General features: G+C 69.2%; 47 protein-coding genes and 2 pseudogenes (2 of these 49 cut by a window edge). 27 read left to right on the forward strand and 22 right to left on the reverse strand.

What is annotated here, in order from left to right:
- From ribBA to PKO50_RS29265, 5 genes and pseudogenes are all read left to right on the forward strand, one after another.
- Positions 1 to 393, forward strand: the final stretch of a protein-coding gene (gene ribBA / locus PKO50_RS29245; RefSeq protein ID WP_275627969.1) for a bifunctional 3,4-dihydroxy-2-butanone-4-phosphate synthase/GTP cyclohydrolase II. It extends 738 nt beyond the left edge of the window; 393 of the gene's 1,131 nt are visible here — the last part of the coding sequence; its start codon lies off the left edge, out of view; it ends in the stop codon at positions 391 to 393.
- A 352-nt stretch (positions 394 to 745) separates the two neighbouring features.
- A complete protein-coding gene (locus PKO50_RS29250; RefSeq protein ID WP_275627970.1) occupies positions 746 to 1,771 on the forward strand; it encodes an ABC transporter substrate-binding protein in 1,026 nt (341 codons plus the stop codon).
- A gap of 107 nt (positions 1,772 to 1,878) precedes the next feature.
- Positions 1,879 to 2,703 (forward strand): annotated as a pseudogene (locus PKO50_RS29255) (ABC transporter permease); the annotation flags it as partial.
- 6 nt (positions 2,704 to 2,709) lie between these two features.
- Positions 2,710 to 3,519, forward strand: a complete 810-nt coding sequence (locus PKO50_RS29260) for an ABC transporter permease (RefSeq protein WP_089391084.1) — start codon at positions 2,710 to 2,712, stop codon at positions 3,517 to 3,519.
- Between the two features lie 17 nt (positions 3,520 to 3,536).
- A complete protein-coding gene (locus tag PKO50_RS29265) occupies positions 3,537 to 4,676 on the forward strand; it encodes an ABC transporter ATP-binding protein (RefSeq protein WP_275627971.1) in 1,140 nt (379 codons plus the stop codon).
- Positions 4,677 to 5,345: 669 nt separating this feature from the next.
- On the opposite strand, the gene PKO50_RS29270 is transcribed toward PKO50_RS29265, so the two are convergent.
- Positions 5,346 to 6,749 carry a cytosine permease gene (locus PKO50_RS29270; protein ID WP_275627972.1) on the reverse strand — a complete coding sequence of 468 codons (1,404 nt, stop codon included), beginning with the start codon at positions 6,747 to 6,749 and terminating at the stop codon, positions 5,346 to 5,348.
- Positions 6,750 to 7,313: 564 nt separating this feature from the next.
- Between PKO50_RS29270 and PKO50_RS29275 the strand changes: the two genes are divergently transcribed.
- Positions 7,314 to 7,799, forward strand: a complete 486-nt coding sequence (locus tag PKO50_RS29275; RefSeq protein WP_089391087.1) for a flavin reductase family protein — start codon at positions 7,314 to 7,316, stop codon at positions 7,797 to 7,799.
- Between the two features lie 224 nt (positions 7,800 to 8,023).
- On the opposite strand, the gene PKO50_RS29280 is transcribed toward PKO50_RS29275, so the two are convergent.
- Positions 8,024 to 9,970, reverse strand: a complete 1,947-nt coding sequence (locus PKO50_RS29280; protein ID WP_275627973.1) for a methyl-accepting chemotaxis protein — start codon at positions 9,968 to 9,970, stop codon at positions 8,024 to 8,026.
- A gap of 201 nt (positions 9,971 to 10,171) precedes the next feature.
- Here PKO50_RS29280 and PKO50_RS29285 point away from each other — a divergent pair, with 201 nt between their 5' ends.
- The 4 genes from PKO50_RS29285 (at position 10,172) to PKO50_RS29300 (ending at position 13,610) form a co-directional block, all read left to right on the forward strand.
- Entirely contained in the window at positions 10,172 to 11,215 is a 1,044-nt protein-coding gene (locus PKO50_RS29285) for an LLM class flavin-dependent oxidoreductase (RefSeq protein ID WP_275627974.1), read from the forward strand.
- 73 nt (positions 11,216 to 11,288) lie between these two features.
- A complete protein-coding gene (locus tag PKO50_RS29290; RefSeq protein ID WP_275627975.1) occupies positions 11,289 to 11,444 on the forward strand; it encodes a hypothetical protein in 156 nt (51 codons plus the stop codon).
- A 112-nt stretch (positions 11,445 to 11,556) separates the two neighbouring features.
- Positions 11,557 to 12,240: an isochorismatase family cysteine hydrolase gene (locus PKO50_RS29295; protein ID WP_275627976.1), complete on the forward strand. Its 684-nt coding sequence runs from the start codon at positions 11,557 to 11,559 to the stop codon at positions 12,238 to 12,240.
- 5 nt (positions 12,241 to 12,245) lie between these two features.
- On the forward strand, positions 12,246 to 13,610 hold the full coding sequence (locus tag PKO50_RS29300) for a cytosine permease (protein WP_275627977.1): 1,365 nt from the start codon (positions 12,246 to 12,248) through the stop codon (positions 13,608 to 13,610).
- 63 nt (positions 13,611 to 13,673) lie between these two features.
- Here the strand turns inward: PKO50_RS29300 and PKO50_RS29305 are convergent, their stop codons facing one another.
- The 4 genes from PKO50_RS29305 to PKO50_RS29320 all read right to left on the reverse strand — a co-directional run bounded on the left by PKO50_RS29305 (position 13,674) and on the right by PKO50_RS29320 (position 18,097).
- Positions 13,674 to 15,032: an aromatic acid/H+ symport family MFS transporter gene (locus tag PKO50_RS29305; RefSeq protein ID WP_275627978.1), complete on the reverse strand. Its 1,359-nt coding sequence runs from the start codon at positions 15,030 to 15,032 to the stop codon at positions 13,674 to 13,676.
- A 76-nt stretch (positions 15,033 to 15,108) separates the two neighbouring features.
- Positions 15,109 to 15,453, reverse strand: coding sequence for an NIPSNAP family protein (locus PKO50_RS29310; RefSeq protein WP_089393898.1), 345 nt, complete (start codon positions 15,451 to 15,453; stop codon positions 15,109 to 15,111).
- Complete coding sequence (locus PKO50_RS29315) at positions 15,453 to 17,186, reverse strand: FAD-dependent oxidoreductase (RefSeq protein WP_275627979.1); 1,734 nt, start codon at positions 17,184 to 17,186, stop codon at positions 15,453 to 15,455. Before PKO50_RS29315 ends, PKO50_RS29310 begins: the two co-directional genes overlap by 1 nt.
- Positions 17,187 to 17,263: 77 nt before the next feature.
- Positions 17,264 to 18,097, reverse strand: a complete 834-nt coding sequence (locus PKO50_RS29320) for an SDR family oxidoreductase (RefSeq protein ID WP_275627980.1) — start codon at positions 18,095 to 18,097, stop codon at positions 17,264 to 17,266.
- Between the two features lie 226 nt (positions 18,098 to 18,323).
- Between PKO50_RS29320 and PKO50_RS29325 the strand changes: the two genes are divergently transcribed.
- The 5 genes from PKO50_RS29325 to PKO50_RS29345 all read left to right on the forward strand — a co-directional run bounded on the left by PKO50_RS29325 (position 18,324) and on the right by PKO50_RS29345 (position 23,547).
- Positions 18,324 to 19,199 (forward strand): helix-turn-helix domain-containing protein, encoded by an 876-nt coding sequence (locus PKO50_RS29325; protein WP_275627981.1) that lies wholly within the window; start codon positions 18,324 to 18,326, stop codon positions 19,197 to 19,199.
- Between the two features lie 279 nt (positions 19,200 to 19,478).
- Positions 19,479 to 20,039: an FMN reductase gene (gene msuE, locus PKO50_RS29330; protein WP_275627982.1), complete on the forward strand. Its 561-nt coding sequence runs from the start codon at positions 19,479 to 19,481 to the stop codon at positions 20,037 to 20,039.
- Positions 20,040 to 20,050: 11 nt separating this feature from the next.
- Positions 20,051 to 21,202: an FMNH2-dependent alkanesulfonate monooxygenase gene (gene ssuD / locus PKO50_RS29335; protein WP_109935110.1), complete on the forward strand. Its 1,152-nt coding sequence runs from the start codon at positions 20,051 to 20,053 to the stop codon at positions 21,200 to 21,202.
- On the forward strand, positions 21,199 to 22,410 hold the full coding sequence (locus tag PKO50_RS29340; protein WP_109935111.1) for an acyl-CoA dehydrogenase family protein: 1,212 nt from the start codon (positions 21,199 to 21,201) through the stop codon (positions 22,408 to 22,410). Before ssuD ends, PKO50_RS29340 begins: the two co-directional genes overlap by 4 nt.
- Positions 22,411 to 22,419: 9 nt before the next feature.
- Positions 22,420 to 23,547, forward strand: a complete 1,128-nt coding sequence (locus PKO50_RS29345) for a sigma-54 dependent transcriptional regulator (RefSeq protein ID WP_109935112.1) — start codon at positions 22,420 to 22,422, stop codon at positions 23,545 to 23,547.
- A gap of 6 nt (positions 23,548 to 23,553) precedes the next feature.
- Here the strand turns inward: PKO50_RS29345 and PKO50_RS29350 are convergent, their stop codons facing one another.
- The 5 genes and pseudogenes from PKO50_RS29350 to PKO50_RS29370 form a co-directional block, all read right to left on the reverse strand.
- Positions 23,554 to 24,597, reverse strand: a complete 1,044-nt coding sequence (locus tag PKO50_RS29350; RefSeq protein WP_275627983.1) for a methionine ABC transporter ATP-binding protein — start codon at positions 24,595 to 24,597, stop codon at positions 23,554 to 23,556.
- 53 nt (positions 24,598 to 24,650) lie between these two features.
- Positions 24,651 to 25,421, reverse strand: a complete 771-nt coding sequence (locus tag PKO50_RS29355) for a MetQ/NlpA family ABC transporter substrate-binding protein (protein ID WP_109935114.1) — start codon at positions 25,419 to 25,421, stop codon at positions 24,651 to 24,653.
- Positions 25,422 to 25,519: 98 nt separating this feature from the next.
- On the reverse strand, positions 25,520 to 26,185 hold the full coding sequence (locus PKO50_RS29360; RefSeq protein WP_109935115.1) for a methionine ABC transporter permease: 666 nt from the start codon (positions 26,183 to 26,185) through the stop codon (positions 25,520 to 25,522).
- Positions 26,182 to 27,554 (reverse strand): annotated as a pseudogene (locus PKO50_RS29365) (LLM class flavin-dependent oxidoreductase). The gene PKO50_RS29360 and the pseudogene PKO50_RS29365 overlap by 4 nt, the downstream one beginning before the upstream one ends.
- 9 nt (positions 27,555 to 27,563) lie before the next feature.
- The gene (locus tag PKO50_RS29370) at positions 27,564 to 28,733 is read right to left on the reverse strand and encodes an SfnB family sulfur acquisition oxidoreductase (protein WP_275627984.1); all 1,170 of its coding nucleotides are present in this window, start codon (positions 28,731 to 28,733) and stop codon (positions 27,564 to 27,566) included.
- A gap of 364 nt (positions 28,734 to 29,097) precedes the next feature.
- Here PKO50_RS29370 and PKO50_RS29375 point away from each other — a divergent pair, with 364 nt between their 5' ends.
- Entirely contained in the window at positions 29,098 to 29,826 is a 729-nt protein-coding gene (locus PKO50_RS29375; RefSeq protein WP_275627985.1) for a hypothetical protein, read from the forward strand.
- Positions 29,827 to 29,839: 13 nt separating this feature from the next.
- On the opposite strand, the gene PKO50_RS29380 is transcribed toward PKO50_RS29375, so the two are convergent.
- Positions 29,840 to 30,019 (reverse strand): hypothetical protein, encoded by a 180-nt coding sequence (locus PKO50_RS29380; RefSeq protein ID WP_089393884.1) that lies wholly within the window; start codon positions 30,017 to 30,019, stop codon positions 29,840 to 29,842.
- 235 nt (positions 30,020 to 30,254) lie between these two features.
- Between PKO50_RS29380 and PKO50_RS29385 the strand changes: the two genes are divergently transcribed.
- Both PKO50_RS29385 and PKO50_RS29390 read left to right on the forward strand, forming a co-directional pair.
- Entirely contained in the window at positions 30,255 to 30,692 is a 438-nt protein-coding gene (locus tag PKO50_RS29385) for a CBS domain-containing protein (RefSeq protein WP_109935120.1), read from the forward strand.
- A 92-nt stretch (positions 30,693 to 30,784) separates the two neighbouring features.
- Positions 30,785 to 30,967 (forward strand): ribbon-helix-helix protein, CopG family, encoded by a 183-nt coding sequence (locus PKO50_RS29390; RefSeq protein ID WP_109935121.1) that lies wholly within the window; start codon positions 30,785 to 30,787, stop codon positions 30,965 to 30,967.
- A gap of 505 nt (positions 30,968 to 31,472) precedes the next feature.
- On the opposite strand, the gene sulP is transcribed toward PKO50_RS29390, so the two are convergent.
- Positions 31,473 to 33,134: a sulfate permease gene (sulP, locus tag PKO50_RS29395; protein ID WP_177412122.1), complete on the reverse strand. Its 1,662-nt coding sequence runs from the start codon at positions 33,132 to 33,134 to the stop codon at positions 31,473 to 31,475.
- A 287-nt stretch (positions 33,135 to 33,421) separates the two neighbouring features.
- On the opposite strand from sulP, the gene PKO50_RS29400 reads away from it, so the two are divergent.
- From PKO50_RS29400 to PKO50_RS29425, 6 genes are all read left to right on the forward strand, one after another.
- Positions 33,422 to 34,552, forward strand: coding sequence for a PAS domain-containing protein (locus PKO50_RS29400; RefSeq protein WP_089393882.1), 1,131 nt, complete (start codon positions 33,422 to 33,424; stop codon positions 34,550 to 34,552).
- Complete coding sequence (locus PKO50_RS29405) at positions 34,549 to 35,973, forward strand: sigma 54-interacting transcriptional regulator (RefSeq protein WP_275627986.1); 1,425 nt, start codon at positions 34,549 to 34,551, stop codon at positions 35,971 to 35,973. The genes PKO50_RS29400 and PKO50_RS29405 overlap by 4 nt, the downstream gene beginning before the upstream one ends.
- A 490-nt stretch (positions 35,974 to 36,463) precedes the next feature.
- Complete coding sequence (locus PKO50_RS29410) at positions 36,464 to 37,060, forward strand: dimethylamine monooxygenase subunit DmmA family protein (protein ID WP_109936889.1); 597 nt, start codon at positions 36,464 to 36,466, stop codon at positions 37,058 to 37,060.
- On the forward strand, positions 37,057 to 38,025 hold the full coding sequence (locus PKO50_RS29415; RefSeq protein WP_089393880.1) for a PDR/VanB family oxidoreductase: 969 nt from the start codon (positions 37,057 to 37,059) through the stop codon (positions 38,023 to 38,025). The genes PKO50_RS29410 and PKO50_RS29415 overlap by 4 nt, the downstream gene beginning before the upstream one ends.
- Before the next feature lie 14 nt (positions 38,026 to 38,039).
- Positions 38,040 to 39,056, forward strand: a complete 1,017-nt coding sequence (locus PKO50_RS29420) for a DUF3445 domain-containing protein (protein WP_275627987.1) — start codon at positions 38,040 to 38,042, stop codon at positions 39,054 to 39,056.
- 109 nt (positions 39,057 to 39,165) lie between these two features.
- The gene (locus PKO50_RS29425; RefSeq protein ID WP_275627988.1) at positions 39,166 to 40,698 is read left to right on the forward strand and encodes an APC family permease; all 1,533 of its coding nucleotides are present in this window, start codon (positions 39,166 to 39,168) and stop codon (positions 40,696 to 40,698) included.
- 384 nt (positions 40,699 to 41,082) lie between these two features.
- Here PKO50_RS29425 and PKO50_RS29430 read toward each other — a convergent pair whose 3' ends face one another.
- Positions 41,083 to 42,012 (reverse strand): AEC family transporter, encoded by a 930-nt coding sequence (locus tag PKO50_RS29430; protein ID WP_275627989.1) that lies wholly within the window; start codon positions 42,010 to 42,012, stop codon positions 41,083 to 41,085.
- Positions 42,013 to 42,119: 107 nt separating this feature from the next.
- On the opposite strand from PKO50_RS29430, the gene PKO50_RS29435 reads away from it, so the two are divergent.
- A complete protein-coding gene (locus PKO50_RS29435) occupies positions 42,120 to 43,007 on the forward strand; it encodes a LysR substrate-binding domain-containing protein (RefSeq protein WP_275627990.1) in 888 nt (295 codons plus the stop codon).
- Positions 43,008 to 43,297: 290 nt separating this feature from the next.
- On the opposite strand, the gene PKO50_RS29440 is transcribed toward PKO50_RS29435, so the two are convergent.
- The 3 genes from PKO50_RS29440 to PKO50_RS29450 form a co-directional block, all read right to left on the reverse strand.
- Positions 43,298 to 44,245, reverse strand: a complete 948-nt coding sequence (locus PKO50_RS29440) for an adenosine deaminase (RefSeq protein WP_275627991.1) — start codon at positions 44,243 to 44,245, stop codon at positions 43,298 to 43,300.
- 92 nt (positions 44,246 to 44,337) lie between these two features.
- Positions 44,338 to 46,128: an acyl-CoA dehydrogenase C-terminal domain-containing protein gene (locus tag PKO50_RS29445; RefSeq protein WP_275627992.1), complete on the reverse strand. Its 1,791-nt coding sequence runs from the start codon at positions 46,126 to 46,128 to the stop codon at positions 44,338 to 44,340.
- On the reverse strand, positions 46,125 to 47,366 hold the full coding sequence (locus PKO50_RS29450) for a 3-hydroxyacyl-CoA dehydrogenase (RefSeq protein ID WP_275627993.1): 1,242 nt from the start codon (positions 47,364 to 47,366) through the stop codon (positions 46,125 to 46,127). The genes PKO50_RS29445 and PKO50_RS29450 overlap by 4 nt, the downstream gene beginning before the upstream one ends.
- Before the next feature lie 110 nt (positions 47,367 to 47,476).
- On the opposite strand from PKO50_RS29450, the gene PKO50_RS29455 reads away from it, so the two are divergent.
- The gene (locus PKO50_RS29455; protein ID WP_275627994.1) at positions 47,477 to 48,379 is read left to right on the forward strand and encodes a LysR family transcriptional regulator; all 903 of its coding nucleotides are present in this window, start codon (positions 47,477 to 47,479) and stop codon (positions 48,377 to 48,379) included.
- Positions 48,380 to 48,613: 234 nt separating this feature from the next.
- Here PKO50_RS29455 and PKO50_RS29460 read toward each other — a convergent pair whose 3' ends face one another.
- The 5 genes from PKO50_RS29460 to hslO form a co-directional block, all read right to left on the reverse strand.
- Positions 48,614 to 49,216, reverse strand: coding sequence for a nitroreductase family protein (locus tag PKO50_RS29460; protein WP_275627995.1), 603 nt, complete (start codon positions 49,214 to 49,216; stop codon positions 48,614 to 48,616).
- Positions 49,217 to 49,313: 97 nt separating this feature from the next.
- Positions 49,314 to 50,807: an NAD(P)/FAD-dependent oxidoreductase gene (locus tag PKO50_RS29465; RefSeq protein ID WP_109936878.1), complete on the reverse strand. Its 1,494-nt coding sequence runs from the start codon at positions 50,805 to 50,807 to the stop codon at positions 49,314 to 49,316.
- A 124-nt stretch (positions 50,808 to 50,931) separates the two neighbouring features.
- Positions 50,932 to 52,866: an ATP-dependent DNA helicase RecQ gene (locus PKO50_RS29470; RefSeq protein ID WP_275627996.1), complete on the reverse strand. Its 1,935-nt coding sequence runs from the start codon at positions 52,864 to 52,866 to the stop codon at positions 50,932 to 50,934.
- A 297-nt stretch (positions 52,867 to 53,163) separates the two neighbouring features.
- Positions 53,164 to 54,705, reverse strand: coding sequence for a phosphoenolpyruvate carboxykinase (locus tag PKO50_RS29475; protein WP_275627997.1), 1,542 nt, complete (start codon positions 54,703 to 54,705; stop codon positions 53,164 to 53,166).
- Positions 54,706 to 54,873: 168 nt separating this feature from the next.
- Entirely contained in the window at positions 54,874 to 55,767 is an 894-nt protein-coding gene (hslO, locus tag PKO50_RS29480; RefSeq protein ID WP_089393867.1) for an Hsp33 family molecular chaperone HslO, read from the reverse strand.
- Between the two features lie 108 nt (positions 55,768 to 55,875).
- Here hslO and PKO50_RS29485 point away from each other — a divergent pair, with 108 nt between their 5' ends.
- A protein-coding gene (locus PKO50_RS29485) for a phosphatase PAP2 family protein (RefSeq protein WP_275627998.1) crosses the window boundary here: on the forward strand, positions 55,876 to 56,621 show its 5' portion. 55 nt of this gene lie beyond the right edge of the window; only the first 746 of its 801 coding nucleotides appear in the window; it begins with the start codon at positions 55,876 to 55,878; the stop codon falls past the right edge of the window.

Here is a 56,621-nt window from a genome sequence, read left to right on the forward strand (position 1 = left end):
GAACCGACCCTGGTGCGCGTGCACGTGATCGACCCGCTGCGCGACCTGGTCGGCGCCGAGTACGCCGGGCCGAAGAACTGGACGCTGTGGGCGGCCCTGCAGCGCGTGGCCGAGGAAGGCCGCGGCGTGGTGGTGGTGCTGGCCAACCACGAGTCGTCCCAGGCGCTGCTGGAGCGCGTGCCGCAGCTCACCCAGCCGAGCCGGCCGTTCACCCGCTCGCAGTCGCGCATCTATTCGGAGATCGGCGCCGGCGCGCAGATCCTCCAGGACCTGGGCGTGAGCAAACTGCGCCACCTCGGCCCGCCGCTGAAATACGCCGGCCTCACCGGCTACGGGCTGGAAGTGGTGGAAAGCGTGCCCTTCGACGACTGGAAGCCGGCCACCGAGGCCTGACCACCGGTCGGCCGATGCTGGCCGCCGGCCAGCTCGCGGGCGCCCGGACGTGTGGATAAACGCTAGAAAAATCAGTCGATTGCCGCCATCGGGCGGCAACCGAAAAGCCGCCAGGGATGGCGCCAACCGGCAATCCACGGGACCTGGAACGGGGCGAAGGCTTGCAGAAAGTTTGGAATACCATAATATGACATTCCGTAGGCCGACGATTGTCTCGGCGCCCCCCGAACACGGGACAGCCTGAACAACGCTCCGGACAAGGCCGACCCTGACAGGCCCAGATGGCCACTGCTCCTGATGGGCAGGCACACAGCGCCTGCCCGCGCACAAACACAACAACGAGGGCATGTACATGGTGTTCAAGAAACGTGCAGTCGCGGCGACTCTCGCCGCCATCCTGGGCCTGGCCGGCACCGCCGCCAGCGCCGCCGACGCCATCAGCTTCGTGAGCTGGGGCGGCACCACCCAGGACGCCCAGAAACAGGCCTGGGCCGAGCCCTTCAGCCAGGCCAGCGGCATCCGCGTGGTGCAGGACGGCCCCACCGACTACGGCAAGCTCAAGGCCATGGTCGAAAGCGGCAACGTGCAGTGGGACGTGGTGGACGTGGAGGCGGACTTCGCCCTGCGCGCCGCCGCCGAAGGCCTGCTGGAGCCGCTGGACTTCAACGTCATCAAGCGCGAGCGCATCGACCCGCGCTTCGTCTCCGACCACGGCGTGGGCTCCTTCTACTTCTCCTTCGTGCTCGGCTACAACCAGGGCAAGGTCGGCGGCAACGCCCCGCAGGACTGGAGCGCGCTGTTCGACACCAAGACCTACCCGGGCAAGCGCGCCCTGTACAAGTGGCCGAGCCCCGGCGTGCTGGAACTGGCCCTGCTGGCCGACGGCGTGCCCGCCGACAAGCTCTACCCGCTGGACCTGGACCGCGCCTTCAAGAAGCTCGACAGCATCAAGAAGGACATCGTCTGGTGGGGCGGCGGCGCCCAGTCCCAGCAGCTGCTGGCCTCCGGCGAGGCGACCATGGGGCAGTTCTGGAACGGCCGCGTCTACGCCCTGCAGCAGGACGGCGCGCCGGTGGGCGTGAGCTGGAAGCAGAACCTGGTCATGGCCGACTTCCTGGTGGTGCCCAAGGGCTCGAAGAACAAGGACGCGGCCATGAAGTTCCTGGCCGAGGCCTCCAGCGCCAAGGGCCAGGCCGACTTCGCCAACCTCACCGCCTACGCCCCGGTCAACCTCGACAGCGTCGGCCAGCTCAAGGGCGACCTCGCCCCCAACCTGCCGACCGCCTACGCCAAGGATCAGATTACCCTCGACTACGCGTACTGGGCCAAGAACGGCCCGGCCATCGCGGCACGGTGGAACGAATGGCTGGTCAAGTGAAGCTGACGGCCGCTCCCCACGGCCGCTCCACTCCCGTCGACGGCGCCGCGCGCGCCGCCGACGCGGTGCAAACGAGGTCGCCGATGAAGCCGCAAGGCGTGTCGCCCTGGCGCGGCTCGGCCAAGCTGCTGCCGGCCCTGCTGTTCCTCGGCCTGTTCTTCCTCGCCCCGCTGGTCGGCCTGCTGCTGCGCGGCGTGCTCGAACCCACCCCGGGGCTGGACAACTACGCCCAGCTGTTCGCCAACTCGGCCTACACGCGGGTGCTGTTCAACACCTTCGCGGTGGGCGCGCTGGTCACCCTGATCAGCCTGCTGCTGGGCTTCCCCCTGGCCTGGGCGATCACCCTGGTGCCGCGTGGCTGGGGCCGCTGGCTGCTGAACATCGTGCTGCTGTCGATGTGGACCAGCCTGCTCGCCCGCACCTACTCCTGGCTGGTGCTGCTGCAGGCCTCCGGGGTGATCAACAAGGTGCTGATGGCCCTGGGCATCATCGACCAGCCGCTGGAACTGGTGCACAACCTCACCGGCGTGGTGATCGGCATGAGCTACATCATGATCCCGTTCATCGTGCTGCCGCTGCAGGCGACCATGGCGGCCATCGACCCCATGGTGCTGCAGGCCGGCTCGATCTGCGGCGCCAGCCCCTGGAGCAACTTCTTCAAGGTGTTCCTGCCGCTGTGCCGGCCGGGGCTGTTCTCCGGCGGGCTGATGGTGTTCGTCATGTCCCTGGGCTACTACGTGACCCCGGCGCTGCTGGGCGGCGCGCAGAACATGATGCTGCCGGAATTCATCGTCCAGCAGGTGCAGTCCTTCCTCAACTGGGGCCTGGCCAGCGCCGCCGCGGCGTTGCTGATCCTGATCACCCTGGTGCTGTTCTACGTCTACCTGAAAGTGCAGCCGGAATCCCCGGTCGGCGCCAGTAACGCGAGGTAAGCCGCCATGCTGCTCTCCCCCAACGCCATGGGCCCGCGCCTGCGCGGCGGGCTGTACCTGGTCACCGGCCTGATCGCCGCCTTCCTGCTGCTGCCGATCGTGTTCATCGTGCTGCTGTCGTTCGGCTCCTCGCAGTGGCTGGTGTTCCCGCCGCCGGGCTGGACGCTGAAGTGGTACACCCAGTTCTTCGCCAACCCCGAATGGATGGACGCCGCCCTGGCCAGCCTCAAGGTGGCGGTGCTGACCACTGTCTGCGCGGTGGCCCTGGGCCTGCCGACCGCCTTCGCCCTGGTGCGCGGCAGGTTCCCCGGCCGCGAGCTGCTCTACGGCCTGTTCACCCTGCCGATGATCGTACCGCTGGTGATCATCGCCGTGGCGGTGTACGCGCTGTTCCTCAAGCTGGGCTACACCGGCACGCTGTTCGCCTTCGTGGTCAGCCACGTGATAGTCGCCCTGCCCTTCACCATCATCTCGATCATCAACTCGCTGAAGCTGTTCGACCAGTCCATCGAGGACGCCGCGGTGATCTGCGGCGCCTCGCGCCTGCAGGCGGTGTTCAGGGTGACCTTCCCGGCCATCCGCCCGGGCATGGTCGCCGGCGGCCTGTTCGCCTTCCTGGTGTCCTGGGACGAAGTGGTGCTCAGCGTGATGATGGCCAGCCCCACCCTGCAGACCCTGCCGGTGAAGATGTGGACCACCCTGCGCCAGGACCTGACCCCGGTGATCGCCGTCGCCTCGACGCTGCTGATCGGCCTGTCGGTCCTGGTGATGCTCGCCGCCGCGCTGCTGCGCCGGCGCAATGAAGTCAGCGCCTGAGCGCGAGGAGTCAGACAATGAGTGCCGTCATCCAAGAAACCGCGCCGGGCGGGACCCTGGTCAGCCTGCGCAACCTGAACAAGCACTACGGCGACTTCACCGCCGTGGACAACATCAACCTCGACATCCGCGACGGCGAGTTCCTCACCTTCCTCGGCTCCAGCGGCTCGGGCAAGAGCACCACGCTGTCGATGCTGGCCGGCTTCGAGACGCCCAGCAGCGGCGAGATCCTGGTGCAGGGCCAGTCGCTGGTGAACGTGCCGCCGCACAAGCGCGACATCGGCATGGTGTTCCAGCGCTACTCGCTGTTCCCGCACCTGTCGGTGCGCGACAACATCGGCTTCCCGCTGGACATCCGCAAGCAGAAGGGCGACGCGCGCGAGCGCCGCGTCGACGCCATGCTCAAGCTGGTGCAACTGGAGAAGTTCGCCCAGCGGCGCCCGGCGCAGCTTTCCGGCGGCCAGCAGCAGCGCGTGGCGATCGCCCGCGCGCTGGTCTACGAACCGCGCATCCTGCTGATGGACGAACCCCTGGGCGCGCTGGACAAAAAGCTGCGCGAGGACCTGCAGGACGAACTGCGCCACCTGCACCGGCGCCTGGGCATCACCATCGTCTACGTGACCCACGACCAGGAAGAGGCCATGCGCCTGTCCCAGCGCATCGCCATCTTCAGCCACGGCAGGATCGTCGGCCTGGGCAGCGGCTACGATCTCTACCAGAACCCGCCGAACACCTTCGTCGCCTCCTTCCTCGGCAACTCCAACTTCCTCCGCGTGCAGGCCCAGGGCAACGCCGCGGCGCGCTTCGAGAGCAGCGTGCTGGGCATCCGCCCCACCGGCGGCCTGCGCGAAGGCCAGGACCTGGTGCTGATGGTGCGCCCGGAGAAGGCCCTGGCCCTGACCGCCGAACAGGCCGCCGCGCAGCCCCTGCAGGCCGGCTGGAACGAACTGGGCGCTACGGTGCAGGAAGTGGTGTTCCTCGGCGAGAGCCAGACCTGCAGCGTGACCACCGTGGGCGGCACCCAGCTGACCCTCAAGGCGCTCTCCGGCGGCCAGCCGCTGCACCCGGGCTGCCCGGTGCGCGTACGCTGGGCGGCGGCCGACGCCTGCGTCTACGGCGAATGGAACGAGAGCGACCTGGTCAAGGGCGCGCACTGATCCTTTGAAGTCCCTTGCGCCCCCGGCCGTTGTGGCGGCCGGGGGCTTTTTTTGCCTGCGGCTCCCGCTCCATGTTTCCCCGTAGGAGCGGACCCTACCCACACCATTCCCTGTAGGAGCGCGCCCTGCGCGCGAAATCGCGGGCAGGGCCCGCTCCTACAGGTTGACACCGAACGCCGAATGGCCCGTAGGGCGAATAACCGTTCGCGGTTATCCGCCGTTGGCCGTGCTACCGAGGTGTCCTCCTACATCCGTGCGTCCTGAAACCGTAGGACCTTGTCCGCGATTTGGCGGATAACGCCATAGGCGTTATGCGCCCTACGGGGAGCCCGGGAGCTTCGTGGCTTCGCCTCGCGCCGAACGGTCCCCTCTCCCTGAAGGGAGAGGGGCTGTCCCGAGCAAGCGGATAACGCAGCGTCAGCCGGCAAACTCGTAGGGCGAATAACCGTTCGCGGTTATCCGCCGTTATCCGGGGCACCGGGGCGTCCGGCGTGGCCGGTGAACCCCATCGCGGACGGAGTCCGCTCCTACGTCCGTGCGTCCTGGAACCGTAGGAGCGGACTCCGTCCGCGATCTTGGCTACGAACCGTGCCGGCGGATGGCTCCGTGCGGCAAAAAAAAGCCCCGCCAGAGCTGCTCTCGGGGCGGGGCGGAGAGTGGGACGAGGAATCAGTCGGCCAGGCCCAGGCGGCCCTGCAGGCTTGCGCGGGCCTGGCCGCGGGTGGCCAGGCAGTAGTACAGCGGGCAGGTCACCAGCAGGCCGGCCAGCCAGGACAGGTCGGCGCCTTCCAGGTAGTTGGCGTAGGGGCCGACGTAGAGCGCGGTGTTGGCGAAGGGCAGCTGCACCAGGATGCCGATGGCGTAGGCGACGATCGCGTGCGGGTTGAAGCGCCCGTAGATGCCGCCATCGGCGCGGAAGATCGAGGCGATGTCGTAGCGGCCGCGCTTGACCAGGTAGAAATCGATCAGGTTGATGCAGGCCCAGGGCACCAGGACCAGCAGCAGGGTGAGGATCAGCCCGATGAACTGCGCGATGAAGTTCGCCGAGGCGCTCAGCGCCACCAGGCAGCTACCGGCGAGCACCACCGACGACAGCGCCACGCGCAGGCGCACGCTGGGCGTCCAGGTGGCGGCGAAGGTCTGGATCGAGGTGACGATGGAGAGCACCGCGCCGTACAGGTTCAGCGCGTTGTGGCTGATGATGTTGAGCAGGAACAACACCATCAGCGCCGGGCCGAACACGCCGGTGGCCTGCTTCACCGCGGCCATGGCCTCGGTGCCTTCGGGGGTGGCCAGCACCGCCACCGCGCCGAAGCTGAACGACAGGCTGGTGCCCAGCACCGCGCCCAGGAAAGTGGCGAAGAACGGCCTGGCGATGCCGACGCTGGCCGGCAGGTAGCGCGAGTAGTCCGAGGTGTAGGGCGAGAAGCTGACCTGCCAGATGATCCCCAGGCACAGGGTGGCGACGAAACCGGAGAGGTTGAAGCCGCCGCGGCTGAAGAAGTCCGCCGGCAACTGCTGGCAGAAGATCCAGGCGAAGCCCAGCAGCAGCGCGCCGCCCATCACCCAGGTGCCGATGCGGTTGAGGGTGTGGATGAAGCGGTAGCCGATCACGCCGATGGCGGTGGCGCCCAGCGCGCCGAGCAGGATGCCCGCCGGCAGCGGCACGGCCGGGGCGATGCTGTGGATCGACTCGCCGGCCAGGACGATGTTGGAGATGAAGAAGCCGAGGTAGATGAGCGCGGTGAAGAACACGATCAGCAAGGCGCCGTAGCGGCCGAACTGGCCGCGGCTCTGGACCATCTGCGGGATGCCCAGCTGCGGCCCCTGGGCCGAGGCCAGGGCGATGCCGACGCCGCCGAGCATGTGCCCGAGGAAGATCGCGACCAGGCCCCAGAGCAGGTCCAGGTGGTAGACCTGGACCACCATGGCGCCGGTCACCACCGGCAGGGGCGCGATATTGGTGCTGAACCACAGGGTGAACAGGTCGCGGGCACGGCCATGGCGCTCGGCCGGGGGCACGTAGTCGACGGTATGGTTCTCGATGAGCGGGGTGGACTCGGTGTGGGACATCTTCTGGCTCGCTGCGGATGGCCGGGCGCGGGCGCGGAGCGGCCGGCCACATGGCCGACGGCGTTCCACTGCGGGCGCGGACAGTCGGGAATCGGGATTGCAGGAATCAGGCCACGGGCGGCCTGGTGCGGGACCGGCGGTGCCGGGGCGGGTGCAACCTCGGGGAATCATCGAGCCAGGCCCCTTCGGAGGCGCGGCGGGGGAACATCATGCACAGCATCTTCTTGTCTTCTTTGTACGAAAGCTACGTATGTATTTGCTTCGGCAGCAGGCCCCGTAAAGGGCTGGCAGGCACGCCTGGGCGAAGACCATATTATGGTATTCCAAAATTCCGGCAAGCCTTTTCCCCACCAGCAGCCCCGACCTGGGGCTATCCAGGCGGCCATCCAGGCCCCTCGGAGAACCGCTGAAACCCTTGCCGCCCGAGGGCTTGAGCCCGGAGAACGACGTTCGTCGGCAACCGACTGGCGGTCATCCCGGGGCTTGAACTTTCAGTAATACGGTATACCATCAGACGAAAATAATTCCTCCAACGCCCGCCCCCCGTGGCAGCAGGTACCCGCAATGATCGACGCCAACCTCTACAAGCAAGTCATGGGCTCCTTCCCCTCCGGCGTGACCGTGATCACCACCCTGGACGAGGACGGCCAACTGGTGGGCCTGACCGCCAGCGCCTTCAGCTCGCTGTCGATGGACCCGGCGCTGGTGTTGTTCTGCCCCAACTACAGCTCCGACTCCTACCCGGTGCTGATCCGCCGCAGGCAGTTCGCCATCCACCTGCTCTCCGCCGAGCAGCAGCGCGAGGCCTACAGCTTCGCCAAGAAGGGCAAGGACAAGGCGCAAGGCATCGACTGGCAACTGAGCGAACTGGGCAACCCGCTGCTGGAAGGCGCCACCGCGGTGATCGAGTGCGAGCTGTGGCGCGAGTACGAAGGCGGCGACCACGCGATCATGGTCGGCGCGGTGAAGAACCTGGTGGTGCCGGAACAGCGGGTGCAGCCGATGGTTTACTGCCGCGGGAAGATGGGGGCGCTGCCGGCGCTGGCCTGATACCCGTAGGGCGCATAACGCCTACGGCGTTATCCGCCAAATCGCGGACAAAGTCCGCTCCTACGGTTCCAGGAAGCACGGTCGTAGGAGCGGGCCCTGCCCGCGATTCGCGCGCAGGGCGCGCTCCTACAGGGGAATGGCATGGCTCGGCCAGCGTAGGAGCGGACTCCGTCCGCGATTGGTCCTGCAGGCTACGCCGGACCCTCCGGTGGCACGGCCAGCCCTCACGTCCTGAACCGCGACACCAGCCGGTTCAACTCCTCCGACAACCCATTCAACGTCTGCGCATCCCCCCGCGTGGCGTCCGCCAGCCCCGCTACTTCCTGGGCGTCGCGATGGATCTGGGCGATGTGCCGGTTGATCTCCTCCGCCACCTGGTGCTGCTCCTCCGCCGCCGTGGCGATCTGCGCGTTCATGTCGCGGATCACGTCCACCGACTCGCGGATGGCGCCGAAGCAGGCGCGGGCCTCGCGGATGGAGCCGACGGTGCGCTGCGAGGCCTCCAGGCTGGCCTGCATCTGCCGGCCGGTGTCGTGGGTGCGGCGGGCCAGGTTGCCCAGCAACGCGTCGATCTCGCCGGTGGATTCGGCGGTGCGCCGCGCCAGCGCGCGGACCTCGTCGGCCACCACGGCGAAGCCGCGGCCCTGGTCGCCGGCCCGCGCCGCCTCGATGGCGGCGTTGAGCGCCAGCAGGTTGGTCTGCTCGGCGATGGAGCGGATGGTGCCGAGGATCGACTGGATGTCGTTGCTGTCCTGCTCCAGCTGGCGCATGGCGCTGGCCGAGCCGGCGATCTCCTCGCTCAGGCGGCCGACGCTGTCCACCGCCTCGTCGATCTGCTGCTGGCCGTCGTGGGCCTGGCGCTGGCCGCTGTCGGCGGAGGCCGCCGCCTGGCTGCAGGAGCGCGCCACCTCGTTGGCGGTCATGACCATCTCGTTGAACGCCGTGGACACCATGTCCACCGCCTCGCGCTGGCGCGCCGCGGTATCGGCCAGGGCCTGGGAGGTGCCGCTGGAGCTGCCGGCGCTCTGGTGGATGCTCGCCGCGGCCTGGCCGATGTGCTGCACCAGGCGGCGGATGGCATCGAGGAACTGGTTGAACCAGCCGGCCAGCTGCGCCGTCTCGTCGCGGCCGCGCACCGGCAGGCGTCCGGTGAGGTCGCCGTCGCCCTGGGCGATGCCCTCCAGGCCGTCGGCCACGGCGCGCACCGGGCGCACCACCAGGCCGGCGAAGAAGGCGCCGACACCGGCGAAGCCCAGCGCCACCAGCGCGGCGATCAGGGCGATCGCCCAGGTCAGGCGGGTCGCCGCGGCCATCACCTCGCTCTCCTTGATCAGGCCGACGAAGCGCCAGCCCAGGGCCTGGGACGGCCAGACGTTGGCCAGGTAGCGCTCGCCGTCGATGGTCACTTCCACCAGGCCCTTGTCGGCGCTGGCCAGGCTGGCATAGCCGCGGCCCAGCTCGTCGAGCTTCCTGAAGTTGTGCTCCGGCTGCTGCGGGTCGACCAGCACGGTGCCGTCGCCTTCCATCAGCATCAGGTAGCCGCTCTCGCCCAGGCGGATGCCCTTGACGATATCGGTCAGGCGCTTGAGCGAGACGTCGATGTTGACCACCCCGCCCTGCTCGCCGAGGCGGTTGGCGAAGGTGCGCACGGTGCTGACCAGCACCACCTTGTCCGCCGCCCAGTAATAGGCGTGAGTGCGCAGGGTGCGCCCCGGCTGGGCCATGGCCGCCTGGTACCAGGGGCGGGTGCGCGGGTCGTAGCTGGCCAGCTGGTCGTCGCCCGGCCAGAAGGCGTAGCCGCCCTCGCGCGTGCCGAGGGACACGTAGGCGTAGTCCGGGTGGCTGTGGGCCAGGCCGGCGAAGAGGTCGAACACCCGGTGGTCGAGGTCGCCGGCCGGGTGCTGCGCGGCGTCGGCGCCGATGAATTGCTTGAGGCCGGCGTCGATGGCCTGCAGCTGCGGGTGGCTGGCCAGGTACTCGACGTTCTGGGCGATGCCGTCGAAGAACAGCTGCATGGCGTTCTCCACCTGGCGGATCTCCCGGTTGCTGCCGTCGATGAAGCCGGCCCGCGCCTCGCCGCGCAGGTTGAAGATCACCAGCGCGGCGACCAGGAGCACCGGCAGGCTGGCGATGGCGGCGAAGGCCAGAATCAGTTTCTGTTTGAGGTTCATCCTTACTCCTTGGTCGGCGCCGGGCAGAAACGCCTTGCAGATATTCCGTATTATGGTATACCAATAAACCACGGACACCCAGCACATTCATGGCCAGTCGCCATGCCAGTGCCCGACCCCCGAAGCAGCGGTGCGCGCAGGCGCATCCCATCCGCCGGCCGCGCCTGTGCCGGATACAAGAAAAGGTTCGAGGTAAGCGATATGAAATTTTCCCTGTTCGTGCACATGGAGCGCTACGACGAGCAAACCAGCCACCGCCAGCTGTTCGAGGAACTCACCGAACTGACGCTGATGGCCGAGGCCGGCGGCTTCAGCACCGTGTGGATCGGCGAGCACCACGCCATGGAATACACCATCTCGCCCAGCCCGATGCCGCTGCTGGCCTACCTGGCCGCCCGTACCGAAACCATCCGCCTGGGCGCCGGCACCATCATCGCGCCCTTCTGGCACCCCATCCGCGTGGCCGGCGAATGCGCCCTGCTCGACGTGATCAGCAACGGCCGCATGGAAGTGGGCCTGGCCCGCGGCGCCTACCAGTACGAGTTCGACCGCATGGCCAACGGCATGCCGGCCACCGACGGCGGCAAGTACCTGCGCGAGATGGTCCCGGTGGTGCGCGCGCTGTGGCAGGGCGACGTCGCCCACGAAGGCGAGATCTGGAAGTTCCCCACCGCCACCTCCTCGCCGCGGCCGCTGCAGAAGCCCACCCCGCCGATGTGGATCGCCGCCCGCGATCCGGACTCGCACAACTTCGCCGTGGCCAACGGCTGCAACGTGATGGTCACCCCGCTGATGAAGGGCGACGAGGAAGTGGTCGACCTGAAGAACAAGTTCGAGGCGGCCCTGGCCAACAACCCCGGCGTGCCGCGCCCGCAACTGATGGTGCTGCGCCACACCCACGTGCACAGCGCCGACGACCCGGACGGCTGGAAGGTCGGCGCCGAGGCCATCTCGCGCTTCTACCGCACCTTCGACGCCTGGTTCGGCAACAAGCAGACGCCGGTCAACGGCCTGCTGCCGCCCAGCCCCGAGGAGAAGTTCAAGGACCGCCCGGAGTTCGAGCTGGAGAACATCCGCAGGAACACCATGATCGGCACCCCCGAGGAAATCATCGCGCGCATCCGCCACTACCAGGAACTGGGCGTCGACGAATTCAGCTTCTGGGCCGACAACAGCCTGCCCTACGAGCAGAAGAAGAAGTCCCTGGAACTGTTCATCAAGTACGTGGTGCCGGCGTTCCGCTGAGTTCCACCGGCGCGGCCGGGCCCGGGCCCGGCCGCTCCCCGAGGTTTGCACTCACTGGTGGTCGAGCGCCGCTATGCACGAAAGCCTCAATGCCCCTCCCCGCGAGCTGCCGCCCAGCGCCGCAGCCGCCTACCTCCGCCGCCGCTGGACGCCCACCCACGTGCGTCTGAAGCGCCTGCGCGCCTGCGTCACCGCCAAGCAGAACGGCTTCTGGCAGATCGTCTCCTGAGCGCCTCCCCGCGCCCCCACGCGCCCGCCCGCTAGGCCGGCCGCGGCGCCGCGCGCCCTTCGGCAAGCCTGCCGGGCTTGCCGCCCCTTGCGTACAACAACAAGAGACGCTCATGAACGCATCCCGCGCCCATCTGCTCATCGACCTGCAGCAGGAGGATGGTTTCCCCCTGCACGGCTTCGACGAGGTCATCCGCAACAACATCGCCCTGGCCGACGCCGTGCGCGCCGCCGGCATCCCGCTGCTCTACTCGCGCCACGTCAACGCCGCCGACGGCAGCGACCTGCCGCCCGGCGAGCCCCGCGATGGCGAAGGCCGCCCGGCCAGCTACCGCGCCGGCAGCCGCCAGGTGGAAATCCTCCAGTGCCTGGCCCCGCGAGCCGGCGACCAGGTGTTCGACAAGCCGCGCTACAGCTGCTTCCACCGCTCCGGCCTGGACGCCCGGCTCAAGCACCTGGGGGTGACCCGCCTGGGCGTCTCCGGCGTGCTCACCGACGCCTGCGTGCTGGCCACGGTGCTCGACGCCTTCGCCCTGGGCTACCGCGTCGACCTGGTGGTGGACGCCTGCACCTCCACGACCGCGGCGGCGCACTACAGCGCCACGCTGATCATGGCCAACTGGGTCTACGCCATCGAACTCTTCGGCACCAGCGAGTACCTGCGCGCCCTGCGCGGCGAGCCCCACGCGTCCTGGCGCCCCACCGAGCCGGACCAGTTCGCCCACGTCCCCGAAACCCTGCCGCAGACCATCGCCCGCCTCGAAGCCGCGCTGCAGCCGCAGCGCCCGCAGGAGTGACCGCCATGCAAGTCGAGAAAAGAAGCATCGATTTCATCCCCGAGGCGGAACGCCATGGCCACCCGGGCTCGCTGTTCTTCATCTGGTTCGGCGCCAACATGAACATCACCACCATCGCCTCCGGGGTGCTGCCGGTGGTGCTCGGCCTGAACCTGCTGTGGAGCGCCGTGGCGCTGCTGCTGGGCTCGCTGATCGGAGCCCTGTTCATGGCCTCGCACTCGGCCCAGGGGCCGAAGCTGGGCATCCCGCAGATGATCCAGAGCCGCGCCCAGTTCGGCGTGCTGGGCGCGATACTGCCGCTGCTGTTCGTGATGCTCATCTACCTGGGTTTCTTCGTCAGCAACACCCTGCTCGCCGCCCAGGCCATCGCCGCGGTCAGCCCGCTGCCGGGCAGCGCCAACCTCTACCTGATCGGCGCGCTGTGCTTCGTGGTGGCGCTGTACGGCTACCGGCTGATCCATCGCCTGCAGAAGCTGCTGTCGCTGCTCTCGCTGCTGGTGTTCCTGGTCGCCACGCTGCTCGCCCTGGCCCTGCCGGTGCCCGCCGGGCAATGGTCGGCCACGGGCTTCGAACTGCCGAAGTTCCTCGCCGCGCTGAGCATCGCGGTGACCTGGCAGCTGTCCTACGCGCCCTACGTGGCCGACTACTCGCGCTACCTGCCGAGCGCCACCTCCAGCGCCAGGGTGTTCTGGTACAGCTACGCCGGCACCGTGGCCGGCGGCACCTGGATGATGATCCTCGGCGCCATCCTCAGCGTCGCCATCGGCGGCTTCGCCGACAACGTCGGCGGGCACCTGGCGGCGCTGTTCGGCCCGGCCGCGATCGCGCTTTTCGTGTTCATCGTCTACGGCCAGGTGGCGATCAACGTGTTCAACCTGTACGGCGCCTTCATGTCCTCGGTGACGGTGATCGAGCCCTTCGCCCGCCTGCGCGTCACGCCCAGGGTGCGCGGCCTGTTCCTGCTGGTCATCAGCCTGGTCGCCACCGCGCTGTGCAGCCTTGGCCAGGACGACTTCATCGGCTTCTTCCTCAACTTCATCTTCTTCATGAGCTACTTCCTCATCCCCTGGACGGCAATCAACCTGGTGGACTTCTACTGCCTGAGGAAAGGGGTGTACTGCGTGCAGGACATCTTCGACGCCGACGGCCGCTACGGCCGCGTCAACTGGCTGGCCTGCGGCAGCTTCGTACTGGCCATCGCGCTGGAAGTGCCCTTCATGAACACCACGCTCTACACCGGGCCGGTGGCCACGGCGCTGGAAGGCGTCGACCTGGCCTGGCTGGTCGGCCTGCTGGTGCCGGCGCTGGCCTACTATGGCCTGATGAAGGCACGCGGCACGGCCGAGCCCACGCTCGCCCCGCCGAGCTGATCTCCACCTGCGAACGCGAACGCCGGTCAGCCCTCTGACCGGCGTTTCACCTTCAGCGGCGGCTCACCAGGAACCGGCGCCCGCCACCTTCGCCCGCTCCGTGCGGGCCGCGCGGCGGCCCTGGGCGCACACCGCCAGGGCGGCCAGGGCGGCGGGCGCCACCAGGGCGCCGAACACCTGCGGCAGCGACCAGCCCAGGGCCATCATCTGGGCGCCGGCGAAGGCGCTGAGGATGGCGCCGAAGCGGCCGATGCCGCTCATCCAGCTGGCCCCGGTGGCGCGCGCCTCGGTGGGGTAGAAACAGGCGGCCAGGGCGTTCATGCCGACGCTGGAGCCGTTCAGGCAGAAGCCCACCAGCCAGGCGATGGCGCACAGCAGGTAGAAGTGCGCGGTGACGTGGCCGATGGCGAAGATCACCAGGCCGCCGAGCAGGAAGCTGAGCATGATCACCCGCTGCTTGTTCCAGCGGTCCATGGCCCAGCCCACGCTGAGCGCGCCCAGCGGCCCGCCGACCTGGAAGCAGGCGGTGATCAGCGCCGCGTCCGCCACGCTGTAGCCGCCGCCCTCCTTGACCAGGGTCGGCAGCCAGCTGCTGAACAGGTAGACCAGGAACAGCGAGAGGAAGTAGCCGCCCCAGAGCATCAGGGTGCCGAAGCGGTAGCGTGGCGAGAGCATGATGCCGATGGCGCCGCCCGGCTCGCGCGCCCTGGGCGGCACCAGGAATTCGCTGTCGGCGGCGATCGCGTCCGGCGCCAGGCGCCGGAGGATGCGGCGGATGCGCGCCGGCTCGGCGCGGCGCGCCACCAGGAAGCTCACCGACTCCGGCAGGCCGAACAGCAGCAGCGGCGCCACCAGCAGCGGCAGCACGCCGCCGAGCACCAGCACGCTGTGCCAGCCGAAGGCCGGGATCATCCAGGCGGAGAGGAAGCCGCCGCCCGCCGCGCCCAGGGAGAAGCCGCAGAAGGCCACGGTGATGAGGAAGGAGCGGCTGCGTTGCGGCGCGTACTCCGACACCAGGGTGCTGGCGTTGGGCATGGCCGCGCCCAGGCCCACGCCGGTGAGCAGGCGCAGGATGACCATCTGCTGCAGGTCGCCGGCGAAGGCCGTGGCCAGGGTCCACAGGCCGAAGAAGAACACGCTGCACACCAGCACCGCCTTGCGCCCGTAGCGGTCGGCCAGCGGCCCGGCCACCAGGGCGCCCAGCGCCAGGCCGACGAGCGCGGCGCTGAGCACCGGGCCCAGGTCCCTGGCGCTCAGCGCCCAGTCCATCTTCAGCTGCGGGGCGATGAAGCCCATCGCCGCCACGTCGAAACCGTCCAGGGCGATGATCAGGAAGCCGAGGAACACCACCCACTTCTGGTAGCCGCCCAGGGGCCGGGCGTCGATCAGTTCACGCACGTCTATGGCTTGCTTGCCGCTCATTTCTGGCACCTCTCGCATCGGGCGGCCGGCGGCCGCCGCTTTCTTGTTGTTGTGTCGCGATCGTTCCGGGCCCGCCTCAGGCCCGTGGCTGGCCCTCCAGCGTGCGGAAGCGCACCGGGCGGATGATCCGCGTCTCCTGGGCTATCACCAGGTGGGTGGTGGCGCGCAGGTATTCGGCGAAGTCCGGGTCGCTGTCGCGGGCCAGGCTGCGTTTCTCGAAGTCGTCGAGGCTGTCGTAGCCCCACAGGTGCACCACCTGGTTCAGCGGGCCGATGCTGCTGGTGTAGAAGGCCAGCGGCGGGCCCAGGTGGCGCAGCAGGATGGGCATGGCCAGGCGCTCGAAGAGGTCGAGGAACTCGGCCATGCCGCGCGGGCGGATGCTGTACACGCGGTGATCGACAACGGGCTTGTGGGCGAGCATCAGGCCACCTCCCGGCGCCGCGCGGCGCCCTGCTCCACCCCGGCCAGGTGGCGGCCGGTGAGATAGCCGAAGGTCATGATCGGGCCCAGGGTGATGCCGGCGCCGGGGTAGTTGCCGCCCATCACGCTGGCGCGGTCGTTGCCCACCGAGAACAGCCCGGGGATGGCCTCGCCGCGGGCGTCGAGCACTTCGCCACGGACGCTGGTGCGGATGCCGTCGAAGGTGCCGAGGTCGCCCATCAGCACCTTGAGCGCGTAGTAGGGCCCTTCGCCGATCGGCGCCACGCAGGGGTTGGGGCGCTGCCCGGGGTCGGCCAGGTAGCGGTTGAAGCTGGTGCCGCCACGGCCGAACTGGCGGTCCTCGCCGTGCGCCGCGCCCTGGTTGTATTCGTGCACCGTGCGCGCCAGGCCGGCGGCGTCGAGCCCGGCGGCCTGGGCCAGCTCGGCCAGGGTGCGGCCCTTCACCAGGTAGCCGTTGCGCAGCAGGGGCGCCAGCGGCATGGGCGCCGGCTTGGCGTAGCCGAGGCCGTACTTGGCGATGGTGCGGCTGTCGCAGACCAGCCACATGGCGGTTTCCTTCTGCCCCGCGCAGGCCCGGATCAGCGCCGCGCCGACGTCGTGGTAGGAGTTGGACTCGTTGGTGAAGCGCGTACCGTCGCGCAGCACGCCGATCACCCCGGGCTTGTAGCGATCCAACAGGTGTGGGAAGGCCGTGTAGCCACCGCCCATGGGCACCCTGGACACCGGCATCCAGGCCGCCGCCTCGGGGTAGCGTATGTCCACCTGGCCGCCGGCCTGCTCGGCCATGCGCAGGCCGTCTCCGGTGTTGCCGGCGGGCACCGGCGAGCAGTGCTCGCCGCCGCTGCGCAGGTGCGGGTAGGCCTGGCGGATGCGCTGCAGGTCGTGGGAGAAGCCGCCGCAGGCCAGCACCACGCCGCGCTTCGCCTCGATGCGCAGCTCGCCCCCGGGGCCGCTGGCCAGCGCGCCGCGCACCTTGCCGCCGTCGATCAGCAGCTGGCGGGCGGGGGTGGCCGTGTGGATCGGGATGCCCAGGTCCAGCGCCGACTTCGCCAGGCGCGCGGCCAGGGCATTGCCGCTGGTGACCTGGATGCCGCGGCGGTACAGCAGCAGCTCCTTCACATGGGTGGCCAGGCGCCTGGCTACGTAGACGAAAGATTTCAGCGAGCGCGTGGCGTTGAAGAAGTGCTTCAGGTCGGCGTTGGACGAGTTGAACATCATGCCGATGAAGGTGATGGTCTTCAGCGGCGGGCGCAGGCGCGCCATGTCCTGGCCCAGGCCGCGGATGTCGTAGGGCGCGGCGAGGATGGAGCGGCCGACGTCGACGCCACCGGGGGCGTCGGGGTGGTAGTCCGGGTAGAGCGTGGGCACGAAGCGCACCTGGGTCTCGCGCTCGAAGAAGTCGACCATCTCCGGGCCGGCGTCGAGGAAGGCGTCCACCGCCTCGGCGTCGTAGAAGTCGCCGGTCTCGTGCTGCAGGTAGGCGAGCGCGGCCTCGCGGCTGTCCTTCACCCCGGCCTCGCGGGCGTGGCGGTTGCCGGGTATCCACAGCACGCCGCCGGAAAACGCAGTGGTGCCGCCGAACACGCTGTCCTTCTCGATCACGACCACGTCCAGGCCGTGCTTGCGCGCGGTGATGGCGGTGGACAGGCCGCCGGCGCCGGCGCCGATGACCAGCACGTCGCAGCGCAGGGTGGTTTCTTGCTGGGGGCTCATGGGGCTCTCCTCGAATGCGGGCGAGCGCGCCCGGCCCGCGGGGCGGCGGGCAGGCGCGGTGGTGGTGGCGGGAAGGCTCAGGCGGCCTTGATCGGCGACTCGTAGCCGGGGCGCGGGATCAGCGCCATGGGCATGCTTTCCAGGCCGCCGTCGACGGTCAGTTCGGCGCCGTTGACGTAGTCCGCGCGGGGGCTGGCGAGGAACAGCACGGCGTTGGCGATGTCCAGCGGCTCGCCGATGCGGCGGTTGGCGGTCATCGCCTCGCGCGCGGCCTGCACCTGCGGGTCGGCGTAGAACGAGGCCGACAGCGGGGTGCGGATCAGCCCCGGGCAGATGGCGTTGCTGCGCACGCCGCGGGCGCCCCATTCGGCGGCCAACTGGCGCGAGAGCATGCTCACCCCGGCCTTGGCCGCGCTGTAGGCGCCGCTCCAGGTCTGCGGGTAGTGCGCGGCGATGGAGGCGACATGGACTATGCGACCGGCGCCGCGGGCCAGCATCAGCCGGCCGAAGGCCTGGGAGCACAGCAGGTAGCCGTTGAGGTTCACCGAAAGCACCTGGTTCCACTGCTCCAGGCCGATCTCCTCCAGGGCGCCTGGGCGCAGCACGCTGGCGTTGTTGACCAGCACGTCGCAGCGGCCGAAGCGCGCCTGCACCAGGGTGGCGGCGTTGTTCACGCTCTCCGGGTCGGAAATGTCGCAGGCGATGGCCGGCACTTCCTGCCCGGCCTGCTGCGCCAGCAGCCCGGCGAGGTCGCGACAGCGGGGCTGGTCGCGGTCCAGCAGGACCACCCGGGCGCCCTCGCGCACCAGGGCGCCGGCGATTTCGAAACCGATGCCGCCGGCGGCGCCGGTGACGACGCATACCGCGTCGTCCAGGCCGAGCCAGGAGCTGCGTGCTTGGGATTGAGTCATTGTTGTCTCCGGCACTGTAAGGCGAAGGCCGGGGAAGGTTCGGCAGCCCCGGTCCTGGCGGCCAGAGTAGGCCCGGCGACGGCGCCGGCAGAATGGACAAAAGCCGCAAGCGACCCGACATTTTCGACAATCCGCCGCCGCAATGACCGCCACGATTTGCCTGCGCCGGCCGCACTGGTTAGGGTTGTCCACAGGTCCGCCGAGCCCTGCCGGGCATACAACAACAATGAGCAGCATCCCCAACTACGACCTCTACGGCGAGGCGCCGCAACCGGTGTGGCACGAGTCGCTGCACGTGGAGTCCATCTCCCAGCGCTCCGGCGCGCACAACTGGGAAATCGCCCCGCACCGCCACGACGGCCAGCTGCAGATCCTCTACCTGCAGCAGGGCGCCGGCGAGGTGCTGCTGGAAAGCCAGTGGGTGGCGGCGCAAGCCCCCTGCGTGATCTACATCCCCGCGCAGATGGTCCACGGCTTCCACTGGGCCGGGCAGGTGGACGGCCACGTGGTCACCGCCCTGCAACCACCGCTGGAAAGCGCCGCCGCCGTGCTCTCCCCGGCCCTGCTGCCGCAGTTGCAGAAGCCCTGGGTGATCCCCCTGCCGCACTGGGAAACCGACGAGGACCCGCTGCTGCCGCTGTGCCTGGCGCTGCACCAGGAGTACCACGAGCGCGCCCGCGAGCACGTGGCCTGCAGCATGTCGCTGCTGCTGGCGCTGGTGATCCACATCTTCCGCTGCGCCGCCGAGGCCGACCACCCGGCCCCGCCCCAGGGCCGCCGCAGCCAGCAGGTGCGCGCCTTCCGCGAGCTGGTGGAAGCGCACTTCCGCCGCCACCGCCCGGTGCACGACTACGCCGACGAGCTGGGCGTGACCATGGCCACCCTCGGCCGCCTGTGCCAGGAGCAGCTGGGCATGACGCCCATGGCGGTGATCAACGCGCGCCTGGTGCTGGAGGCCAAGCGCGAACTGGCCCATTCGCGCCAGAGCGTCAAGGCCATCGCCCACGACCTGGGCTTCTCCGACGTCGGCTACTTCAGCCGCTTCTTCCGCAAGCACACGCAGTTGTCGCCCAGCGAGTTCCGTAGCCAGGGCGCCGGCTGACGCGGCCTGCGGGCCTTATATTCACTTAAAGAATAATAAAATCTGAATTTATTCTTTTTTACCTCAACCTCGATTCCTCTATAACTGCGCAGGAATCGACGGCCAGCACACTGTTGCGCTGCCAACAGTTGCCCAGCAGCAACTACCCGCCAGCCAACAGTTCGCCCAGCAACACTTGATAAATATCCATACGAATCAACGCGTTGAGTCCTGGCACAGGTCTTGCGAAAAGGATCTGGACCCGCCCTGCCGGCAGGGCAACAGCACAGGAAACCGAGAATGACTGCCCCCTTGAAAGTGGTCGCCGTGTCCGGCGGCGCCTATCGCCCCTCCCGCACCCTGGTCCTGACCGAGGCCATCCTCGCCGAGATCGGCCGCCACCTGGACGCCGAGGTCCAGGTCATCGAACTGGCCGACATCGCCCGCCCGGTGGGTGGCGCCCTGAGCCGCGCCGAGCTGCCGGCGGAAGTGGAAGCGCAGCTGCGCGCCATCGAGGCGGCCGACCTGCTGCTGGTGGCCTCGCCGGTGTACCGCGGCTCCTACCCGGGGCAGCTCAAGCACCTGTTCGACCTGATCGGTCAGGACGCCCTGATCGGCACCCCGGTGCTGCTCGCCGCCACCGGCGGCAGCCAGCGCCATGCCCTGGTCATCGACCACCAGCTGCGCCCGCTGTTCAGCTTCTTCCAGTCCCTGACCCTGCCCCTGGGCGTGTACGCCAGCGAGGCCGACTTCCAGGACTACCGCGTCACCTGCGAACTGCTGCAGGCGCGCATCCGCCTGGCGGTGGAACGCGCCCTGCCGCTGTTCGGCGACCACCGCGCACTGCGCCGCATCGCCTGAGGAGCGCCACGATGAATGTCTTCTGGTTCCTCCCCACCCACGGCGACGGCCACTACCTGGGCACCAGCCAGGGCGCGCGCCCGGTCAGCCTCAACTACCTCAAGCAGATCGCCCAGGCCGCCGACGGCCTCGGCTACCACGGCGTGCTCATCCCCACCGGGCGTTCCTGCGAGGACTCCTGGGTGATCGCCTCGGCCCTGGCGCCGCTCACCGAGCGCCTGCGCTACCTGGTGGCGATCCGCCCGGGGATCATCTCGCCGACCGTTTCCGCGCGCATGGCCGCGACCCTCGACCGCCTCTCCGGCGGCCGCCTGCTGATCAACGTGGTGACCGGCGGCGACCCCGACGAGAACCGCGGCGACGGCATCCACCTCAGCCACGCCGAGCGCTACGAGGTCACCGACGAATTCCTGCGCATCTGGCGCCGGGTGCTGCAGGGCGAGTCGGTGGACTTCGCCGGCAAGCACATCCAGGTGGAGAACGCCAAGGCGCTCTACCCGCCGATCCAGAAGCCCTACCCGCCGCTGTACTTCGGCGGCTCCTCGGAAGCCGCCCACGAGCTGGCCGCAGAGCAGCTGGACGTATACCTGACCTGGGGCGAGCCGCCGGCCGCGGTGGCGGCGAAGATCGCCGACGTGCGCCAGCGCGCCGCCCGCCACGGGCGCGAAGTGAAGTTCGGCATCCGCCTGCACGTGATCGTCCGGCCCACCGAGGAAGAAGCCTGGAAGGCCGCCGACCAGCTCATCGAGCACATCTCCGACGACACCATCGCCGCCGCGCAGCAGTCGTTCTCGCGCTTCGACTCCGAAGGCCAGCGGCGCATGGCCGCACTGCACGGCGGGCGCCGCGACAGGCTGGTGGTGGCGCCGAACCTGTGGGCCGGCGTCGGCCTGGTGCGCGGCGGCGCCGGCACCGCGCTGGTGGGCAACCCGCAGCAGGTCGCCGAGCGCATCAAGGAATACGCGGACCTGGGCATCGACAGCTTCATCTTCTCCGGCTACCCGCACCTGGAAGAAGCCTACCGCTTCGCCGAGCTGGTCTTCCCGCTGCTGCCCGAGCCCTACGCCAGCCTGGCCGGCCACGGCCTGACCAACCTCACCGGGCCGTTCGGCGAAATGATCGCCAACGACGTCCTGCCCACTGCCCGGAAGCAGTCGGCATGAGCCGGCACGAGGAGCTGCCCGTGAATTCGTCCGCACAAGCCTCCGTCCTCAGCCCGCTGCAGCTGGCCCGCCAGCTGGCGGCGGACTTCGCCGAAAGCGCCGTGGAGCGCGACAAGCTCGGCGGCACCCCGAAGGCCGAGCGCGACGCCCTGCGCCGCAGCGGCCTGCTCGGGCTGGTCATCCCGCAACAGTACGGCGGCCTGGGCGCCAGCTGGAGCGAGGCCCTGGAAGTGACCCGCGAGTTCGCCCGCGTCGACAGTTCCGTGGCCCACGTGTTCGGCTTCCAGCACCTGATGCTGGCCACCGTGCGCCTGTTCGCCCGCCCCGAGCAGTGGCAGCCGTGGTTCGAGCAGACCGCGCGCAAGAACTGGTTCTGGGGCAACGCCCTCAACCCCCTGGACACCCGCACGGTGGTGAAGAAGCTCGACGGCTGGCGCGAGTTCTCCGGCAAGAAGAGCTTCTGCTCCGGCGCCAGCGACTCGGAAATGCTGATCGCCTCGGCGGTGGACGAAGGCAACGGCGGCAAGCTGCTGATCGCCGCCATCCCCAGCGGCCGCACCGGCATCACCCTGCACGGCGACTGGGACAACATGGGCCAGCGCCAGACCGATAGCGGCAGCGCCACCTTCGAACGGGTGCGCGTGGAAGAGTCCGAGCTGCTGCTCGACCCGGGCCCGCTGAGCACGCCCTTCGCCTGCCTGCGCCCGCTGATCGCCCAGCTGCTGTTCGCCAACCTGTTCCTCGGCGTGGCCGAGGGCGCCTTCGAGGAGGCGCGGCAGTACAGCCTCAAGGAAAGCCGCCCGTGGTTCCGCTCCAGCGCCCGCAGCGTCGGCGAGGACCCGTACGTGCTGCGCCACTACGGCGAGTTCTGGGTCGGCCTGGAAGGCGTGCGCCTGCTGGTGGAGCGCGCCGCCGCGCAGCTGGACGAGGCCTGGCGCAAGGAACACGCCCTGGGCGCCGAGGAGCGCGCGCAGCTGGCGGTGGCCATCGCCACCGCCAAGGTCGCCGCCAGCCGCACCGGCCTGGACATCTGCAACCGCCTGTTCGAGGTCACCGGCGCCCGCGCCACCCACGCCTCGCTGCGCCTGGACCGCTTCTGGCGCAACCTGCGCACCCAGTCCCTGCACGACCCGCTGGACTACAAGCTCCACGAGCTGGGGGACTGGGCGCTCAACGGCACGCGGCCGACACCCACCTTCTACTCCTGAGGCAGAGACATGCAACTGCTGACGCTACCCCCCTCCCCCGCACTGGCCACCTCGATCCGGGCGACCGCACAGGTCTTCGAAGACCCGAAATCGCAGGCGCTGCTCGCCCATCTGCAACAGGTCGCCCCCAGCGAGGCCAGCGTCCTGATCATCGGCGAGACCGGCACGGGGAAGGAGCTGGTGGCGCGGCACATCCACAACCTCAGCGGGCGGCGCAACGGGCCCTTCGTCGCGGTGAACTGCGGGGCCTTCTCCGAATCGCTGGTGGAGGCGGAGCTGTTCGGCCATGAAAAGGGCGCCTTCACCGGCGCCCTGAGCGCCAAGGCCGGCTGGTTCGAGGAAGCCAACGGCGGCACCCTGTTCCTCGACGAGATCGGCGACCTGCCCATGGCCATCCAGGTCAAGCTGCTGCGCGTGCTGCAGGAGCGCGAGGTGGTGCGCCTGGGCTCGCGCAAGAGCATCCCGATCAACGTGCGGGTGCTGGCGGCCACCAACGTGCAGCTGGAGCGGGCGATCAACGCCGGGCACTTCCGCGAGGACCTGTACTACCGCCTCAACGTCGTCACCCTGCAACTGCACCCGCTGCGCGAACGCCCCGGCGACATCCTGCCGCTGACCCGCCATTTCATCCGCAGCTACAGCGAGCGCCTGGGCTACGGCCAGGTGCAGCTCAGCGCCGAGGCCGAGCGCAAGCTGGTCGGCTACGGCTGGCCGGGCAACATCCGCGAGCTGGAGAACGTCATCCACCACAGCCTGCTCACCTGCCGCGACGGCCTGGTGCGCGAGGACGACCTGCGCCTGTCCAACCTGCGCCTGGAACGCCAGGACGAGGCCCCGGCGGGGCACAGCGGCAGCCCGGCGGCCACTGGCGGCGAATCCGCCGAGGAACTGCTGCAGCGCGCCTTCCGCCGCCTGTTCGAGGAATCCGCCGGGGCGCTCTACGAGCGCGTCGAGGAAAGCCTGCTGCGCGCCGCCTACCGCTTCTGCCACCACAACCAGGTGCACACCGCCAACCTGCTCGGCCTGTCGCGCAACGTCACCCGCACGCGGCTGATCGCCATCGGCGAACTGGTGGTGAACAAGCGCCGCGGCCCGGAGCAGGAACTGGACAACCGCGTGGTGCGGCTGTCCATCTGAGCCCCTTCAGGCGCCGCCCACCAGGCTGACGCGGTCGGCCAGCGTCCGCGCGCGCGCCACTATCCTTTCGCGCTCCGCCGGCGGCGCCGCCACGCGCAGCCGCAGGCTGCCCAGGGAGCGGCCCTGGATGCGTTCCAGGCTGGCCTGCACCAGGTGCACCGCGAAGCCCAGTTCGCGGCCGATGGCGGCCGGCTCCGGCTCGCGGGCGCTGGCGCCGCTGTAGTGCAGGTCCAGCAGCAGGCCCTCACCCGCCGCCTCGCCGTCGGCATCGTGGTGCAGGGTGCCGAGCAGGCTGCGCGTCACCTCGTGGCGCGGGTCGCCGAAGACTTCCCAGACCTCGCCCTGCTCCACCACCTGGCCGCGCTCCAGCACCACCACGCGGTCGCAGAGGTCGCGGATCACTTCCATCTCGTGGGTGATGAGGACGATGGTCAGGCCCAGGCGGCGGTTGATATCGCGCAGCAGCGCGAGGATGGACTGGGTGCTTTCCGGGTCCAGCGCCGAGGTGGCCTCGTCGCACAGCAGCAGGTCCGGCTGCAGCACCAGCGCGCGGGCGATGCCGACGCGCTGCTTCTGCCCGCCGGACAGCTGCGCCGGGTAGGCGTCGCGCTTGTCCGCCAGGCCCACCAGCTGCAGCAGTTCGTCAACGCGCCGGGCGCGCTCGGCGCGCGGCACGCCGGCCAGCACCAGCGGCAGGGCGACGTTGTCGCCGACCGTGCGCGAGGCCATCAGGTTGAAGTGCTGGAAGATCATCCCGGTGCGCCGGCGCAGGTGCGCCAGGCGCCCGTCGTCGAAGGCGCCGATGTCCTCGCCGTCGACCAGCACCTGGCCGGCGCTGGGCCGTTCCAGGCGGTTGAGCGAGCGCAGCAGCGAGGACTTGCCGGCGCCGCTGCGGCCGATGATGCCGAAGACCTCGCCGCGGCGGATCTCCAGGTCGATGCCGTGCAGCGCCTGCACTTCCCGGCCGCCGGCCAGGTAGTGCTTGGCCAGGCCCTGCAGGCGGATGTGGGTGGCAGCCGCCAGCGGCTGCGAATGCTTGAAGCTGACCATAGGTGCGTTCCTGCCGGGCGCGGCGCCCGTCCTGGGCGCCGCGCCGGGTCACATCAGAAGCCGGGGGCGATCTCGCCCTTGTAGCGGGTCAGGATGAAGTTGCGCACTTCCGGCGAGTTGAGCGCCTTGGCCAGCTTCTGGATGCCCGGGTCCTGGATGTTGTCCGGGCGCGCCACCAGGAACTCGATGTAGAGGTCCTTGCCCTTCTCGACGATCAGCGCGCTCTTGATGTCGATGCCGGCTTCCAGCGCGTAGTTGGCGAAGACGAAGGCCAGGTCGACCTGTTTCACCGAGCGCGCCAGCATGGCGCCTTCCAGCTCGCGGATCTTCAGGTGGTGCGGGTTGTCGACGATGTCGCGCTGGGTGGACTGCGGGTTCGCCGGGTCCTTCAGCTTGATCAGCCCGGCCTCGGCCAGCAGCACCAGGGCGCGGCCGGTGTTCACCGGGTCGTTGGGGATGGCCACGCTGGCGCCATCGGGCAGCTCGGCCAGGCTCTTGTACTTGGCCGAATAGGCGCCGAAGGGCTCGATGTGCACGCCGACCACCGGCACCAGGTTGGTGTGGCGGGTCTTGTTGAAGTCATCGAGGAACGGGCGGTACTGGTAGTAGTTGGCGTCGAGATTCTTCTTCGCCAGCTGCAGGTTGGGCTGGATGAAGTCGTTGAAGACCTTCACCTCCAGGTCCACGCCTTCCTTGGCCAGGGCCGGCTTGACGAACTCGAGGATTTCCGCGTGCGGCACCGGGGTGGCGCCCACCACCAGGTGTTCGTTGGCGTGGGCGTTGATGGCGATGACGGCAGCCAGGGCGGCCAGGACTTTCTTCATTGTGCTTGCTCCGATCAGTGGTTTCTTGGGATGGCCGTCGTGGGTGTGGACGTGGGCCTGCGGCGACGTTTCCCGGCCGCCGCGAGCGGGTGTTGGGTTCAGCGCCGGGTGTAGTGGCGCACCAGGCGGTCGCCGCTCATCTGCAGGGCCTGCACCAGCAGGATCAGCAGCAGCACGGTGACCACCATGACGTCGGTCTGGAAACGCTGGTAGCCGAAGCGGATGGCCAGGTCGCCCAGGCCGCCGCCGCCGACCACCCCGGCCATGGCCGTGTAGTCGACCAGCACGATGGCGGTCACGGTGATGGCCGCGATCAGCCCGGTGCGCGCTTCCGGCAGCAGGGTGTGGAAGACGATCTGGCGGGTGCTCGCACCCATGGCCTGCACCGCTTCCACCAGGCCGCGGTCCACTTCGCGCAGCGAGCTTTCCACCAGCCGCGCGAAGAACGGCGTGCAGCCCACCACCAGCGGCGGGATGGCGCCGCGCACGCCCAGCGAGGTGCCGGTGAGCAGCTCGGTGGCGGGGATCAGCACGATCAGCAGGATGATGAAGGGCATCGAGCGCAGCACGTTGGCCACCACCGAGAGGGTGCGGTACAGGCGCGGCGAATCGAGCAGTTGGCGCTGGCCGGTGAGGTACAGCAGCACGCCCAGCGGCAGCCCCAGCAGCACGGTGCAGCCCAGGGCCGCGCCGAGCATGCTGAGGGTGTCCAGGCAGGCCTGGGCGATCTCGCTCCAGTCGACGTTGGCCAGCCATTCGTTCATCGCCGGGCCTCCTCGCGCAGGGCGGCGACCGGGTGCGGCGCGGCCAGGCGGTCGCCGGCGCCGAACAGCTTGTGGCGCAGGGTGCCTTCGGCGTAGTCGCGCTTGAACAGCCCGCGCGCCTGCAGCTCCGGCACCAGCAGGTCGACCACCGCCTCGAAGGTTTCCGGCATCACCACGCCGGCCAGGTTGAAGCCGTCGACGTCGGTTTCTTCCACCCATTCCTGCAACTGGTCGGCCACGGTCTGCGGCGAGCCGACCAGCACCGGCCCGTCGCCGCCGATGGCGCAGTAGTCGGCGATCTCGGCGGTGGTCCAGGTGCGCGTCGGGTCGGCGCGGGTGAAGGCTTCCACCGCCGACTGGATGGCGTCGCTGGGCACCTCGCGCAGCACCTGGCCGGGGCGTATTCGGCGAAGTCGATGCCGGTCCAGCCGGACATCAGCGTCAGCGCGCCGGTGGCGCTGGCGTACTCGCGGTACTCGGCCAGGCGCGCCAGGGCCTCGGCGTCGGTCGGCGCGACTATCACCGTGAGCTGTTCGAGCACCAGCACGTCGGCCGGGTCGCGCCCGGCGGCGCGCACCGCCTCGCGCAGGTCGGCCACCTGCTTCTTCAGCACCGCCTTGCTCGGCGCGGCGACGAACACGCACTCGGCGTTGGCCGCGGCGAAGGCCCGGCCACGGCTGGAGGCGCCGGCCTGGTAGAGCACCGGGGTCCGCTGCGGCGAGGGCTCGCAGAGGTGGAAGCCGGGCACCTGGAAGTACTCGCCTGCATGGTGGATGCCATGGACCTTGCCCGGTTCGGCGTAGACACCGCTGTCGCGGTCGGCGACCACGGCGTCGTCCTCCCAGCTGGTTTCCCACAGTTTGTAGCAGACCTGCAGGTACTCCTCGGCCAGGGCGTAGCGCTGGTCATGGGACAGCTGGCGCTGCTGGCCGAGGTTGCGCGCGCCGCTGGCCAGGTACGAGGTGACGATGTTCCAGCCGGCGCGGCCGCCGGTCAGGTGGTCGAGGGTGGACATGCGCCGGGCGAAGGGGAACGGGTGCTCGAAGGACACCGAGGCGGTCACGCCGAAGCCCAGGTGGCGGGTGGCCGCGGCCATCGCCGGGACCAGCTGCAGCGGGTCGTTCACCGGCACCTGGGCGCCGGTGCTGAGCGCGGCGTCGGCGTTGCCGCCATAGACGTCGTACACGCCCAGCACGTCGGCGATGAACAGGCCGTCGAGCTTGCCGCGCTCCAGGGTCCTGGCCAGTTCGATCCAGTAGTGGATGTCGGTGTAGCGCCGCGCCTGGTCGCGCGGGTGCCGCCAGAGGCCGGGCGACAGGTGGCCGACGGTGTTCATGGCGAAGGCGTTGAGGCGTATCTGCTTGCTCATGGCGCCACCTCAGTTCCAGTCGTGGCGCGGCGGGCGCTTGCCGTTGAGCAGCCAGTTGCCGACCAGGTGATACTTCCAGCGCACCGGGTCGTGCAGGGTGTGCACGCGGGCGTTGCGCCAGTGGCGGTCGAGGTTGTGCTTGCGCAGGGTGGAGCGGGTGCCGCCCAGCTCGAACAGCTTGTTCGACGCCTCGATGGCGATCTCGGTGGTCAGCACCTTGGCCCGCGCCACGGCCAGGGAGGCGGCGGCCACCTTGTCCTCGTCGGGCTCGGCCTTGCCGGCGTCGAGCACCCGCCCGGCGCGCTCCAGCAGGGCTTCGGCGGCCTCCAGGCGGATGTCCAGGCCGCCGACCTGGATGATGGTCAGCGGGTCCTCGCTGGCCTTGTCCACACCCGCGTCGATCCACGGGCGCGCCTGCTCGCGGACGAAGGCGATGGTGTCGCGCAGCGCCGCGCGGGCGATGCCGGCGTCGATGGCGGCGGTGGTGATCTGGGCGAAGGGCCCGGCCAGGGTCGGGCTTTCGTAGGAGCGGTAGCTGGGGAACAGGTTGAAGGCCGGCACGCGCAGGCCTTCGAGCAGCACGCTGCCGCTGGAGGTGGTGCGCTGGCCGATGCTGTCCCAGTCGTCGATCACCGCCAGCCCGGCGCTTTCGCGGGGCACGAAGGCCAGTTGCGCGCGGTCCTGCTCGTCCAGCGCCAGCACGCCCAGCCAGTGCGCGTAGAGCGAGCCGGTGCAGTAGCCCTTGCGGCCGTCGATGCGGTAGCCGTCGCCTTCGGCGACCAGGCGGGTGCGGATGTCCTGGACGTTCTTGCCGCCGGTTTCCGACAGCGCGTTGGCGAAGCGGTGGCCTTCCAGCACCAGGCCGAAGAAGTAGCGCTTCTGCTCCTCGGTGCCCTGCAGGCGGATGTCTTCCAGCAGGCAGTAGTGGTTCTGCGGAATCTGCCCCAGCGACGGGTCGGCCGCCGAGACGATGGCGATCACCTGGGCCAGGGTGGCGTGGGAGACCTCCGCGCCGCCGTACTCGCGCGGCACGGTGATGCCCCACAGGCCGCTGTTGGAGAAGGCGTCGACGACCTCCGCCGGCACCCGGCGGTCGAGGTCGCGCCCGGAGGCGCCGGCCAGCAGCAGCTCTGCGACCTCGTGGGCGACGCGGATGGCCTCGGCGTCGTCGCGGATCACGCGCGCGGCGGGGCGGTTGAGGGGTAGGCAGCAGAAACGGACATGGTCTTCCTCGTGGCGAACAGTGGCCCGTGTGGGCCGGGACCTCCCGGCAGCGGGCCCTGCTCTGTCCGAGCACAATCCATGCCTGATTTTTTTACCTTAAATATCAATTAGTTAAGATTTATCGGCGACAAACGAGTGGCCGGCCGGACACTGCCTGTTGAAGCACTGTCCGGCAGCCAACAGTTGTTCCCCGGGCAACAGCCCCGCCGACGCATGGGACGGACAGCCGGGCGACGGAAATGTGCCGCCGCGCCCTGCAAGCGCCAAAGCACCGACTAGACTTGAAACTCCCGGCCCGCGCATTTCCAAGGAGGCCACCGTGCGTACCTGTTTCGTACTGCTCCTCGCGGCCGGCCTGGTCGGCTGCGCGGCGGATGTGAAGCGCGCCGACGCGCTCTCCCCCATCAGCACCTATGCCGACACCCGCAACCGCCTGCTGGTGAACTTCCAGGGCGACCCCGGCGTGACCGCCACGCCGGGCTGGACGCGGCTGACCGGCGCCTGGCGGCGCATGCTGCAGGACGACGCGGCGTCGTCCGACTACCAGCTGGGCGAGCAGACCGGCGCGGTGGCGACCACCAGCGTGCCGGCGACGCTGCTGGTGGTGGAAGTCGACCGCCTGCGCCAGGAGGCCGACGGCGACGGCCTGGGCAAGGGCAGCCTGCGCGTCAACGTGCGCTTCACCGACGGCCCCAGCGGCCGGCTGATGGGCTCGCGCCGCTACGAGAGCGACATCGCCGAACCCACCTCGCTGGAAGGCCAGCTCAAGGACATTTCCAAGGCCATCATCGAGGAAGTCGAAGGCGCCCAGCGCATCGCCAAGCGCGACCCGCTACCGGAGTCCCCGACGCCGGCCAGCGCGCCGGCCGAGCAACCGGCCCGGCCCGCGCCGGCACCGGCGCCCGGCCAGTCGGTGGCCAGCCGCGAGGCGGCGGCCAAGCCGGTGGTGGCGGTGGAGAACCAGGAACGCCAGCTGCAGAAGCTGCAGCGCAGCAACCTGCCGTTCGACCAGTACCAGAACGAATACCGGCGCATCACCGCGCAGTGAGCGCCGGCGCGCCTCAGTCGTCGTGCCAGTGGGCGCCGTCGTCCTCGTCGTCCCAGTCGTCCTGATCGTCCTCCGGCTCGTCGCGCAGGCCGGTGGCGTCGTGCTCGAAATCCTCCGGGGCGTCGTCGTCCCACTCGTGGTCGAGCAGGTGCTCGTGCTCCGGCTCGGGGAGGTCGATGTCGTCGTCGTGCATGGTGCGGTCTCGGCAGGCGGGGTGCAGCGGAGCCCCCATGCTACGGCCTCGCAGGGCCCGCGCAAAGCCTCGGTGGTCGCGCGGCACGGCGCATTTGGCTATAAGTCAGAAGGAAGGCGATGACGTTTTCCTATCGGGGCGATGCCGTTTCCAGCATTGTGCGCAACGCCCCGCTTGCCGATCCTGTGGCCACTCGGGGCAGGTACCCCCGCACAACAGTAGAAGGACATCCAGCATGAAGACCGTCGCACAGCTCCTCCACGCCAAGCAGAGCCAGCAGGTGCACACCATAGGCCCGCACGAGATGGTGCTCGACGCCCTGCGGGTGATGGCGGTGAAGAACGTCGGCGCCCTGCCGGTGGTGGACAACGGCCAGGTGGTGGGCGTGGTCAGCGAACGCGACTACGCGCGCAAGATGATCCTCCAGGGCCGCTCCTCGGTGGGCACCCCGGTCAGCGCCATCATGAGCTCGCCGGTGGTCACGGTGGACTCGCAGCAGAACATCGACACCTGCATGAGCATCATGACCGAGCGCCACCTGCGCCACCTGCCGGTGGTGGAGAACGGCCAGCTGGTGGGCCTGCTGTCCATCGGCGACCTGGTCAAGGAAGCCATCGCCGAGCAGGCCGCGCTGATCCAGCAGCTGGAGCAGTACATCCGCGGCGAACAGTGAGCCGCCGGGGGCGCGGCGGACGGCGCCATGACAGGGGCGCGGATGGGGCATTAGAATTTGATTAACATCCGCGACCCGAACAAGTAGAACCCATGGAAAACCGCACCGCCCGCCTGACCGTCCTGATCGACCCGATGAAGAAGAAGGCCTTCGAGGAACTCTGCGCCAGCCAGGACCTGACCCCCTCCCAGGTGGTTCGCCAGCTGATCCGGGACTACCTGGAGAGCCACGGGGTGAGCTACGCCACGCAGCCGAAGGTGGGCGGGCAGGATTGAGGGCAGCCCGCACAATCGCCCATGCAGGAGCGCGCCCTGCGCGCGAATCGCGGGCAGGGCCCGCTTACGACCGTGCTTCCCGGTAACGTAGGCATTCGGGCAAGAGCACCCTCTCCCCAGCCCTCTCCCGCAAGCGGGAGAGAGGGCTGTCCTCTGCAGGGGAAGGGCCGGAGTCAACCTCACACCTTCGCAATAGATAGACTGTGCGTAGGGCGCATAACCGTTCGCGGTTATCCGCCATTGCCCGTGCCGCCGGGGCGCCCGGCGTGGCCGATACCAATCGCGGACGGAGTCCGCTCCTACATCACCGGTTGGCAGCGCTTTTCGTAGGAGCGAGCTTGCTCGCGAACCGCATGGCACCGCGTTTGTTCGCGAGCAAGCTCGCTCCTACGAAGAGCATCTCGGCGCAGGCTGCAAGACAGTTGCTCCTACGAGCGTGCTTCTGGAACTGTAGGAGCGGACTCCGTCCGCGATCCGGCGGATAACGCCGTGGGCGTTATCCGCCCTACGCCGTTCCCACCTCTTCCACCGCCCCTTCGCAAGCCGCCAGCGCCAGGGCGAAGCTGGCGTGGTAGTTCTTCCTGCCCACCGTCTCGACGATTCCCGCGCGCACCAGCTTGTGCCGGACCCGCGGGTTGGCCTCGCAGAGCTTCACCGTCACCCCGCGCTTGCGCAGCTGCTGGATCACCTCCTCCAGCGTCTGCATGCCGGTGATGTCCATGAAGGGCACCCGGCCCAGGCGGATCACCAGCAGCCGCGGGTCGCTGTGGGTCTTCGCCAGGGCGCGTTCGAAGGTCTCGGCGGCGCCGAAGAACAGCGGGCCCTCGATGGTGTACACCAGCACACCCGGCGGCAGCGTCGGCACGCCCTGGCCGCGCAGTTCGCCTTCCAGCTCGGCGCCGCCCAGTTGTTGCACTTCCACCGAGGAGGCCATCCGCCGCATGAACAGCAGCATGGCCAGGATCACCCCGATGTTCACCGCGATCACCAGGTCGCTGAACACCGTCAGGCCGAAGGTGATCAGCAGGATGGCCACGTCGGCCCGGGGCGCGCGGCGCACCATGCGCACGAAGTGGCGGGCCTCGCTCATGTTCCAGGCCACCACGAAGAGGATCGCCGCCAGCGCGCACAGCGGGATGCTGGAGGCCAGCGGGGCGAGGAACAGGATGATCAGCACCAGGGTCGCCGCATGGGCCACCCCGGCGATGGGGCTGTTGCCGCCGTTGCGGATGTTGGTGGCGGTGCGGGCGATGGCGCCGGTGGCGGCGAAGCCGCCGAACAGCGGCGCCAGCAGGTTGGCGATGCCCTGGCCGACCAGTTCCTGGTTGGAGTCGTGGCGGGTGCCGGCCATGCCGTCGGCGACCACCGCCGACAGCAGCGACTCGATGGCGCCGAGCATGGCGATGGCGAAGGCCGGGCCGATCAGCTCGAGGATCCGCGGCAGCGTGACCTCCGGCAGGCTCGGCGTCGGCAAACCCCGGGGGATGCCGCCGAAGGCGCTGCCGATGGTGGCCACGCCGTCGAACTGGAACAGCGCCTGCAGCAGGCTGACCAGCACCATCGCCAGCAGCGGCCCCGGCACCCGCGCCAGGTACGGCAGGCGCGAGCCGTAGAGCACCGCGGCCAGGCCCAGCAGGGCCAGCAGGGTGGTCGCCGGGTGCAGCTGCGGCAGCGCCTCCAGCAGGTGCCAGAGCTTCTGGTGGAAGTGCTCGCCGGTCACCGCCGGCAGGCCGAAGAAATCCTTCCACTGGCCGACCCAGATGATCACCCCGATGCCGGCGGTGAAGCCGACGATGACCGGGTCGGGGATGTACTTGATGACGCTGCCCAGGCGGGTGATGCCCAGCAGCAGGAGGATGGCCCCGGCCATCAGCGTGGCCAGCTGCAGGCCGTCGACGCCGTAGCGCGCGGTGATGCCGGCGAGGATGACGATGAAGGCGCCGGTGGGCCCGGCGATCTGCACCCGGCTGCCGCCGCACAGCGAGACCACCACGCCGGCCACGATGGCGGTGTACAGGCCCTGCTCGGGCTTCACCCCGGAGGCGATGGCGAAGGCCATGGCCAGTGGCAGCGCCACCACCCCGACGATCACCCCGGCGAGCAGGTTGCGCGGCCAGTTCTGAAGGTTCAACAGCCCGGCTTTCCAGGCCTCGCGTACGGCGATCATCAAGCACACCTCCTAAGAAGGATGCACATCAGATTAACATGACATGTTAATCGAAGTGTACTGGCCACCACCCTTCGTCGCCCGCCACCTGACGGGGACGTGGCCAGTCGCTACCCTCGGCAGCAGCGCTGCAAAAATGCCAACACCGCTGCATTCCTGCATGCACTTGCGCCAGGGGTGCGGGCCGGGGCCCGCCGCCATGGGCCCTCGCCCCTGGCATGCAACCTGCCTGGGTAGCGGATGGCCCGCGCGACGGCGCCGGCCCCTCACCCCATGGAGAACCATAGATGGATTCGCTACGCCTGCTGCTCGACCGCGGCCTGCTGCTGGCCGACAGCATCGCCGCGGACGGCCGCTTCCTCGACGTCTCCGCCGAGCAGAGCGACCAGCTCGGCTACCCGCCCGGCGCGCTCCACGGCCAGGGCATGGAGCAGGTCTACACCGCCGACTCGGTGCGCGCCCTGCAGCAGCTCTTCGCCAACCCGCCGGCCGACGAACGCGTGCAGGACTTGGAGCTGACGCTGATCCGCCACAACGGCGGCCTGCTGCCGGTGCTGGCCAGCGGCGTGCTGCAGTGGCGCGACGGCGAGCCGCCGCGCCTGCACCTGGTGAAGATGCCCCTGGGCGGCATCAGCCGGCGCCTGGCCGAGCTGCAGAACGCCAACGAAGTCATGAGCCAGATGCTCTACAGCGCCAAGGTCGCCTACTGGTGCATCGAGTTCGCCGAGCCGGTGGACGTGCGCCAGACGCCGGACGAGATCGTCCGCCAGGTGTTCGAGAACCGCTCCTACTGGCGCATGTGCAACCGCGCCATGGCGGCCATCTACGAGATGCCCGCCGACGTCGACTTCGGCCAGCAGCCGGTGCGCCTGTACTGGCCGCGCAGCCCGGCCAACGAGGAGTTCGTGCGGCGGCTGATCGAGGCCGACTTCCATGTCGACGGCGCGCTCTCGGTGGACCGCCGCCACGACGGCTCGCCGGCCTACGTGGAGAACGACGTGCGCGCCAGCATCCACAACGGCCGCTTGCTGCGCATGTGGGGCAGCCTGCGCGACGTCAGCCAGGAGCTGCGCATGCAGCACGACGCCGAGCAGCGCATCGAGGCCCTGCGCCGGGTGTTCGACGCGGTGCCCGACGCGGTGCTGGTGATCGACGAGGCGGCCCAGCCGCAATGGCGCAACGCCGCCTTCGAGCAGGTGTTCGGCATCACCCGCGCCGCCGGCGTGGCCGCCACCCTCGACCGCCTGCCGCTGCCCGAGCGCACCTGGCAACGCCTGGAGCTGCCCGACCAGTACGGCAGCTTCCGCGCCTTCGACAGCCACTGCTCGCGCATCCTGATCCGCGAGAACCAGGCCTGGCGCGTGGTCGTGCTGCGCCCGGACGGCATCGAGCGGCGCGCGGCGGAGCTGCACCCGTGAGCGGCGAGGGCTTCTTCGCGCCGATGCGCATGGGCATGCGCTCGGCGGTCAACGTCAGCGCCGAGATGCTCGCCGCGCTGCTGGAGACCCCGGCGCTGCACGCCCTGCTCGACGGCTTCGGCGAGGCGCTGATCGTCTGCGACGGCGACTCCCGGGTGCGCTTCCTCAACCTGGCCGCCGAGCGCATCAACCGCGTGTCGCGCCAGGACGTGCTGGGCCTGACCGACAGCGACTTCTACCAGCGCTCGGCGCTGCAGTTCGACGACTTCCTGCAGAGCGTGCGGCGCGGCGGCAAGAGCGCGCTGACGCGCTCGCGCGACGGCCGGCTGTTCCTCACCCGCCTGCAGAGCGTGCCCGCCGGCGCCTACGAGAAGCCCTACACACTGCTGATCCAGCGCGAATACGAACCCCGCGAAAGCGCCGGCCGCAGCGCCCCGGCACCGTCGCTGGCGGACAGCCCGGCGAGCCTGGGCGACCCGCAGGACAACGCGCTGCACATGTCGCCGCTGCTCTCGGACATCGCCGACATGGGCGTGCGCGCCTTCCGCCGCCGCGCCCGCCTGCTGCTGCTCGGCGAGCCCGGCGTGGGCAAGACCGCCATCGCCCGGCACATCCACCGCGCCGCCGGCTGGGGCGACCGGCCATTCGTCGACGTGAACTGCGCGAGCATCCCCGAGACGCTGTTCGAGTCGGAGATGTTCGGCTACGAGCGCGGCGCCTTCACCGGCGCGCTGCAGCAGGGCAAGCGCGGCTACATCGAGAGCGCCGCCGGCGGCACGCTGTTCCTCGACGAGATCGGCGAGATCCCCCTGCAGGTGCAGGCCAAGCTGCTCAAGTTCCTCGACGATGGCACCATCCAGCCGGTGGGCTCGCCGCTGTCGAAGAAGGTCCAGGTGCAGGTCATCGCCGCCACCAACAAGGACCTCAAGGCGCTGGTCGCGGCCGGCCTGTTCCGCGCCGACCTCTACTACCGCCTGGCCGTGCTGCCGGTGGACATCCCGCCGCTGCGCGCCCACCGCGACGACCTGCCGGTGCTGATGGACATCCTCCTGGCCCGCATCAACCGCGACCGCCAGCCACCGCTGCGCCTCGCCACCGCCTGCCGCCAGCGCCTGCTGGGCTACGACTTCCCGGGCAACATCCGCGAGCTGGTGAACATCTTCGAGCGCCTGGCGGTGCTGGCCGACGACGTCGCCGAGGAACAGCACCTGCCGCCGGAACTGCTGGGCACGGCCGCCCCCGCCGGGGAAGCCGAGCCGCTGCCCTTCGCCAGCGCCGACGAGCCGCTCAAGGCGCAGGTGCAGCGCTTCGAGCGCCAGGTGATCCTCCAGGCGGTGCGCCTGTGTGGCAGCAAGCGCAAGGCGGCGCAGCATTTGGGGATCGATGTGGGCACCCTGATCCGCAAGCAGCAGCGGGATTGAGCGCCAGGCTGCTCTTGTAGGAGCGGGCCCTGCCCGCGAATGGCGTTTCCCGGATGCGTTGGCATTGCGCCGACCTCCTTTCCCTCTCCCCAGCCCTCTCCCTGAAGGGAGAGGGGGCTTGTCCGTGCCGAGAGAAGGAATGGTTTCAGTTGGAAGCCAACGGTGCTGCCGGCTGACTCTGAAATATCCGAGCACGCCGAACGGTCCCCTCTCCCTTCAGGGAGAGGGTTAGGGAGAGGGGCGGCGCCCAACCAACACACCGCTGTCCCAGGATAACCACCCCCACCAACGCTGCATTTCTGCCTATCCCCCTTGTCATTTCTGCTTACATTCCCTCCCCCACAAAAAAACAATCTCTTTATTTTCAACAACTTAATTTCTTGGCACACCCTGTGCTCCACCTCCTGCGACCCGTGACCGTGCACGGGTCCTCGAATCGCGCCAGGCATCCCCGACCGAGGTTACCGGCAGTTCTGGAGGCACAACAACAATGCTCATCACAGGTATCAAGAGCAGGCCGGTCTACGACGACCTGCGCCCGCTCGCCGGCAGCAACCACATAGTCGCAGGCCAGGGCAGCGGCGGCAGCGCCATGCTCCGGCTGCTCGGCGAGATGCCGCGCACCGCGCCCATCCGCGTGCTCTATTCCACCGAATCCTTCTCCGGGCAGGACCACCTGGCCGCGCTGCGCGACATCGCCGACGTGGAGCTGACCCTCTACCCGAGCAACCGCGCGCTGGTCGACGACCTGCACGCCCTGCTCGGCCAGTCGCGCATGGGCACCCGCCTGTACCTGGCCGGTTCGGAAAGCTTCATCGGCACCGCCATGCAGGCCGCCGACGCGATCAACCTGAACCGCGACGAAGTGCTGCGCGAGCACTGCGGCTCCTTCGTGCGCCGCGTCTGGTGCGTGCACTGCGACGGCTACACCGAGAACGTCACCCAGCGCGTCTTCGAATGCCCGCACTGCGCCCGCACCCTGGTGGTCCGCGACCACTATTCCCGCCGCCTCGCCGCCTTCCAGGCGGTCAAGGCCGACGCCGAAGTCCCCGGCGAGCTGCCGGCAGCCGAGGAGCTCGACACATGAGCCAGTCCACCGGAACCCTCAACGTCCGCGTCGCCCGCATCGAGCAGGTCACCCCGGAAATCAAGCGCTTCACCCTGGTCCCGCGGGACGGCGGCCAGCTGACGCCGTTCTCCGGCGGCAGCAACGTGGTGGTGCTGATCCCCCACGAGGGCGGCACCTACCGCAACGCCTACTCGCTGATGAGTTCGCCCTACGACGCCAGCGCCTACCAGATCGCCGTGCGCCGCGTGGCAGACGGCCGCGGCGGCTCCAGGCGCATGCACGACGCGGTGAAGGAAGGCGACGAGCTGGAAATCCTCCGCCCGGTGAACCTGTTCCCGCTGAGCAAGCACGCGCGCCTGCACCTGTTCATCGCCGGCGGCGTGGGCATCACCCCGGTGTGCTCGCAGCTGGCCGAGCTGCGCCTGCGCGGCACCCCGTTCGAAGTGCACCTGGCGGTGCGCGGCGCGGAACACGCGCGCCTGGGCGAGGAACTGCTGCGTGAATACGGCGATGCCGTGCGCCTGTACCGCGACGACCGCGGCGAGCGCCTGGACATTTCCGCCGTGCTGGCCGACCGCCCGCTGGGCAGCGACGTCTACGTCTGCGGCCCCGAGGGCATGATCCAGGCCACCATAGACGCGGCCCGCGCCCACGGCTGGACCGACAGCCACATCCACTACGAGCGCTTCCTCGAACAGGGCAGCAGCGGCGAACCGTTCAAGGTCACCCTGGCGCGCAGCGGCGCAACCATCGAGGTCTCGCCCGACCAGAGCCTGCTGGAAGCCGCCGAGGCCGCCGGCCACGAGATCCCCTACCTGTGCCGCGGCGGCGCCTGCGGCATGTGCGAGACCAACGTCCTGGAGCTGGACGGCGAGATCCTCCACACCGACGACTGGCTGTCCGACGAGGACAAGGCCGCCAACAAGAAAATCATGCCCTGCGTGTCGCGCGCCAAGTGCTCGCGGCTGGTCATCGACTGCTGAGCCGGAGAACGACCATGACCATCCAATTCCGCCCCGACGAAACCTACCGCGACGACTACACCTACGCGAACAGCCCCGAGTGCATCGCCCGCGCGCCCTTCCCCTTCCCGGACGACGAGTACATGTACTCGATGAACCTGGAGCCCCACGTCAGCGTGGGTGACGGCGCCTTCCGCGCGGTGTTCGACATCGACGAGCACTACATCAGCGAGTGCCGCGACCGCGCCATCACCCTGGAGAAGGACCCGGGCATGCACTACGTCTCGGCGCCGCACATGATGGAGGCGCAGTGGGACCTGCTCGAACTCATCATGGAGTCCTACGCCAAGGACTACCCCGAGTACTTCGCCCTGGAGCGCGACGGCACCCGCTGGCACTGGACCAACAGGCTGCTGGGCATCGACGACACCTTCACCTTCGGCGACCCGGCCACCCTGCCCTACGAGCCGATGGAGTACATCACCCGCCAGGCCCAGGGCGACTGGGTGCTGCAGGAAGAGCGCGACGGCACCCTGTACTGGGGCGCCGGCATCGCCACCCAGCGCGCCGACTACTCGCTGCGCTTCAACCTGGGCATGGCCTGGCACGAGTTCCACGGCCCGGTGCCGCTGGTCAAGGAAACCGGCATGCTCGACCGCGCGCTGAAGTTCCTCCTGCGCCTGCGCAACGGCCACCCGGTGCGCCGCCTGAACTGGTCGCTGACGGTCAACCCGCGCCTGGACGTGTCCGCCGAGAGCCTGCCGGAGTGGGCCCCGGACCGCACCACGGTGACCGCCGAGAACGCCGGCAAGCTGGTCTACCTGCGCATCGAGCTGCAGCCGCTGCACCGCCTGCCGCGCAGCAACGCCATCGTGTTCCCGATCCGTACCTACCTGCTGAACCTGGAAGACATCGCCAGCAACCCGGCCTGGGCCAAGCGCATGCACCGCGTGCTCAAGTCCCTGAACCAGGAACTGGTGGACTACAAGGGCTTCACCCGCTACCGCGACGCGGCGGTGGAATGGCTCTCGAAGTACGACGACGGCCAGTAGGCGCCGCACCCTCCATAACGACAATGAGCCCGTAGAGGGCGGCGGCGGACACCCGAGGTCCGCCGCAGACAATGTGCCACTGCCCATTACCCCCTGAGAGGAAACAACGATGAGTGGGTCCCCTGCCACGCGTGCCGCTGGCGTAACCGATCACGATGCCGAGCAGCTTCGCGCCCTCGGCTACAGCTCGAACTTCGAGCGCAGCATGAGCCTGTGGGAGAACTTCTCCCTGGGCTTCACCTACCTGTCGCCGGTCGTCGGCGTCTACACCCTGTTCGGCCTGTGCCTGGCCGCCGGCGGCCCGCCGATGTTCTGGTCGTACCTGCTGATCGGCCTCGGCCAGCTGCTGGTGTGCCTGGTGTTCGGCGAGGTGGTCTCGCAGTTCCCGATCTCCGGCGGCGTCTACCCCTGGGCGCGGCGCCTGGTGGGCAAGCGCTGGGCGTGGATGGTCGGCTGGGTCTACGCCTGGGCGCTGTGCGCCACCATCGCCGGCGTCTCCGTCGGCGCCGGCCCGTACCTGGCGGCGCTGCTGGGCTTCGCGCCGGACGCGAACGTCAGCATCTACATCGCCCTGGCGCTGATCCTGGTCTCCACCGGCCTCAACCTGGTGGGCACCAAGCTGCTGGCGCGGGTGGCCATGTTCGGCTTCCTCTGCGAGCTGGTCGGCGCCATCCTGGTCGGCGGCTACCTGCTGGTCTTCGAGCGCCACCAGCCGTTCAGCGTGCTGTTCGACACCTTCGGCCTCGGCGCCGCGGACGGCTCCTACCTGCCGGCCTTCCTCGCCGCCTCCCTGGCCGGGCTGTTCCAGTACTACGGCTTCGAGGCCTGCGGCGACGTCGCCGAGGAAACCCCCAACCCCGGCAAGCGCATCCCCAAGGCCATGCGCATGACCATCTACATCGGCGGCGCCGCCGCGATGTTCGCCTGCCTGGCGCTGATCCTCTCGGTGCCGGACATGCACAAGGTTCTCGCCGGCGAAGACACCGACCCGGTCGCCACCATCCTCGCCAACGCCTTCGGCCCGGTGGGCTCGCGCCTGGTGATGGCGGTGGTGCTGGTGTCCTTCGTGTCCTGCGTGCTCAGCCTGCAGGCCGCCGCCAGCCGCCTGCTGTTCGCCTACGCCCGTGACGAGATGATCGTCGGCAGCCGCGTGCTGCAGCGCCTGTCGGCCAACCACGTGCCGTCCGCCGCGCTGGTCGTCAGCGGCGTGGTGCCGGCGGCCATCGTCTGCCTGGGCCTGTTCATGGCCGACGCCACCGCCACCATCGTCGGCTTCGCCGCCATCGGCATCTACATCGCCTTCCAGTTGATCGTGGTCGCCGCGCTGATCGCCCGCACCAAGGGCTGGGTGCCCGGCGGCCAGTTCAGCCTGGGCCCCTGGGGCACCCTGGTGAACGTCGCCGCGCTGGTCTACGGCCTCGCCGCCATCGCCAACATGGTCTGGCCGCGCAGCCCCGACGCACCCTGGTACATCAACTACTCGATGATCCTCACCACCGCCGTGGTGCTGGGCGCCGGCCTGCTCTACATGCTGCTGGCCAGGCCCTACGACAAGGGCACCGCGCCGGCCGGCGACGCCCACAGGATCTCCGGCCGCCAACGATCCGTGCGCGCGACTGGCGCGCTTACCGAACCGGCTTGATCGCAACCCTGACGCAATTCGGGCCATACGCCTGAGGGGCGCGTCCGGCGCCACGCGGGACCCCTTCCCCACGCGGCGCCAAGCGGTTTGCGAACGGGCCTGCCAGCCCCGCGCTTGGCAGGCCCGGTTTTTTTCCCGCACTACGCCAGGCCTGACCACGACGTAGGGCGGATAACCGTTCGCGGTTATCCGCAGTTTCACCTTTTTCATCGCCAACGCCGTGGCTGAGCCTGGCGCGCCCTACAAGGATGCCCAGGCTCGCCCCCGAGCGGGGTTCGGCCAAGGCCAAACGGCGGATAACGCGGAGCGTTATTCGCCCTACGCCAGACTTGACCACGACGTAGGGCGCATAACGCCTGTGGCGTTATCCGCCGCAACCCTCGCTCAGCGGGCAATCCACAACAGGCACGCCGACAAGGTCACCAACGACCCCAGCGTCGACAGCAGAATGCTCCGCGAGACCACCGGCGCCTCGCGCCTGTAGTACTCGGCGAGCATGTACGGCCCGGTGCCGGTGGGCAGCGCGCTGAGCAGCAGCGCCGAATCCGCCCACAGCGGCGGCAGGGCGAACACCTTGTAGGCGAGGAAGCCGGTCAGCAGCGGCTGGCCCACCAGCTTCACCAGCACCAGCGGCCAGGCACCCACCTGCGGCCCCTCCTGCTTCTGCGCCAGGAACAGGCCGAGGGAGATCAACGCGCAGGGCGTGGTCGCCGCCGCCAGCAGGTCGAGGAAATGCACCACCGGCTCGGCCAGGCCCAGGCCGCCGGCGGCCCACAGGCCACCGACGATGGGCGAGACCACCAGCGGGTTCTTCAGCAGCGCGCGGCTCACCACCAGTACCGCGCGGCCGATGTGCTTCTCGCTCTGCAGGCCGACCTCGATGCACACCACCGCCACCGCGAAGAGCACGCAGACCACCAGCAGCGAGGCGATCAGCGCCGGCTCCAGGCCGTCCTGGCCGAACACCAGCAGGCACAGCGGGATGCCCATGTAGCCGGTGTTGGCGTAGGAGGCGCTGAGCCCGTCGATGCTCGCCGCCGGCAGTCCGCGGCCCTGCCACAGGCGCCAGGCCAGGGTGGCGCCGAACACCAGCAGGCAGCCGGCGGTGAAGGCGGCGAGGAAGCCCGGCTGCCAGATTTCCGCCCAGGTGGCCGTGGCGGTGACCTTGAACAGCAGCGCCGGCAGGCACAGCCAGACCACCAGCCGGTTGATCTCCGAGGCCGCGCCCTCGCCCAGGCGGTTGCTCCGGCGCGCCAGCCAGCCGGCCAGGATCAGCGCGAAGATGGGCAGGACGACGACGATCACGGTGTGCATGGGCGGCTCGGCAAGGCATTGTCATGGGCAGGCTGGCGAGCATAGGATCGCGCCATCGATACCGTCCAATGCTTGTTGAAGGCCAAATTGATACTGGAAATGCATAGATGATCGAACTGCGCCAGCTGCGCTACTTCCTCGCCCTCGCCGAGCACCTGCACTTCGGCCGCGCCGCCGAGGCCCTGCACCTGACCCAGCCGCCGCTGAGCCGGCAGATAGCCGCGCTGGAGGCCGAGCTGGGCACCCCGCTGTTCGCCCGCCATTCGCGCGCGGTGGAGCTGACCGCCGCCGGCCGCGAGTTCCAGCAGCACTGCAAGAGCCTGCTGGCCGGCCTCGACCTGGCGGTACGCTCGGCCCGGGCCAGCGCCCGCGGCGAACGCGGCGAGCTGCGCCTGAGCTTCACCATGGTCGCCGCCTGGACGCTGCTGCCGACCCTGCTAAAGCGCTACAGCGACGCTTATCCACAGGTGAAGGTGGTGCTCAACGAAGTGTTGCCGCGCGACCTCGGCCCGGCGCTGGAAGCCGGCGAGGCCGACGTCGCCCTGACCTTCCCGGCCCGCGAACCCGGCCAGCTGCGCTACCGCACCCTGCTGCGCGAGCCGCTGTGCGCGGTGCTGCCGGCAAGGCATCCTCTCGCGACGCGGGAGCGCCTGGCGCCCGCCGAACTGGCAGCGGAGGCGTTCATCAGCTTCCCCCACAGCACCGCGCCGGCCCTGCACGAGGCGGTGATGCAGTGCTGCCGGGACAGCGGCTTCGAACCGCGCATCCAGCTGGAGCCGCACCTGCAGCAGACCATCGTCAACCTGGTGGCCGAGGGCCTGGGCGTGGCCCTGGTGCCGGACTCGATGCGCAAGATGCAGCTGCCCGGCGCGGTGTTCGTGACGTTGGAGGCGTCGCCGTTGGTGGATTATGGGGTGGCTTGGAGCCCGCATAACGACAACCCTTGCCTGGGGGCTTTCCTGCGCTGCGCGGGGTTGGATATGGGCTCTTCGTAGGAGCGAGCTTGCTCGCGAATGGTGCCCGCTCGGGACTTTGGGTATTGGGGGTAGAGCGCCCTCTCCCTAACCCTCTCCCTGAAGGGAGAGGGGACCGTTGGGCAGGGTTTGATGTTATGGCGTTAGCCGGCTAGCGCAGAGGTTTCCGGCGGAAACCATCACTTTTCTCGGCACGGACAAGCCCCCTCTCCCTTCAGGGAGAGGGCTGGGGAGAGGGGGCGGAGGTGACCTCATGCACAGCGTGGCCGGGAGGCACCGTTCGCTAGCAAGAACTAGGCGTCCCCCCGCTCCTACACCAACCGCGCATCCAGACTATTCTGCGCCAACCGCTGCGCCTGCTCCTTGGTCATCCCCAGGTGCTCGTACAGGGCCTGGAAATTCTCGGTGACGTAGCCGCCGAAGTACGCCGGATCATCCGAGTTCACCGTCACCTTCACCCCGCGTTCCAGCATCTGCAGGATGTTGTGCTCGCGCATGTGGTCGAACACGCACAGCTTGGTGTTGGACAGCGGGCAGACGGTCAGCGGGATCTGCTCGTCGATGATGCGCTGCATCAGCCGCTCGTCCTCGATGGCGCGCACGCCGTGGTCGATGCGCTCGACCTTGAGCAGGTCCAGGGCTTCCCAGATGTATTCCGGCGGGCCTTCCTCGCCGGCGTGGGCGACGGTCAGCAGGCCCTCGGCGCGGGCGCGGTCGAACACGCGCTGGAACTTGCTCGGCGGGTGGCCGACCTCGGAGCTGTCCAGGCCGACGGCGACGAAGGCGTCGCGGAACGGCATGGCCTGGTCCAGGGTCCTGAACGCCTCTTCCTCGGACAGGTGGCGGAGGAAGCTGAGGATCAGGCCGTGGCGGATGCCCAGCTGCTTCTCGCCATCCTTCAGCGCGCCCTGGATGCCGCGCAGCACGACTTCGAAGGGAATGCCGCGGTCGGTGTGGGTCTGCGGGTCGAAGAAGGGTTCGACGTGGATGACGTTCTGCGCCTTGCATTTGAGCAGGTAGGCCCAGGTCAGGTCGTAGAAGTCCTGCTCGGTGCGCAGCACGTCGGCGCCGGCGTAGTAGAGGTCGAGGAACTCCTGCAGGTTGTTGAAGGCGTAGGCCTTGCGCAGGGTCTCGACGTCGGCCCAGGGCAGCTTCACCTGGTTGCGTTCGGCCAGGGCGAACAGCAGTTCGGGCTCCAGGGTCCCTTCCAGATGCAGGTGCAGTTCGGCCTTGGGCAGGGCGTTGAGCCATTCGTACATGGGTGGTTTCTCGTCATCGGGCTGGATCGATGCAAGTTTAACCCGGCCCGGCGCAGGGGCCACCCCGGGCGATCCGGGGCGGCCCCTTCGCATCAGAACGCGAAGTGCGCCTCGTCCAGCGCCATCAGGCAGCCGGCGCCGCCCAGCAGGGCCTCGCGGTGCATGCTGGCGCGCGGCAGGATGCGCCGCAGGTAGAAGTCGGCGCTGGCCAGCTTGGCGCGGTAGAAGTCGCCCTCGCCGGTGCCGGCGTCCAGCGCCGCCTGGGCGGCCCCGGCGGCGCGCAGCCACAACCCGGCGAGCAGCGCATAGGCGCTGTATTGCAGGTAGTCCACCGACATGGCGCCGATTTCCTGCACGTCGCGGCGGGTGGCGGCCAGCACGTCGGCGGTCAGCCCGCGCCATTCCTGGATGCGCTCGCGCACCACGGCGGCCATGGGCGCCAGCTCGGGGTGGGCGGCCAGGGCGGCACAGGTTTCCGCCAGGTCCGCCTGCAGCGCGGCCATCTCGGCGCCGCCGTCGCCCAGCAGCTTGCGGCGGATCAGGTCGAGCGCCTGGATGCCGTTGGTGCCCTCGTAGATCTGGGTGATGCGGCTGTCGCGCATCAGCTGCTCCATGCCCCACTCGCGGATGTAGCCGTGGCCGCCGTAGACCTGCACGCCGAGGCTGGCGACTTCCTGGCCCATGTCGGTGAGGAAGGACTTCACCAGCGGGATCAGCAGCGCCGCGCGCTTGCCCGCGGCCTTGCGGCCCTCGGCCTCGGGGTGGCCGTGCTCCAGGTCCAGCTCGCGGGCGCAGAGCGCGGCAAGCATGCGGCTGCCCTCGGTGAGGGTCTTCTGCGTCAGCAGCATGCGCCGCACGTCGGGGTGAACGATGATCGGGTCGGCGGCCTTCTGCGGTTGCGCGGGGCCGGTCAGGGCGCGCGACTGCAGACGCTCGCGGGCATAGGCCAGGGCACCCTGGAAGCTGCGCTCGGCGATGCCCAGGCCCTGCAGGCCGACCTGGAAGCGCGCGTCGTTCATCATGGTGAACATGCAGGCCAGGCCCTGGTTGGCCTCGCCGAGCAGCCAGCCGGTGGCACCGTCGAAGTTCATCACGCAGGTGGAGGCGCCCTTGATGCCCATCTTGTGCTCGATGGCGCCGCAGCTCAGCGCGTTGCGTTCGCCGGGCGTGCCGTCAGGGTTGGCGACGAATTTCGGCACGAGGAACAGACTGATGCCCTTCACTCCGCCCGGGGCGTCCGGCAGGCGCGCCAGCACCAGGTGGACGATGTTCTCCGAGAGGTCCTGCTCGCCGCCGCTGATGAAAATCTTGCTGCCACTGACCTGGTAGCTGCCGTCGGCCCGGGGCTCGGCGCGGGTGCGCAGCAGCGCCAGGTCGGTGCCGGCCTGGGGCTCGGTGAGGCACATGGTGCCGGTCCACACGCCGCTGACCATCTTCGCCAGGTAGGCCTGCTGCAGCTCGGCGCTGCCGTGCTTGTACAGCGCCAGCACAGCGCCCTCGGTCAGCCCGGAATAGACGCGGAAGGACAGCGAGGCAGCCATCAGCATCTCGTGGAAGTTCGCCGCCACCAGCTGCGGGAAGCCCTGGCCGCCGAACCCGACCGGGCCGGTCATGCTCGCCCAGCCGTTGTCGCAGTACTGCCGGTAGGCCTCGCGGAAGCCGTCCGGGGTGGTCACCGCGCCGTCATGGAGGGTTGCGCCCTGCTCGTCGCTGTTGCGGTTCAGCGGCGCGACCACTTCGCCGGTGTAGCGCGCGCCCTCTTCCAGCACGCCATCGATCAGCTCGCGGTCCAGGCCGTTGCCCAGCAGCGCGCAGTGGCCGGCGGCGTCGAAGAGTTCGTGGAGGACGAAGCGCATGTCGCGCAGGGGGGCCTGGTAGCTCATGCGCCCGGCTCCCCGTGGACGTCGGCGAAGCGCCCACCGCTGGCGGCCAGGCGCTCGATCAGCGCGGCCGGCTGCCAGTGCGCGCCGTGCTGCCCGGCGAGGTCGCGCAGGCGCGCGAGGATGCCGGCCAGGCCCTGGGCGTCGGCCCAGGCCATGGGCCCGCCCTGGGCCGCGGGGAAGCCGTAGCCGTTGAGGTAGACGGTGTCGATGTCGGCGCTGCGGCTGGCGATGCCCTCGTCGAGGATCTTCGCGCCTTCGTTGACCAGCGCCAGCAGGCAGCGCTCGAGGATTTCCTCCGGGCAGATGTCGCGGCGCGCATAGCCCAGGCGCTCGGACTCGCGCAGCACCAGGGCGTCGACCTCGGGGTCGTGCTCGGCCTGGCGGCTGCCCGGCGCGTAATGGTAGAAGCCGTTGCCGCTCTTCTGGCCGAAGCGGCCCATCTCGCACAGGCGGTTATCCACCTGTACGGTAGGCGCATCCTGGCCCTTGCCGGCCAGCTCGCGGGCGCGCCATTCGAGGTCGATGCCGACCACGTCGAACATGCGGAACGGGCCCATGGCGAAGCCGAAGCCCTGCAGCGCGGCGTCCACCTGGCAGGGCAGCGAGCCTTCGAGGATCAGCCGCCGGGACTCCTGCACGTACTTCTCCAGCATGCGGTTGCCGATGAAGCCATGGCAGTTGCCGGCCACCACGCTGACCTTGCCCATGCGCTGGCCCAGCTCCAGGGCGGCGTCGAGCACGGCGGGCGCGGTCCTGGCGCCACGCACGACCTCCAGCAGCTTCATGATGTGCGCCGGGCTGAAGAAGTGCAGGCCCAGCACCTGGGACGGCCGTGCGGTCACCGCGGCGATGGCGTCGACGTCCAGGTAGGAGGTGTTGCTGGCGAGGATCGCCGAGGGCTTCAGCGCCGCGTCCAGCTCGCGGAAGATCGACTGCTTGAGTTCCAGGTTCTCGTACACCGCCTCGATCACCAGGTCCGCCTCGCGGATCGCCGCGTAGTTGTCCGCCGGGGAAATCCGCGCGCGGCGGGCCGCCGCCTCCGCCTCGTCGATCCGCCCCTGGCGCACGTTGTGGGCATAAGTGTCGGCCACCGCGCCCTGGGCCTGCAGCAGCATCTGCGGGTTGTTGTCCAGCCACTGCACCTGCACGCCAGCGTTGGCCAGGCACATGACGATGCCGCGGCCCATGGTGCCGGCGCCTATCACCGCGGCGCTGCGAATCGGGGGAATCGGGCTCATGGTCTTCCTCTTGTTATCGAAACGGGCGTTCGAGCAAAAAAGCGACAGTCACCATAGGCAAGTTCGGATTATTTTTGAAATTTAGTCTTGTGATGCGCAGTATTTATCCGATGAATATAAATACCTTCGACCTCAACCTGCTGCGTGTCTTCGACGCCCTCCTGCGCGAACGCAGCGTTTCCCGCGCCGCCGAGCGCCTGGCCCTGAGCCAGCCGGCGGTGAGCAACGCCCTGGGCCGCCTGCGCGAGCTGCTCGACGACCCGCTGCTGGTGCGCATCGGCCGCAGCATGCAGCCCACGCCACGGGCGCTGGAGCTGGAGGCGCCGATCCGCGAATCGTTGCAGCGCATCCTGCAGAGCCTCAGCGGCGCCGAGCGCTTCGAGCCGGGGCGCAGCCGCCAGCGCTTCATCCTGGCGCTGACCGACTACGCCGAACTGCTGTGCATGCCGGCGCTGCTGCGGCAACTGGGCACGGAAGCGCCGGGCGTGGCCCTGGACGTGCGCCACCTGGCCCCGAGCCTGCCGGTGGAGGCGCTGGACAAGGGCAACCTGGACCTGGTGCTGGGCCGCTTCGAGGAAGTCCCGGCGCGCTTCGAGCGCCGCCCCTGGGCCAGCGAGACCCTGCGCCTGCTGGCCCGCCGCGGCCACCCGCGGGTGGACGGCCCGCTGGACCTCGGCGGCTTCCTGCGCGAACGCCACCTGTGGGTATCCGGCGGGCAGACCCGCGGCATGGTCGACCTGTGGCTGGCCAGCCAGGGCCTGAAGCGGCAGGTCGCCTACGTCACGCCCAACTACCTGCAGGCCGCACAGCTGGTGGCCGAGACCGAGCTGCTGACGGTGCTGCCGACACGCCTGGCCGAACATTTCGCCAAGCGGCTGCCGTTGCAGGTACTGGAGTTGCCCTTCGACGTCGGCCAGTTCCACCTGGAGCTGGTGTACCTGGCCCAGCGCGAGCGCGACGTGGCGTTGCAGTGGCTGGTGCAGCGCATGCTGGAGGCCGCGCCGCGACCGTAGGGTGGAACGCCGACGGCGGATGACCGTTCGCGGTTATCCGCCGTCGGCCGTGCCACCGGGGCGTCCGGCGTGGTCGGTGAATCCGATCGCGGACGGAGTCCGCTCCTACGCAGCCCCCACCGCGCCATCACCCTGTAGGAGCGCGCCCTGCGCGCGAATCGCGGGCAGGGCCCGCTCCTACACCACCGGCTGGCAACGCTTTTCGTAGGACGCGATCATCCGCGTCAACGCGGCTCAGAACCGGTCGCGGATCACCACCTCGTCCAGCGCCAGCTTGCCCACCCGCGGCTTGGGCGCCAGGGTCTGCTTGCCGACGGCGACCATCAGGCCGATCACATGGTTCTCCGGCAGGTTGATCAGCTTGCCCACGGCGTCGAAGTCGAAGCCGTCCATGGGGCAGGAATCCAGGCCCTTGCCGCGGGCGGCGAGCATCAGCGTCTGGGCCATCAGGCCGCAGCTGCGCATGGTCTCGTCGCGCTGCACCTGGGGCTTACCGCGGTAGTAGGCGTCGATGGCGCCGGCCATGTAGTCCTGCACTTCCTGGGGCGCGCCTTCCCACACGCGGCGGGCGTTCTTCTCCCAGCTATCGAGCTGGGCGCAGACCACCACCAGCATGGACGCGTCGGTCACCTGCGCCTGGCCCCAGGCCACTTCGCGGATGTGCGCGCGCAGCTGCGGGTCGCTGACCTCGACCAGGCGCACGTGCTGCAGGTTGAAGGCCGAGGGGGCGAGCATGGCCAGCTGCAGCAGCTCGTCCTTCTCCTCGCGGCTCAGGCTGAAGGCCGGGTCGTAGCCCTTGACCGCGCGGCGGCTGCGGATGGCTTCGTCGATATGCATGGGGGGACTCCTTTCGTTGACGGCGAAAAATGCCCGTCATGGTAAACCGCCCGGGCGCGCGCTTCAGGCGGTTTTCCCGATAGGAATCATCGAATCGCTACACCGCCTGCAACGACGCCTCGTCGTCCTGCTGGGCGCGCGGCGAGGTGAAGGTCAGGTAGCCGTCCTCCACCTTGCCGTGGCGCAGCAGCGCCAGGTCCAGGGCGTAGTTCTGGTAGAGCTTCCAGGGCGTGCGGTCGCCCTGCTTGGGCATCTTGTCGGCGGCGCGCTGGATGTAGCCGGAGTTGAGGTTGAGGAAGGGCTCCTCCTTCACCTGGCCGGCCCCGGCGCGCGGGGTGCACTGGCGCATGCCGATGGCGTCCAGGTGGTTGATCAGGCGGCAGAAGTACTCGCTGGACAGGTCCGCCTTGAGCGTCCAGCTGGCGTTGGTGTAGCCGACCACCGCGGCCAGGTTGGGCAGATCGCGCAGCATGATGCCGCGGTAGCCCATGCTCTGGTTGACCTGGAACGGCTTGCCGTCCACCGCCAGCTCGGCGCCGCCGAACATCACCAGGTCCAGCCCGGTGGCGGTGACGATGACGTCGGCCTCCAGCACCTGCCCGGACTTCAGGCGGATGCCCTTCTCGCAGAAGCTGTCGATGTGCTCGGTGACCACCGAGGCCTTGCCCTTGCGCAGCGCCTTGAACAGGTCGCCGTCCGGCACGCAGCACACGCGCTCGTCCCAGGGCTTGTAGCGCGGGCTGAAGTGGCGCATGTCGAAGTCCTTGCCCAGCTGGTGCCTGGCCAGCCCCAGCAGGGCCTTGCGCACCACGCCGGGGAAGGCCTTGGAGAGCATGAAGAAGATCATCTGCATGGTCACGTTGCGCGCCCGCGCCTGGCGGTACACCCAGGTCTCGGGGAGGAAGCGGCGCAGGAAGTTCGAGATGGGGTCCTTCTGCGGCAGGCTGATCACGTAGGACGGCGAGCGCTGCAGCATGGTGACGTGGCGCGCCTTGTCGGTCAGCGAGGGCACCAGGGTCACGGCGGTGGCGCCGCTGCCGATGACCACGATGCGCTTGTCGGCGTAGTCGAAGCCTTCCGGCCACAGCTGCGGGTGGATGACCTGCCCGCCGAACTGCTCGCGGCCCTTGAATTCCGGGGTGTAGCCGGCCTCGTAGCGGTAGTAGCCGGTGCACATCAGCAGGAACTGCGCGCTCATGCGCACAGGTTCCGGCTCGTCGCCGCGCTGCACGGTCAGCAGCCAGCGCGCGCTGTCGCTGTTCCAGTCGGCCTTGAGCACGCGGTGGCGGTAGCGGATCTTGCCGTCGATGCCGTTCTCGTGCGCGGTCTCCTCGATGTAGTGGCGGATCGAGGGGCCGTCGGCGATGGCCTTGGGGTCGGTCCAGGGCTTGAAGTTGTAGCCCAGGGTGTACATGTCCGAATCGGAACGGATGCCCGGGTAGCGGAACAGGTCCCAGGTGCCGCCCATGGCCTCGCGGCCTTCCAGCAGGGCGAAGGTCTTGCCCGGGCAGTGCTTCATCAGGTGGTAGGCGGCGCCGATACCGGACAGGCCGGCGCCGACGATCAGGACATCCAGGTGCTCGACAGACATGGTGGCTCCTCGGCCGGTGGCGGACAACGCCTTGCTGAGTCTAGGAGGGAATTCCTCCCCCGTACCCTACAAGGGACGCCACCGGCCGGCGCCCCACCCTAGGATGGGTGGAGCCACCGCGGCGTTACCCCTGGGCGAGCTGCGCCGCCACCCAGGCGCGCACCTGGGCGTAGGGATAGTCCTCCAGCGCCGCGTAGCCGGGCAGCGTGCGCGCCCGCAGGCGGGTGAAGGCCGGCACGCCGATGCCACAGAGGAAGCGCGTCACGCAGTCGGCGCTGGGCGGCAGGCCGCGGGCGCCGCGGTATTTCTCCAGGAAGGCGGCGCAGCGGCTCTGCAGCGTCTGCCCGTCCAGCGGCGCCAGGGCCGGCGGCTCCGGCAGGCGCGCGATGCGACCGGCGCAGACCGAGCAGTGCCCGCAATGCTCCGGCGCCCGCTGGTCGCCGAAGTAGCGCGCCAGGCGCCGGCTCAGGCACTGGTCGCTGGCGAAGAGTTCGAGCATGGCGCCGATGCGCGCGATCTCGCTGGCCTCGTGGCGCTTGAAGTAGGCGTACAGCTCGTCGCTGAGCGCCTCGGGGTCGAACCCCGCCTCGCGCACCGCATAGACCTCGGTCATCTGCTTGCTTTCCAGCTCGATCCAGCCGCGTTCCTGGAAGTAGTCCAGGGCCTTCACCACCCGCGCGCGCTCGGCGCCGTGGCGCTGGTAGAGGGTGTCGAAGTCGAGGGTCGACCAGGTGCGCGCCCGCGCCGAGGTGCTGAGGATGGCCTCGACGAACTGCCGCCGCTCGCCTTCGAAGTGGCCCAGCAGGGCCGCGGGCTCGATGAGGTTCTTGAAGCGGTATTCGGCGAAATAGGCGAAGCGCGGGGCGATGATGCCGCGTAGCTCCAGCTGCACCAGCAGCGTCTTGAGCGGCAACTGGCGGATGTTCGACTGGTCCGACAGCGCGGTCAGCATCAGCTCCCACTGGCCGTTGGGCGCGGCGGCGATTTCCTCCAGCACGCTGCGGATGCCCTCGCGCTCGGGCGTGTCGCCGTAGACGAAGTTCTCCAGCACGCTGAGGCTGTCGCGGTTGGCCAGCACCAGGCAGTCCGAGTTCTGGCCGTCGCGCCCGGCGCGGCCGATCTCCTGGCTGTAGTTCTCCACCGACTTGGGCAGGTCGAAGTGCACCACGTTGCGGATGTCGCTCTTGTCGATGCCCATGCCGAAGGCGATGGTCGCGACTATGCAGTTCAGCCCGCCGGCCATGAAGCGCTGCTGGATGACCTCGCGCTCGGCGTGGTCCATGCCGGCGTGGTAGGCGCGGGCCGGGATGCCGCGCTCGCACAGGTGCGCGGCGATGTCCTCGGCGGTCTTCTGCTGGGTCACGTAGACGATGCTCGGCTGGCCTTCGCGCGCGCCCAGCCATTCCACCAGGCGGGCGCGCTTGGCGGCGCTGGCCACCGGCTCCACCTGCAGGTGGAGGTTGGCGCGGTAGAAGCCGGTGGTGACCACGTCCGCCTCGGCGATGGCGAACTTGGCGCGCATGTCGTCGATCACCGCCGGCGTCGCGGTGGCGGTCAGCAGCAGCACCTGGGGGATGCGGAACTGCTTCTGGTAGGCCGGCAGCTTCAGGTAGTCGGGGCGGAAGTTGTGGCCCCATTCGGAGATGCAGTGCGCCTCGTCGACCACCAGCAGCGAGATCGGCACCTCGCCGATGAAGTTGCGGAAACGCTCGTTCTTCAGGCGTTCCACGGAAATCATCAGTACCTTCAGCTCGCCGCTGCGGGCGCGGGCCATGGTCTGCGCCACCTGCTCGCGGCTCTGCGCCGAGTCGATGCTGGCGGCGGCGATGCCATGGCGGGCGAGGAAGGCCAGCTGGTCCTGCATCAGCGCCAGCAGCGGCGACACCACCAGGGTCAGGTGCGGCAGCAGGATGGCCGGCAGCTGGTAGCACAGCGACTTGCCCGAGCCGGTGGGGAAGATCGCCGCCGCCGAGCGCCCGCCCAGCACGGCGCTGACCGCCGCCTCCTGGCCGGGGCGGAACTGGCGGAAGCCGAAGACGCGTTCGAGGGTGTCGTGCATGCGGGTCTCTCCATTACCTGTCATGGGCGGAAGCTCCATGCTAGGGACCGCCGTTGTAGGAGCGAGCCTGCTCGCGAACGGCCCGATTCCGGTTCATCGGAAAGCGCGCTCCTAGGGTAGCCCCGTAGGAGCGGACCTTGTCCGCGATCGCGGATGAGATCCGCTCCGCCGGGCCCACCTCCGCTTTCCACCTGTAGGAGCGCGCCCTGCGCGCGATTCGCGGGCAGGGCCCGCTCCTACAGGGAACGGCCAATGAAAAAGCCGCCCGGAGGCGGCTCTTTCGGCGAACGGGCGCGCTTACAGCTGCGGGCCGGCGTCCTTGATGGCGTCGCTCACGTCGAACTTCTTGAAGTTCTCGATGAACTTGCCGGCCAGGCCCTTGGCGGCTTCGTCGTAGGCGGCCTTGTCTTCCCAGGTGTTGCGCGGGTTGAGCAGGTTGGTCTCGACGCCCGGGACGAGCTTGGGCACGTCCAGGTTGATGATGTCCAGGTGCTCGGTCTCGGCGCCGACCAGGGCGCCGCTCTGGATGGCGGCGATCACGCCACGGGTGGTCGGGATGTTGAAGCGCTTGCCGACGCCGTAGCCACCGCCGGTCCAGCCGGTGTTGACCAGGTACACCTTGGAGCCGAAGGCCTTGATGCGCTTGATCAGCAGCTCGGCGTAGACGCCGGCCGGGCGCGGGAAGAAGGGCGCGCCGAAGCAGGTGGAGAAGGTCGACTTGATGCCGCCGCCCGACCCCATCTCGGTGGAACCGACCAGCGCGGTGTAGCCGGACAGGAAGTGGTAGGCGGCCTGCTCGTTGTTCAGGATCGACACCGGCGGCAGTACGCCGGTCAGGTCGCAGGTCAGGAAGATGACCGCGTTGGGCTCGCCGCCCAGGTTGGCTTCCGAACGCTTCTCGACGTGCTCCAGCGGGTAGGCCGCGCGGGAGTTCTGGGTCAGGCGGTCGTCGGCGTAGTCCGGGGTGCGTTCCTCGTCGAGGACCACGTTCTCCAGCACGGCGCCGAACTTGATGGCCTTCCAGATGACCGGCTCGTTCTTCTCGGACAGGTCGATGCACTTGGCGTAGCAGCCGCCTTCGATGTTGAAGACGACGCCTTCGCCCCAGCCGTGCTCGTCGTCACCGATCAGGTAACGGCTCTCGTCGGCCGACAGGGTGGTCTTGCCGGTGCCGGACAGGCCGAAGAACAGGGTCACGTCGCCCGCTTCGCCGATGTTGGCGGCGCAGTGCATCGGCAGCACGTCCTTCTCCGGCAGCAGGTAGTTCTGCACCGAGAACATGGCCTTCTTCATTTCACCGGCGTAGCGCATGCCGGCGATCAGCACTTTCTTCTGGGCGAAGTTGAGGATGACGCAGCCGTCGGAGTTGGTGCCGTCACGCTCGGGCACGCATTCGAAGTTGGCGACGTTCAGCACCTGCCACTCGTCGCGGCCGGCCGGGTTGTAGGTTTCCGGGTTGATGAACAGCTGGCGGCCGAACAGGTTCTGCCAGGCGGTGCCGGTGGTCATCCTGACCGGCAGGTAGTGATCGGCGGCCGAACCTACATGCACGTGGGAAACGAAGTGGTCCTGGGCGTCGTTGAAGGCCTGGACGCGCTCCCAGAGGGCGTCGAACTTGTCGGCCGGGAACGGGCGGTTGATCGCGCCCCAGGCGATGGAGTCCTTGCTGCCGGGCTCTTCGACGATGAAGCGGTCGGCAGGCGAGCGGCCGGTGCGGTGGCCGGTTTCCACCACCAGCGAGCCGTTGTCGGCCAGGCGACCTTCGCCGCGGCGAATGGCTTCCTCGACCAGTTGGGCAACGCTGATATCGGTGTACACGGCTTTGTTGGCTTGCGTCATGTGGGTCCCCATCGGCCGGAGCCGAGTCCTCCAAACATTGCGTAGTGACTTCTAATTTCCACTACAGCGGAAAAAAGTCGCGGGATTATGCCAGAAAAGAACGGTTCTCGTGCAGCCTCTGATCCGGCGAGGGCGCCAATGGTTCGGCTATCGCCCCGATAGCGCCGATCAATGGCGGGTCTGTGACGGTGCCGCGCTGCCGCCGCCGGCGAACAGCTGGGCGATGTCGCTGCCGTCGAAGGCATAGCGCTGGTTGCAGAACTGGCAGTCGACGGTGATCTCGCCGCCCAGCTCGCCCAGCAGGCGCTCGGCGTCTTCCTTGCCGAGGCTGACCAAGGCGTTGGCCGAGCGCTCGCGCGAGCAGCTGCAGCGGAACACCAGCGGCTGCGGCTCGAACAGGCGCACCGCTTCCTCGTGGTACAGGCGGTGCAGCAGCGTCTCGTTGTCCAGGCCCAGCAGCTCCTCGGCGTTGAGGGTGTCGGCCAGGGTGGTCAGGTGCTGCCAGCTGGCCTCGCGATCCTCGGCGTCCTTCAGGCGGTCGGCGGGCAGCTGCTGCAGCAGCAGGCCGCGGGCGTGGCGGCCGTCGGCGCCCAGCCAGAAGCGCGTGGGCAACTGCTCGGAGGTGGCGAAGTAGGACGACAGGCAGTCCGCCAGGCAGGCGCCCTCCAGCGGCACTATGCCCTGGTAGCGCTGGCCGTTCTTCGGGTCTACGGTCATGGTGAGCACGCCGTCGGGCATCAGGTCGAGCAGGCCGGCGCTGTCGCGGATGGCCTCGGCGTCGTAGCGGGCCAGGCCACGCACCTCGCGCTCGCTGGAGCACTCCACCATGAGCAGCGGCACGGCGCCGCTGGAGCGCGCCTGCAGCACCAGCAGGCCGTCGAACTTCAGGGTGCCGCACAGCAGCGCCGCGGCGGCGAGCATCTCGCCCAGCAGCTGGGCCACCGGCTGCGGGTAGGGGTGCTTGGCCAGCACTTCGGCGAAACTGCGTTCGAGCGCCACCATTTCACCGCGAACGTCGGTGTTGTCGAAGAGGAAACGCTGACTTTGATCGATCTGGGACATGCTGGGCACAACGCTGGCTAAGGCACAAATACATGACAAGCTGATGGCAAAGGCCTATAAAGCGCGCTTCGCGACAGCCGCCCGGTTCAGTAAGGGGGAATCGATTCTATGGAGAAAGCTTCGCCGTTCCAAGCCACCTGGTCGTGGCGCCCGTTCATCGCCTGCCACCTGCTGGCCCTGGCCCTGCTGCTGCTCTGGCTATGGACGCCGACCCGCGCCGCCATCGACTTCTTCGATTTCAGCCTGTTCCACGCCCTCAACGCGCCCCTGGCGACCAACGAGACCTGGCGCGATACCTGGGCAGTGGCCAGCACGCGACCGTTCGACGCACTGGTGGCGCTCATCCTGCTCCTGCTGCTGATCCGCGGCGACTGGATCTTCAAGGCCACCCAGGTGCGTGCCGCGACCTTCGGCATGGTGGTGACCATGGTGGTGCTGATGATCGTCCGCACCCTCTATGCCAAGATCGCCCACCACCTGGGCTGGCAGCACGCCAGCATTTCCGCCATCGCCCCGGACGCCGTGCGCCTGGAAGACTTCTTCCGCAGCTGGCAGGACACCCTCTTCGAGGTGAAGGACGAGTCGGCGCGCAGCTTCCCCGGCGACCACGCCTCGGTGCTGCTGGTGTGGGCGCTGTTCCTCAGCCTGTTCGCCCGCAACGCCGTGCAGTGGCTGGTGGTCTGGGCCCTGGCCCTGCTGTTCATGCTGCCGCGCCTGGTGGCCGGCGCCCACTGGGGCCAGGACGACTATATAGGCGGCGTGCAGATGGCCCTGCTGGCCCTGGCCTGGAGCTGCTTCACCCCCTTCGCCGCCTGGGCCAGCGCCGCCCTGGTGCGCCTGACCGAGCCGCTGTT

The sequence above is a fragment of the Pseudomonas sp. 273 genome, assembly GCF_029201425.1.
Lineage (GTDB): Bacteria > Pseudomonadota > Gammaproteobacteria > Pseudomonadales > Pseudomonadaceae > Pseudomonas > Pseudomonas delhiensis.

Coding starts and splice junctions, on each gene's coding strand:
- PKO50_RS29290 (WP_275627975.1), top strand. CDS start 11,289: ATGCACGAAAGCCTCAATGCCCCTCCCCGCGAGCTGCCGCCCAGCGCC.
- msuE (WP_275627982.1), top strand. CDS start 19,479: ATGACTGCCCCCTTGAAAGTGGTCGCCGTGTCCGGCGGCGCCTATCGC.
- PKO50_RS29420 (WP_275627987.1), top strand. CDS start 38,040: ATGACCATCCAATTCCGCCCCGACGAAACCTACCGCGACGACTACACC.
- PKO50_RS29260 (WP_089391084.1), top strand. CDS start 2,710: ATGCTGCTCTCCCCCAACGCCATGGGCCCGCGCCTGCGCGGCGGGCTG.
- PKO50_RS29270 (WP_275627972.1), bottom strand. CDS start 6,749: ATGTCCCACACCGAGTCCACCCCGCTCATCGAGAACCATACCGTCGAC.
- sulP (WP_177412122.1), bottom strand. CDS start 33,134: ATGATCGCCGTACGCGAGGCCTGGAAAGCCGGGCTGTTGAACCTTCAG.
- PKO50_RS29305 (WP_275627978.1), bottom strand. CDS start 15,032: ATGAGCGGCAAGCAAGCCATAGACGTGCGTGAACTGATCGACGCCCGG.
- PKO50_RS29345 (WP_109935112.1), top strand. CDS start 22,420: ATGCAACTGCTGACGCTACCCCCCTCCCCCGCACTGGCCACCTCGATC.
- PKO50_RS29275 (WP_089391087.1), top strand. CDS start 7,314: ATGATCGACGCCAACCTCTACAAGCAAGTCATGGGCTCCTTCCCCTCC.
- PKO50_RS29360 (WP_109935115.1), bottom strand. CDS start 26,185: ATGAACGAATGGCTGGCCAACGTCGACTGGAGCGAGATCGCCCAGGCC.
- PKO50_RS29415 (WP_089393880.1), top strand. CDS start 37,057: ATGAGCCAGTCCACCGGAACCCTCAACGTCCGCGTCGCCCGCATCGAG.
- PKO50_RS29250 (WP_275627970.1), top strand. CDS start 746: ATGGTGTTCAAGAAACGTGCAGTCGCGGCGACTCTCGCCGCCATCCTG.
- PKO50_RS29435 (WP_275627990.1), top strand. CDS start 42,120: ATGATCGAACTGCGCCAGCTGCGCTACTTCCTCGCCCTCGCCGAGCAC.
- PKO50_RS29455 (WP_275627994.1), top strand. CDS start 47,477: ATGAATATAAATACCTTCGACCTCAACCTGCTGCGTGTCTTCGACGCC.
- PKO50_RS29460 (WP_275627995.1), bottom strand. CDS start 49,216: ATGCATATCGACGAAGCCATCCGCAGCCGCCGCGCGGTCAAGGGCTAC.
- PKO50_RS29310 (WP_089393898.1), bottom strand. CDS start 15,453: ATGCTCGCCCACAAGCCCGTTGTCGATCACCGCGTGTACAGCATCCGC.
- PKO50_RS29475 (WP_275627997.1), bottom strand. CDS start 54,705: ATGACGCAAGCCAACAAAGCCGTGTACACCGATATCAGCGTTGCCCAA.
- PKO50_RS29380 (WP_089393884.1), bottom strand. CDS start 30,019: ATGCACGACGACGACATCGACCTCCCCGAGCCGGAGCACGAGCACCTG.
- PKO50_RS29450 (WP_275627993.1), bottom strand. CDS start 47,366: ATGAGCCCGATTCCCCCGATTCGCAGCGCCGCGGTGATAGGCGCCGGC.
- PKO50_RS29325 (WP_275627981.1), top strand. CDS start 18,324: ATGAGCAGCATCCCCAACTACGACCTCTACGGCGAGGCGCCGCAACCG.
- PKO50_RS29300 (WP_275627977.1), top strand. CDS start 12,246: ATGCAAGTCGAGAAAAGAAGCATCGATTTCATCCCCGAGGCGGAACGC.
- PKO50_RS29430 (WP_275627989.1), bottom strand. CDS start 42,012: ATGCACACCGTGATCGTCGTCGTCCTGCCCATCTTCGCGCTGATCCTG.
- PKO50_RS29390 (WP_109935121.1), top strand. CDS start 30,785: ATGGAAAACCGCACCGCCCGCCTGACCGTCCTGATCGACCCGATGAAG.
- PKO50_RS29265 (WP_275627971.1), top strand. CDS start 3,537: ATGAGTGCCGTCATCCAAGAAACCGCGCCGGGCGGGACCCTGGTCAGC.
- PKO50_RS29355 (WP_109935114.1), bottom strand. CDS start 25,421: ATGAAGAAAGTCCTGGCCGCCCTGGCTGCCGTCATCGCCATCAACGCC.
- PKO50_RS29465 (WP_109936878.1), bottom strand. CDS start 50,807: ATGTCTGTCGAGCACCTGGATGTCCTGATCGTCGGCGCCGGCCTGTCC.
- PKO50_RS29280 (WP_275627973.1), bottom strand. CDS start 9,970: ATGAACCTCAAACAGAAACTGATTCTGGCCTTCGCCGCCATCGCCAGC.
- PKO50_RS29385 (WP_109935120.1), top strand. CDS start 30,255: ATGAAGACCGTCGCACAGCTCCTCCACGCCAAGCAGAGCCAGCAGGTG.
- PKO50_RS29425 (WP_275627988.1), top strand. CDS start 39,166: ATGAGTGGGTCCCCTGCCACGCGTGCCGCTGGCGTAACCGATCACGAT.
- PKO50_RS29350 (WP_275627983.1), bottom strand. CDS start 24,597: ATGGTCAGCTTCAAGCATTCGCAGCCGCTGGCGGCTGCCACCCACATC.
- PKO50_RS29285 (WP_275627974.1), top strand. CDS start 10,172: ATGAAATTTTCCCTGTTCGTGCACATGGAGCGCTACGACGAGCAAACC.
- PKO50_RS29400 (WP_089393882.1), top strand. CDS start 33,422: ATGGATTCGCTACGCCTGCTGCTCGACCGCGGCCTGCTGCTGGCCGAC.
- ssuD (WP_109935110.1), top strand. CDS start 20,051: ATGAATGTCTTCTGGTTCCTCCCCACCCACGGCGACGGCCACTACCTG.
- PKO50_RS29315 (WP_275627979.1), bottom strand. CDS start 17,186: ATGAGCCCCCAGCAAGAAACCACCCTGCGCTGCGACGTGCTGGTCATC.
- PKO50_RS29320 (WP_275627980.1), bottom strand. CDS start 18,097: ATGACTCAATCCCAAGCACGCAGCTCCTGGCTCGGCCTGGACGACGCG.
- hslO (WP_089393867.1), bottom strand. CDS start 55,767: ATGTCCCAGATCGATCAAAGTCAGCGTTTCCTCTTCGACAACACCGAC.
- PKO50_RS29340 (WP_109935111.1), top strand. CDS start 21,199: ATGAGCCGGCACGAGGAGCTGCCCGTGAATTCGTCCGCACAAGCCTCC.
- PKO50_RS29470 (WP_275627996.1), bottom strand. CDS start 52,866: ATGCACGACACCCTCGAACGCGTCTTCGGCTTCCGCCAGTTCCGCCCC.
- PKO50_RS29440 (WP_275627991.1), bottom strand. CDS start 44,245: ATGTACGAATGGCTCAACGCCCTGCCCAAGGCCGAACTGCACCTGCAT.
- PKO50_RS29295 (WP_275627976.1), top strand. CDS start 11,557: ATGAACGCATCCCGCGCCCATCTGCTCATCGACCTGCAGCAGGAGGAT.
- PKO50_RS29410 (WP_109936889.1), top strand. CDS start 36,464: ATGCTCATCACAGGTATCAAGAGCAGGCCGGTCTACGACGACCTGCGC.
- PKO50_RS29445 (WP_275627992.1), bottom strand. CDS start 46,128: ATGAGCTACCAGGCCCCCCTGCGCGACATGCGCTTCGTCCTCCACGAA.